This is a genomic window from Cytobacillus stercorigallinarum (assembly GCF_014836495.1).
Classification (GTDB): Bacteria; Bacillota; Bacilli; order Bacillales; family Cytobacillaceae; genus Cytobacillus; species Cytobacillus stercorigallinarum.
Genome location: NZ_JACSQT010000018.1, coordinates 1 through 45,910, shown reverse-complemented (window position 1 = coordinate 45,910; position 45,910 = coordinate 1). Strand labels below are relative to the sequence as shown.

The following is a 45,910-nucleotide window of genomic DNA, read 5'->3' as shown; positions in this document are numbered from 1 at the left end:
GATCAAACTCTCCAATAAAGTGTTTGATTAGCTCGTTTGCACCTATGGTGCTTTGTTGCTGATAAATCAGCTTTTTTTAGAATTACGCTTGACGTTTATGTTCGTTCAGTTTTCAAAGAACAATCTCATTCGCTTAAGGAGCGACTTTAAAATATTAACACATCATCCGTTGTATAGTCAACACTTTTTTTAAAAAATCACTCCGCCGCGTTAGCTGCTATTCAAACAGTTATTAGCGACGGTTATTAATATATCATCAATTTTTTCCTTGGTCAACCACTTTTTGTTTTCTTAATATAATTTTCTTCACAAACTGTAATATCGGTGTTTAATTCCTTTTCCTTTTGTTTCTTCACTTATTACTTTAATAAACCCTTTATCAATTAAATATTCTAATAGAATCATCAAATCCACTGAGTAGTGTCTCAGTTCTTTATGCTGGATGATCTCTTGAATTGTCCAAACTGATTGTTCCGCTAAAACTTCAAGTAAATGGCTGACACCAGCTTTTGTTCGTGAATGGATTAAAAATTCCGAAGCTAAAAACAATAACTCTAACCTTTTCTCAAGCGGTTCATGACTTTGTACTAACTCTTCATACAGTTTCATTATTTCTGGTTCCATATGGCGAATTTGATTCCACAGTGTTACTTCTGGATGGAAACCATTTTCAATAATAGAGAGTCTCGCTAAATGATGCAAAGAATGAACAACATTATTATAAGCATCAAAATAATTTTGATTTTCAAACAGAGTTTTTCCATCTGTATACCTTCTTATCAACTTAGCAAACTCTAGTCCCATTTTGAGCTTTCTATCCTTGAAAGGGAATTCGTTTAATTTATCACGTAAGTTTCCTATATATTCGTTGCGATCAAATAAAACCTTCCCACTATATAGCCAATCAAAAATCTTTCTATTACTACCCATTAGTATCCATTGATCCAATTGTTGCTTCGTTATTATTTGCATTGAGGCTTTTTTATCTTCAAATGTGTAATGTTTCACAAAAATAGGCGTATCCGCATTTTCTACGATAATTAAGAGTATTGCATCAAACGTATCTCTATTTGAAATTGTCTTTTCATTTCCCTCTACAATTAACACACCTAATGTATTTGGTTGACTAGCTCTTTCTTGATAAATAGGACGGAGTATATCTTCCATCATAACGCCCCCATAATTTTTTCGTTTTAAATATTAGTTCGACAATTTATCTAAATTCCCTTTGATAAACACCAGCAAATAGTGACAATTTTTTTATTTTTTCTTACAATGGTATGATATAGTTAGTGTTTAGGAGGGATCAAGATGGCAAAAAAATATTCGAGTAAAATAAATAAAATAAGAACCTTTGCTCTAAGCTTAATATTTGTTGGGTTTATTGTCATGTACATAGGTATTTTCTTCAGAACTTCACCATTAATTATGTCTATATGTATGCTTTTGGGTGTATTATTCATTATTGCTAGTACGGTAATTTACTTGTGGATTGGTATTCTTTCCACTAAAGCGATCCAAGTTGTTTGCCCAAATTGTAACAAGCCAACCAAAATATTAGGCCGGGTTGATATGTGTATGCATTGTCGCGAACCACTAACGCTCGATCGCACATTAGAAGGAAAAGAATTTGACGAAAAATATAATCGAAAAGATACCTCATTAAAGCAGTAGATTATTTTCACGCAAAAGGTTGTAAATCTAAAACAGACAATAAATGATTATTTAACCTCTAACTATATGTATGATGATTCCTATAGAAAACAAAGCATAAAAAAATACAGAGAAAAAGCTGGCAGCAGTACGCTGACAGCTTTATACATTTTAATGCATTTCTTTTTTCTTTGAACACTCTGGACATTCCCCATAAACTTCCATTCTATGGTGACTTACTTTAAAGCCCGTCACATGTGCCGCTAATTGTTCAACTTCATCCAAACCAGGATAATGAAAATCAACAATTTTACCACAACCTTCACAGATAACGTGATAATGTTGTGTTGTTACAAAGTCAAATCTGCTGGATGAATCTCCATAGGTTAATTCTTTTACTAACCCAACCTCACGAAATACTCTTAAATTATTGTAAACTGTAGCCACACTCATATTTGGGAACGTTCCCTCTAATGCTTTGTATATGTCATCAGCTGTTGGGTGCGTCATTGAGTTTATTAAATATTCAAGTATCGCATGACGCTGTGGAGTAATGCGAACCCCTGTATCTTTTAACGTATCTAATGCTTCTTTAAGATGTGTTTGCGCCACCGTCATGCACCTCACTTCTATTCATTCTTATATTATAATCTTTATAAATAGTTTACTAATAATTATTGAAAGTTGTCAATAACCGCGTTTCAAGAAGTATGTTTTTCTTATTTTATCATATAGACTAAACTCATTTAATATTCCATCTTGTTTTATAAAAATGAACGTTGTAAATACTTCTGTTTTTTTACTTCCTATAATAGACAAATTTAGCCCGTCAGTTATAAAAAAATTCCGGACTCATTTAAAAGTCCGGAAAATATATTTGAGGAGGTATGCCCTAGTTTAATCATATTCAAACTGGCTTCTCTTGCGTGGACAAAAGCCTTAAATTCATTAAAATGGGCAAGTTATTATCATGGTATTCAAAAGTCTAACCTTTTCTATTTTGCAAGAAAAGCAATGCATCTTCTACATGTCCTTTTACTTTCACCTTTCGCCACTCTTTTATTAATTTACCTTCCTCGTCAATCACAAACGTAGAGCGTTCTATACCCATATATTCTTTACCAAAATTCTTTTTCAACTTCCAAACCCCGTAACTTTCTGCAACTTCATGGTTTTCATCTGCAAGCAAAAGGAATGGTAATTCATGTTTCTCAATAAATTTCTCATGACGTTTAATTGGATCAGGACTAACACCAATAATCACCGTATTCACGTCAGAAAAATCATTATGCTTATCACGGAAATCACATGCCTCAGTTGTACAACCAGGTGTCATATCTTTAGGATAAAAATATAAGATGACATTCTTCCCTCGAAAATCTTCTAGATTAACAACCTCTCCATTACTTCCTTCTAATGTAAATGTGGGCGCTTTTTCTCCAAGTTCTATACTCATATATAACTCACTCCTTGAACATGTTTTTTTTAGACTATAAAAAATAAGAGTGAAATACAAGTAAACACCCTTCTTCTCATTGATCATTCTTATTATCAATATTAAAAACAACTCTTGCAACAAAAGCAGTTGGAATAACATAGCCTATCAGCGCTTCAACCATCGCTACCATACGGCCTAAGCCAACTGGTATAACATCTCCATAACCTAATGAAAAAAGAGTAACAGCACTAAAATAAAAACCCGATGCAAGACGATCTAAAAAATTGATCCCCCCATAGCTTGTTTCATCTATTAACACAACATGCCCATTTAAATCGAGAATAATATATATTAACCCAAAAGCAATTAAAATCGTAGCATAAAGACAGATTAAATAAAAAAAGTTATCTAATGACACCCATCTTCCCTTCGTTCTTTTAGGTGTTAAAAGGCTTTGCATACTCATAAAAATACATAATGTAACAGTAAAAATAACGAAAAAAAATAGCACGACTAACCTCACCTCTCTCGTGACGGTATTACCATTATACGTTCAACCTTTTGAGAGTATGACAAGTTGTCTTACTAACGATAGATATGAAAATATTTTGCTTTTAACAGATCGATAACTTACATGTTAAAATATATATGGAAATTATATTACTTAAGGAGGAATATTGATGCATTTTATCAATTCCGAACGACTACATAAAGAAGCTGTTGAACATATTGTAGGAGGCGTAAACAGCCCATCCCGATCTTATAAAGCTGTTGGTGGAGGATCACCTGTCGCAATGGAGAGAGGCCAAGGCGCTTACTTTTTTGATGTGGATGGTAATCAATATATTGATTATTTAGCAGCGTACGGTCCCATTATTACAGGACACGCTCACCCCCATATAACGAATGCCATTAAAGAAGCTGCTGAAAGAGGTGTACTATTTGGCACACCGACTCCGTATGAAGTAGACTTCGCTAAACTTCTGAAAGAGGCGATGCCTAATTTAGAAAAAGTAAGGTTTGTGAATTCCGGCACCGAAGCTGTAATGACAACCATAAGAGTTGCAAGAGCTTATACAGGAAAAGATAAAATAATTAAATTTGCCGGTTGTTATCACGGACATTCAGATTTAGTATTAGTTGCGGCTGGTTCTGGGCCATCAACTCTTGGTACACCTGATTCTGCCGGAGTACCTGAATCGATTGCAAAAGAAGTAATCACCGTTCTTTTTAATGACATTGATTCATTTAGACAAGCAATGGACAAATGGGGACATGAGATTGCCGGTGTTTTAGTAGAGCCGATTGTAGGTAATTTCGGTATTGTCGAGCCTTTACCAGGGTTTTTGGAAAAGGTAAACGAGATAAGTCATGCACATGGTTCACTCGTTATATATGATGAAGTGATTACCGCTTTTCGTTTTCACTTTGGAGGTGCACAGGATTTATTAGGTGTGCAACCAGACCTCACAGCATTAGGAAAAATTATTGGCGGCGGTCTACCCATTGGTGCCTACGGTGGAAAAAAAGAGATTATGGAGAGTGTTGCTCCACTAGGTCCTGCATACCAAGCAGGAACAATGGCTGGAAACCCTGCATCCATCTTAGCCGGGATTGCATGCTTAGAAGTTTTAAAACAACCTGGAGTTTATGAATACTTAGATAGATTAGGCGCAAAGCTTGAAGAAGGCATCATGAATGCGGCCAAACAGTTCAATATCTCCATTTCAATCAATCGATTAAAAGGAGCATTAACCGTATATTTTACTGATGAAAAGGTAATGAACTATGAACAAGCTGAAAATACAAACGGTGAGATGTTTGCTAAGTTCTTCAAATTAATGCTAAATAAAGGCATCAACCTTGCACCTTCCAAATATGAAGCATGGTTCCTTACAATTGCTCATACAGAGGAAGATATTGACGCTACCATTCAAGCAGTCCATGATTCTTTCGAAGAGTTAACAAACCAGTAATTATTCATTTTTTATACAGAAAAAGAGAGCCGACCAGCTCTCTTTTTCTTTTGATACATACTATGAAAACGTTTACAAATATAGATTCTTCTATACATTTTTATACATTCTCAACATTTTTCGTATCCATAAAAATGTATAAATAATTGATTTCTGAAAATTCATGTGATATGATAATGTAAATATTCTGTATAATTCCTTCGTTACCGAAACACTTTAATGCGTTACCTAATTAAATATCATTTCAATTAACTTCGCTAGAAATCTTAGCAATCTAGCAACCTCAAAAACATTACTAAACTAGGAGGTGAACGGCTTAAGGCATTGCCTCAAAAAGCCGAATACTATGACTCAACAATGGACCCCTTCCCAATTCAAAAATTTTAATAATCAAGAACACGATGCATGTGGTATTGTTTCTTCATTAGAGAAAGAAAAGATTCCAACACGTGAAAATATTTTCAGTTGTATAGATGCATTAGTAACGATGAACCATCGTGCAGGTTTTATTAATGGAGAAGGAGATGGCGTTGGGATTCATATCGATATCCCCCGTACACTCTGGAAAGAAAAGCTTAAAAAAGCTCAAATCGATCCAACAGTTGTTGACACACCCAATTTCGTCGTCGGTCATCTCTTTTTCACTCGCAATGAACAAAGTGAAACCTTCAAAACAGAAGTACGCCAACTTCTTGATGACAATGGATTTTCTTTAATTTTCGAATCAGATGAAGTGACAGATTCTTCTGCTCTTGGACCGATTGCGATTCAAGAGAACCCGGTATTTTGGCAAATTGCCTGTACGGTTGATAAAAATGAAGCAGATCTTAATCAAACGATATTAGAAGTCATTGTAGAAGCAGAAAAAAATGAATTTATTCACGTAGCATCCCTTAGTCAGTTCCATGCTGTGTATAAAGTAATGGGAGCTGGCGATATTTTACCTAAATATTATCATGACTTAGCCAATCCATTAGTAGCTTCCACTATGACACTTGGCCATAATCGTTATTCAACTAATACACTTTCAAGCTTTTTTCGTGTGCAACCATTTGCCGTCTTAGGGCACAATGGCGAAATTAATACGATTGCAAAATTGCGCGACGAAGCTAGAATGATTAATGTTCCACTCGTTAGAGGCGGTAGTGATTCCCAAGATTTAAGCAGAACAATTGAAACACTCATTTGTAGAGATGGCTATTCATTATTTGAAGCGATGGACGTACTCTTCCCTCCAATCATTAATGAAATCAAGTCATATCCTCCACATTTACAAGATTTATATACTTATATTAGGGAAGCTTGGGGACATTTCGCTCAAGGTCCTGCCGGAATTATTTCAAGATTCGGAAATGAAGCAGTATATAGTGTCGACTCCCTTGGATTAAGACCCCTTTGGATGTTAGAGACTGAAAGCTCTTATTTATTCTCATCTGAACCAGGGATTATCTCATCGAGTGAATATGTAAGTGAACCAAAGCCTTTATCTCCTGGTGAAAAAGTTGGTTTCAAATGGAACGGGAATAAACTAGAAAAATATGAACATGAAAATTATCAAGAAGAAACATTCAATCGTTTCTCTTCTCGTGTAAATGTTAAAGATTATAAAAATCGTTTAAATGCGCCAATTTTGAATAAAGTAACTACAATAGCTTTCCCAACAAAGATTCATAATGGTCAATATAAAGCATTCGGATGGGAAAGAGACCATGTAAACTTAGTAGAACAAATGGCAGAAAAAGGTGCGGAACCTATCCGTTCACTTGGCCATGATGCTCCATTAGCAGCCTTAAATGGTGAGAGAACAAATATCGCTGATTTTATTAAAGAAAGTGTCGCAGTTGTTACTAACCCTGCAATTGATAGAGATAGAGAAACAGAACATTTCTCAACTAGAACCATTATCGGTAAAAGACCATCACTCTTTAATAATGAAGAATCCGTAGATGTACTTGAATTACAAACACCATTATTAATAGAAGGAAAATTAGGATACGAGTGTGTAAAGGAAATCAATCAGCCTAGCTATGATCAAGTAACTGAATATTATCAAGCACAAAAGAAAATTGCCTATCTTTCTATCACTTTTTCCAAAGATGAAACAATCAAAGAGGCGATTTCACGCTTATCAAAAGAAGCGATTGAATCAGTTAAAGCTGGTAAAACCCTTATTGTCTTGAATGATGCCAGTGCCCATCAAGAAGATTCCTATTGGATGGATCCACACTTAGTCGTTTCTGCCATTGATCAAGCATTAGTAAAAGAAACACTAAGAAGAGATTGTTCTTTACTTTTACGTTCCGCTTCTATCAGGTCATTACATGATATTATAACGGCTTACGGTTTAGGTGCAGATTTGATTAGCCCATATTATATGTTTATAACTGTAGCCAACGAGGAAATAACTCCTCTTATTAACCTATATTCTGCTTTAACAAAAGGATTAGAAAAAGTAATCTCTACAATCGGAATTCATGAACTAAGAGGATATGGTCGCCTATTCTCAACCATTGGCATAAATGAAGAAATCGCTGAATATTTAAACATCATCAATTTCTTTGGTTCAGGTGAGCTTAAATACAATTTTGTTCATATGCAAGAAGATGCTTTTTTAAGAGCGGAAGACTTTATTAATGAGAAAAATAGAATCGGGAAAACCTTCCATCTATTCCCAAGGATTTGGAAAGCAATTGGTGAAGTTGCGTCTACTGGTGAATATGGTGCTTACCGTGAAAAGATAAGTGAACAAGAAGATCAGAACCCAACAACCATTCGTCACCTAACTGATTTTAAACAATCAGAAACCAAAATTTCACCAGAAGATGTGAATATTTCTGTTGGAGATCATAGCTTACCATTCGTTATTTCTTCTATGTCCTTCGGTTCGCAGAATGAAATTGCTTTTAGAGCTTATGCAGAAGGTGCAGAAAGACTAAATATGATTAGTTTAAATGGTGAAGGCGGAGAAATAAAAGATATGCTCGGGAAATATCCTCGCACAAGAGGCCAGCAAGTTGCCTCAGGACGATTTGGTGTAAACGCTGAGCTTCTTAACTCTTCTAACCTCCTTGAGATTAAAATCGGCCAAGGAGCCAAACCTGGTGAAGGTGGACATCTACCAGGATCTAAAGTAACAGCGAAAATAGCTGAAGCGAGAAATGCAACAATTGGATCTGATTTAATTTCACCGTCAAATAATCATGACATTTATTCTATTGAAGATTTAGCACAAATGATTCATGAATTAAAAACAGCGAATGATAAAGCGAAAGTGTCAGTTAAAGTTCCTGTTGTGCCTAATATTGGTACAATTGCAGTAGGTATCGCTAAAGCTGGTGCGGATATTATCACATTAAGTGGATTTGATGGTGGTACAGGTGCAGCTAGAATCCACGCACTCCAACATGTTGGATTACCAGTTGAAATTGGTGTTAAAGCGGCACATAACGCCTTACTAGAAGCTGGATTAAGAGATTATGTTGAGCTATGGGCAGATGGTGGCTTAAAAAGTGTTAGTGATGTTTTAAAAGTTATGTTACTTGGTGCAAATAGAGTTGGTTTTGGTACATTATCTATGTTAGCCATCGGTTGCACAACTTGCCGTGGTTGTCATCTAGATACTTGTCATGTAGGAATTGCTACGCAAATTGATTCAGAGGCAGAAGCAAAAGAACATGGGTTAAGAAGATTCGTTCCTCGTCAATTTGAATCTGCTGTCCAAGGATTAGTCAACTTATATTCTGCTTTCGGTAAAGAACTACAAGCACTTGCTGGCAGCATCGGTATTCGCAATCTACAAGACGCTATTGGATGTACAGATTTACTTGAACAAGTAAAAGGAAAAGAACAATTGAACTTAGATTATTTACTTCGTACATTAGAAATTTCACAGCTCAGCAATAATGAGCAACCTAAAGAAGTTAGTGAGGCACAATTACAAGTGGCTGTTGGAGCTGAATATCTAGACAAAAGTGTAGAAGAATTGCACCAATCACGTACCTTCTCTAATGTTACTTCAGAGCAAAGGGTACTTGGTAGTCGTGTATCTTGTCATCGTGTAAGAGGACGCTTAGATGGATCATATAAAACCCTTCCTCCAGTTGATCTCAAATATAATGGTGGATCTATCCCTGGTAACGGATTAGGGGCATATAACAGTTTCGGCATAAACATCGAAGTAGCAGGCGGTGCGCAAGATGGGATTGGTAAAACTTCCTTCGGTGGGCAAATCTTAATTTTCAAATCGAAAGGTAAGAATGGGCAGTATTATAATGGGTCTGTTGGAAAAGGTTTTGGCTACGGTGCCCAAGTCGGACTTCTCGTTGCACAAGGAAATGCTGATGCAAGAGCTGGTATCCGTTTATCTGGAGCTGACATGATTATTGGTGGGCAACTAACAACTCCAATTCCAGAGAAGGAATTTGGAAAAATCGGTACAAATGCGAATATTAAAGGATTTGCATTTGAATATATGACGAACGGTCGCGGCCTTGTATTAGGTGATCCGGGTCCATGGATTTGTGCAGGGATGACAGGTGGCGTCGTCTACTTAAGACATCAACCTGAAATGGGATTAACAAAAGCGGCCATTGAAAGAAGAATAGCCAAAGGTGCAAAAGTAAACGTAACCGAACTTGACCAAAATGGGTTAGAAGATGTAAAAGAACTATTAGAAAAATATATCAATCTATTGATGGGCCAAAACCAAGAAGATGAAGCGAATGATTTGAAAGCTCTTTTATCAGATTTAGGTAGTCACTTTATGCAAGTTGTTCCAGTTAAAGAGCAAGCAGACCCTTCTGTTTCAACTGAGTGATATAACATACATCTATTCTGCTGTCATAGACTTTATACACGAGGAATTCTAATGAAGAATTTCTCGTGTTTCTTTATGGATATAATGTGACTCATTCACTACGGGTGTAAATGGGTTCGACCTGCTACAATATTTGCATAAAATCCTATTTAAAGTTAGCCAATATTGCGCCTGATTCTATTAAATTATTCTCTCTAGCTGGATTTTTTGATGCGATTCTCGGCTCATCCAACAAATTTCTCCCTCTTCTTCTTTTTTGATGTGTTTCTATTTCTTCGTTTAAATGTTACCACTTTAATTTTTTATTAATTTTAGTGACTTTTCATATTTGTCTATTGAACTTATACTAATATCCATGTATAGTACATAATTGTTTAATAAAGAAAAAAACGTATAAAGTAAGAATGGGTGTTTATCATGACAGCCATACTAATGATTGAGCAGAAAGGATTATTTAAATATGAAGCTTGGCGCCCGCATTCTGAAAACGGGGATCGCAATCATACTATCTTTATTTTTAGCAGAACTTTTTCAACTCCCTTCTCCTGTTTTTGCAGGGATTGCAGCTATTTTCGCACTGCAACCAACGATTTATCGTTCTTATTTATCTGTACTTGAACAAATTCAAGGGAATATAATCGGAGCAGTGATCGCGGTATTATTTGTCCTATTATTCGGTCATGATATTCTTATTATTGGTTTAGCAGCAATAGTGGTTATTACGATTAACTTAAAATTAAAACTTGATAACACGATCGGTTTATCACTCGTTACAATGGTAGCGATTATGGTCACACCAGGAGATACCTTTACCGAGTTTGCCATTCTCAGATTCTCGACAGTTATCCTTGGGATATTTTCTGCATTTATTGTTAACCTGGTGTTTATTCCACCGAAATATGAGAAGAAGTTATATGTGAAGATTTCTAATTTAACCGAAGAAATTACAAAGTGGATTCGTTTAAATATAAGGCATGCCTCCGAACATCATTTATTGAAGAATGATATCCGTACCATGCAAGAAGGATTAACCAAGATTGATACACTTTTTTCTTTATATAAAGAAGAACGTAATTACTTTAAAAAGAAGAACCAGTCCAAACCGAGAAAATTAGTCATTTACCGGCAAATGAATGCCGCAAATAAAAAGGCTTTAGAAACATTAAAAAAGATGCATCGCTTTGAAAATGATCTAGCAGAAATGCCCGAAGATTTTCAACATCTTATCCAGCAACAGTTAGATATTATTACTCATTATCATGAACATGCCGTATTAAAATTTATTGGGAAAGTTCGACCTGAAGTCGTTTTTGAAGAAGGCGATATTACTTTAAGCAGAAAGGAACTTTTCACGCTCTTTTTAGAGCAACAGCATCTCATTTCAGATGATAGGCAAGTAGAATTAGCTCATACTATGCATATTGTCTCTGCAATGATGGATTATAATGAGCAAGTGGAGCGATTGAATTGTCTTATTAGTAGCTTTCAAAGGTTCCATAAAGAAGACTCTTCTTTAACATTAGATGAAGCCGTTGACGAACAATAAAAGATAAAAGGCTATCGGATATAAAAGCTCCGATAGCCTTTTCTTCAAAATCATTCTAATTCTTCATCCTCGGGTCTAGGGCATCTCTTAATCCATCCCCCATTAAATTAAAGCCAAGAACTGTTAACATGATAGCAATTCCAGGGAATATCATTGTCCACGGTGCTTGGATAAGTAATACCCTTGCGTCTGAAAGCATTTTACCCCATTCAGGATTCGGCGCCTCTGCTCCTAAACCTAAGAACCCTAGAGCAGCTGCTTCAATAATAGCCGTACCAATTGCCAAAGTTCCTTGAACGATAATAGGAGCCATACTATTTGGAAGCACATGTCTAAATAGAATTCGGCTATTTTTCATCCCTACTGCTTTTGCGGCTACAATATACTCCTCTTGTTTAACACTTAAAACTTTAGAACGAATTAACCTCCCAAAGTTAGGAATATTAATAACTGCTATCGCAATTAATGCATTCTGCAATGATGGTCCTAAAACCGCCACAATAGCAATCGCCAAAAGAATACTAGGAAAAGCAAGCATGATATCAAAAATCCTTGAGATAATTGTATCAACCCATCTCCCGTAATACCCCGCTATAATCCCTAATAAAGAACCTACAACAGCTGAACCCATGACCGCTAAAAAACCAACCCACAATGATATTCTCGCCCCATAAATCACTCTCGAAAAAATATCTCGTCCAAAATCATCGGTACCAAACCAATGTTCTGCTGATGGTTCTTGAAGTCTATTTGTCATATTTTGCTCATTAATACCCTGTGGTGCAATGAATGGTGCAAAAATAGCTAAAAGAATAAAAAAAACAACTATTCCTGTACCGACTAAGGCAATTTTGTTTTTCATGAAGCTTTGTAACGCCTCCACCCAAGGCGATTGTACTTTATCTTCATTATTTTTTGGCTGAATAGGTGGTTTATTATTTACTGATACTTCCACGTCTATTCCTCCCTTAACGATAATTAATTCGCGGATCGATTGCAGCGTACAATAAGTCTATGAATAAATTAATCATGACAAATATAAATGCAATCACTAATATTCCAGATTGAATGACAGGATAATCTCTTGCACTAATCGCATCGTAAATATATCTGCCCATACCCGGCCAACTAAATATCGTTTCGGTAAGGATCGCACCACCTAACAATAAGCCTGTTTGTAACCCTATCACTGTAAGAACAGGAATCACTGCGTTTTTTAATGAATGCTTGTACACAACCCAAAACATTCTTATTCCTTTCGCTCTTGCCGTTCTAATGTAGTCAGATTTCATCACCTCTAGCATGGAAGATCTTGTTATTCTAGCAATGATGGCCATCGGAATTGTAGCTAATGCAAAAGCTGGCAAAATTAAATGTCGTAACACATCAACAAATTGATCAAACCTACCTTGAATCAATGTATCTATTAAATATATATTTGTTATAGATGTAACAGGGTCTCTAACCTCTTCCCTGCCAGATGTCGGTAACCAATCAAGCTGAATAGAAAAGAACCACTGTTCCATCAAACCTAACCAAAAAATAGGAATTGAAACACCAATCAGTGCTAAAATCATCGCTATGTAATCAAACCAAGAATGTTGAAACCATGCACTTATGATACCAGCATTTACCCCTATAAAAATGGCAATTACCATTGCACAAAAGGATAACTCTAAAGTTGCTGCTAAGTATGGCCAAATTTCTTGATTTATCGCTGTATTGGTTTTGATTGATTCTCCCAAATCACCAGTCAATAAATCCCCTAAATATGTAAAATACTGAATATACCACGGTTGATCTAACCCAAGTTGTATCGTTAATGCCTCTATCGCCTCTTCTGTAGCTAGTTGTCCTAATATGATTTGAGCTGGGTCACCCGGGATAGCACGAATCATTAGAAAAACAATCAGCGATAAACCTAATAAAACAGGTATTAATGCAATTAACCGTCTAACTGTGTAAGTTAACATCTTCTCACCTCTACTACTACATTATTATCAGATGAATAGAAAAGGGAGTGTGTCACTCCCTTTTCTATCCCTCTATTATTTATTGACTGATTTCCACATGTGAAAGCAAATCAGAACCTGTTGGATGCGGTAGGAAATTCTTAATATTAGATTTTCCAGCTAAAATAGGACGTGAATGAACGAGCGGAATCCATGGTGCATCTTCTTTTATAATTACTTGTGCTTCTTTGTATAACTCATCTCGTTTCGCTTGATCAGTAGTTGCTTGCGCCTCTAATAATAAATCATGTACTTCACTGTTTTTATAGTAAGTGTAGTTATTTGATCCGATGGCATCTTCATCTAGTAATACGTATAAGAAGTTATCTGCATCACCATTATCACCTGTCCATCCAAGTAAGAATGAATCAGCTTCTCCTTTATTTGCTTTTTCTAAATATGTTCCCCATTCATATGAAACAATCTTAGCTTTAACACCAATTTCAGCAAAATCAGCTTGTAGTGCTTCAGCTATTTTTTGACCATCTGGCATATACGGTCTTGGAACTGGCATTGCCCATAATTCCATCTCAAATCCGTCTTCATATCCAGCTTCCTTCAGTAATTCTTTTGCTTTTTCTGGATCATATGGATAATCTTCAATTTCATCATTATAACCAGAGATTACCGGTGGCATTGGGTTTACAGCTGGGTCCGCTGCTCCAGCATAGAATGCATTGATGATTTCTTCTTTATTCACCGCATGGTTAAGAGCTTGACGGACTAGCTTTTCCTGTAATGGACCCCTCGTATTCGTTAATCCAACATAAGCAACATTCATTGTCGGTCTCTCAAATACTTGTAAGTCTGGATTATCTTCAATTTGTTGGACATCACTGAAATTCACACCATCAATTAAGTCAACTTCTCCAGAAGATAAAGCGTTCAGTCTTGCCGAGTTTTCAGGAATAGATCTAAAAATAACTGAGTCTAATTTAGGTAGGTCTTTATTCCAATAATCTTCATTCTTAACGATTGTAATTCTGTCATTCCTTTTCCATTCTTGGAATACAAACGGACCTGTTCCAACAGGGTTTTCAAGGAATTTATCGCCATGTTCTTCAATAGCTGTTGGACTTGCAATACCAAATGGAGACATCGCTAAGTTTTTGTAGAAAGGAGCAATTGCAGTATTTAACTTAACTTCAACCGTATAATCATCAACTGCTGTTACACTATCAACCTTATCTCCAAATTGAGAATTGTAATAATAAAACTGTTCTTTATTTCCTGCCATCCACCGTTCGAAGTTGAAAACGACAGCTTCTGCATTAAAATCTGTCCCATCATGGAACTTAACTCCTTCACGAAGTTTAAGTGTTTGAGTTAATCCATCCTCACTCGTTTCCCACTCTGTTGCCAGACCAGGATGAAGCTCCGTATCTTGCTCACCAAATTCAACAAGGGTTTCAAAAATATTTTTCGTTACTTTAAAAGCTTCTCCTTCAGTTGTAATTGCTGGGTCAAGCGAAGTTGAATCTCCTCCTCGACCAAAGACAAGCGTTCCTCCAGTGCTTCCTTCATCTGCTTCTCCGCCTTCATCTCCATTATCACCTGATGTAGAACTATTACATCCAGCAAAGATAAGCGTGCTAACCATTAAAACAATAAGTAGCCAAAAACTTTTCTTTTTCTTCATTCCTCATTCTCTCCCTTCTAATTTGCAAGCTCTTTTTCATATAAATGGCAAGCCACCATATGTCCATCTTCTATTTCCTGCAAAAGTGGTCGTTCTTGCTTACAAATCTCCATACATTTTGAACATCTCGTATGGAATGCACAACCGTTTGGTGGATCAGCAGGGTTAGGGATATCTCCAGATAGCACTTCCTGAGCAACAGCTATTTCTGGATCAGGTACCGGAACGGAACTTAGAAGTGCTTCTGTATATGGATGAAGTGGCTTATCATACAATTGTTTAGCGGTTGTTAATTCAACCATTCTTCCTAAATACATAACCCCTACACGGTCACTAATATGTTTTATCACCCCTAGGTCATGAGCAATAAATATATAGGTTAGACCGAATTCTTTCTGTAAGTCTTCTAATAAATTTAATACTTGTGCCTGTATGGATACATCCAGAGCAGACACAGGTTCATCCGCAATAATTAATTTTGGTTTAGTCATTAATGCGCGTGCAATTCCAATCCGTTGTCTTTGCCCACCACTAAATTGATGAGGATAGCGTTTAGCATGATAACCACTTAATCCGACAACTTCAAGCATCTCTCTTACTTGCTTCTTCCGTGTAACTTTATCTCCAATCCCATGAACAATTAACGGTTCTTCTAATATTTGTTCGACTGAGTGACGTGGATTGAGTGAAGCAAATGGATCTTGAAAGACCATCTGCATGTCTTTTCTCATTTTCCTCATTTCATAATCTGATAATTTCGTAATTTCTTTGCCGTTGAATGAAATCTTTCCTTCGGTGGGCTCTATTAATCTCATTAGCATCCGCCCAGTTGTTGACTTCCCACAACCCGATTCACCAACAATCCCTAATGTTTCTCCTTCATTAACAAAAAAGCTAATATCGTCTACTGCTTTTACATCTGCGACTTTGCGATTGAAGACGCCAGCAGTAATCGGAAAATATTTTTTTAAATTTTCTACTTCTAATATGGCTTTACTCATGAGACTTCCCTCCTCTTCTCATGTAGAAAGCATCTTACGGTATGCTCTTGCCCATCTTCCTTATACAATACAGGGTCTTCTATTACGCAGCGTTCATGAGCAAATTCACATCTTTCAGCAAAACGACAACCTTTCGTAATGGATCCTGGTTTCGGTACATTGCCTGGAATGGAATATAATCTCGAATGCTCCCCTCTAATATCTGGAACCGACTTTAATAATCCCTGTGTATAAGGATGCTTTGGGTTCTTAAATAAATCTCCTACCTTTGCTTCTTCTACCACTTGTCCTGCGTACATTACAATGACACGTTCACACATTTGAGCCACTACGCCAAGGTCATGAGTAATCATCATAATAGAAGTTTGCAAAGTTTTATTTAGCTCTTTCATCAGACCAAGTATTTGCGATTGAATGGTTACATCTAAAGCAGTTGTTGGTTCATCAGCTATTAGTACCTCAGGATTACAAGACAGCGCCATGGCTATCATTACCCGCTGTCTCATTCCACCGGATAACTGATGAGGATACTCTTTCATTATCGCCTCAGCTCTTGGTAAGCCAACTAGCTTTAGCATTTTAATCGCAATTTCATTTGCTTCTTTTTTTGACTTTTTCATATGTATTTTGATGCCTTCTGTCATTTGTTCCCCTATTTTAAAAAGCGGATTGAGGCTAGTCATCGGCTCTTGGAAAATCATCGCGATTTCATTACCACGAATTTCTCTCATTCTCTTTTCATTTGCCCCTACTATATTCTCACCGTTAAGTAGTATTTCCCCGCCAACTATTTTCCCAGGTGGTTGCGGCACAAGCTTCATAATAGACAATGATGTTACGCTTTTACCACAACCTGATTCACCAACAATACCTATTACCTCTCCTTTATGAATAGTAAAACTTACCTGATCGACGGCGGTTACTTCTCCGTCTTTAGTTACAAACGAAGTTTCTAGGTTTCTTACCTCTAATACCGGAGATTGCGTCACTATGTCACCCCTTTAACAGTTTCTTCTACATTCTCCCTCCGTTTTTTAATATTTTATAAAATATGTAAGAATAAGTCTATTGTTTTTTCAGAAATATTTAAATATAATTATAATTCTTAAAAGTTTCGCTAGTTTATTAAGGTTTTGTGATATAATTCCGAATTTTCCAATTATTAATATAATAAAATAGCAATTTATAAATTTTATAGAGAAGGGAGTGACAGAACTTATCTCCATTCACTTTTTAGAATATCTTAGGAACTACCTGTTTTCGGCTGCTAACCCAATCCAACTGAAACTAAAAATCACATACATGTCAAAACTCTAAAAAGAATTTTACATGAATGTGATTTATTTAGTAAGAGTATATCATTACGATTCAAGTTGTTGTACTTGGAAAAGCTTATAATAATGACCTTGCTTCTCCATTAATTCCTCATGTGTGCCTGTCTCTACGATTTCACCATATTCAACGACAACAATGCGATCGGCATGTGTGATTGTAGATAATCTATGAGCGACAATAAACGTCGTTCGATCCGTTGCCAAATCATTTAATGCTTCTTGAATAAGATGCTCGCTCTCTAAGTCTAATGCAGAAGTCGCCTCATCTAATATAAGAATTGGAGGGTTTTTCAAGAATATACGCGCAATGGCAATTCGTTGTTTTTGCCCACCGGAAAGCTTAACTCCTCGTTCTCCCACTTTCGTTTCATACCCTTCAGGCAAATCCATTATAAATCCATGGGCATTAGCTGCCTTTGCGGCTCTAATGACCTCTTCATCACTTGCATCAGGCTTCCCGAGTAATATATTTGCTTTTACTGATTCACTAAATAGTATATTATCTTGTAGGACCATACCAATTTGATCTCGTAAACTTCTTACTTGAAACGAACGAATATCTTCACCGTCAAGTAAAATTCGCCCACTTGAAACATCATAAAAGCGGGGAATTAAACTAACGAGTGAAGATTTTCCTCCACCACTCATTCCAACAAGAGCGATGGTTTCCCCTTGTTTCACATCTAAATTAATATGACGAAGAACAGCACCATCTTCGTTATTATATTTAAAATGAACATCTTTAAACTCAATATGACCAGCTACATTTCTACAAGGGATAGCATTTTCTTTATCATCAATATCATATTTTTCATCAACTAATTCAAACACACGATCCATTGAAGCGATAGATTGTGTCAATGTTGTCGATGAATTGACTAGCCTTCTAAGTGGATTATATAAACGGTCAATATATGCTACAAAAGCCATCATCACACCTAGAGTGATTTGACCTTGTATTACTTGATATCCAGCAAAGGCAATTACTAGCAGAGGAGCAATATCAGTAATTGTATTCACAACTGCAAATGCTTTTGCGTTCCACTTCGTATGGTCAATCGCCTTTGATAAAAATTTACTGTTATGCTTCATGAAATTTTTTTGTTCATGATCTTCTGTGGCAAAGCTTTTAATAACGGCCATTCCTTGAACTCTTTCATGTAAATAACCTTGAACCTCAGCTAAAGCTTGTGATCGATCTCTTGTTAACTTTCGTAAATTCCCAAAGAAGTATTTTACACTTAATGCATAAAACGGCATTAAAATAAGGGATACAAGCGTTAATTTAACATTCATCGTAAACATAATTGCAACGGCTATAATAATTGTGGCCATATCCAGCCACAAATTCATCAGTCCTGTAACAACAAAATTCTTTGTTTGCTCTACATCATTTATGATTCTAGATATCACTTCACCCGATCGATTATTCGCATAAAATTTAAAGCTTAATTTTTGAATATGAGTAAAAAGCTTATCTCTAATATCATATAAAATTTTGCTCGCTACCCATTGTGCGAAGTATTGCCGATAATATTCTACAGGTGGTCTTACAATCACAAAAATAATCAACATCATACCCATAATCGTTAAAAGTTGTGTCATTTTTTCAGGTTGTGTAAGCGCATCATTTCCGACTATATCATCGATTACATATTTAATTAACAGCGGGATTAATAATGGTATTGCAAATTTCACAATACCAATCAGTATCGTTAAGAAAATCTGTAGGCGATACGGCTTAACAAAACGCATATATCTTTTAATTATGTTCAATTTTAGCCTGTCACCCTTTTTGTTCTGTTATCTTATAATCTATCCAGATTGTCCTGAATTCATTTCTTCGTCAAGCCTTCTAGATATTCCTTATGTAAAGATACATATATTTTTCATGCCAAATAAAAACCTGTTGTTATCATATCAACAGGCGCAAATAAAACATTTTATCTTCGGTAAGTTAAGTATCTTTCATACCAACCATCCACAAAATCCGGTGCAAAAGGACCTTTTCGTTGTCTAATTAAGAATATCAACTTGTCCACATTTGCCCACAAGATTTTATCAATCGGTGTGGGGTAACGCATTTCTTGTCGATGACGCTCATATTCATCTTCATCCAATAAATTAAAGGTCATATCAGGAAAAACTTTAATATCTAAATCGTAGTCAATATACTTAACCGCCTCTCCATCGTATATGAACGGAGAGCTTAAATTACAATAATAGTACACGCCATCTTCTCTCAGCATTCCGATAATATTAAACCAATATTGTGAGTGAAAATAACAGATTGCCGGTTCTCTCGTAATCCATGTTCGACCATCTGATTCAGTAACCATTGTACGATCATTTGCTCCAATAATTAAGTTTTGCGTACCTTTAAGGATTGTTGACTCTTCCCAGACGCGATGGATGTGCCCATTATGTTTATAACTATGAATTTGTACCGGTTCACCTTCTATGGGTACCGCCATTCTTTTCCCCTACTTTCCTTTCTGGAAGCTTTGGAACCTTTTATTAAAAAGGACATTCTCTCAAACTTATTACCTTTTATAATGCTCCCGATAAGTTGATTGATGATCAAAGGTAACAAAGTGCAGATCCTATTTTCTATTTATTATAACGTTAAAAAATGAATTTTAAAACAAAGACAGCTTAATTGTCGGTAGATTCAGCAGTAATTATTTATGTAACGCTCAACCTATTGTATCATTCTTGCCTTTAACATATGTTTACTAAACGATAATCTTCGCATTTTTAATATTTTGTTTGCGAAATAATTTAACAACTTCGTCCGTTTGCTGTTCAAATAAGGCCACGATTTCATTTAATTCATTATTCATTTTTTCGATTTCACAGTGAATATCGCTTACAGTTGTTGTAGAGCGCAAACGGGATAGTTCATTTTGAAGTTCATGACATCGCTCCACTTCACTTTGTAAATAAAGTAAATGATCCATTGTTTTCATTTGTTCTTCAACCAATGCTTGAAATTCATTCATAAAAATACACCAGCCTTTAAAGTCTTTTCTAAACTATTCTATCTTTTTTGTATTGATTCCTTTGCAGATTCTTGTTGAGGAGATAGAACTTTTGTCGAAATAGTAAAGTTATATTCAATCTCTAAGTTAACATTTAAAAAAGCACCCCTTTGAAAAAAGGAGCGCCTTTTAATGAAGAACTATTGTTGATTTTGGTTGTTTTGGTTTTTCGCTTTTTGCTTATGAGCTTCAGCTTGTTGATTTTGTTGTCTTACTTCTTGAGCGTTTGTTTCACTCGCAAATTCTTGATTATATTGTTGTTGGTTTTGTTGTTGTTGATTTTGCTTTTTAGCCATCCTAATCACCTCCACGCTCCTTAATTTAACCAGAGCGAGAGATATTATCCTGTTTTTTCGAAGTAATTATATTCCGAATATTAAATCAAACTAATAAAGAGATGCCACCATCCACGATTATCGTTTGTCCGCGAATCATGCTGGCATCGTCAGATACTAAAAACATGACCGAATTAACCATATCATCAATAGAGACCATTCTACCAGCTGGCGTTTTTTCACTTGCATCAGCTAACAACTCTTCTCTATTTGGAAAATGTTTTAATGCCTCTGTATCCACCGCTCCACCTGAAACGGCATTCACACATATATTTTTCGGCGCTAATTCAACAGCTAAGTATCTTGTTAAAGCCTCTACAGCCGCTTTAGAAACACCGACTACAGTATAATTTTCCAGATAGCGTATAGAACCTAGTGAGCTAATGCTGACAATCTTTCCACCGCCATTTTTGTCCATTAATTTAGCTGCTTCTTTTGCACAAAATAACAATGCTTTACTATTAATATTCATTGTCCAATTCCAATGAGATTCCTCAAGTTCCATAATAGGTCTTTGTACGCCGGATGCAGCATTACTAATAAAAACATCTAGACGGCCAAAAGTTTCATCTATTTGAGCAAACATCGATTTTATTTTTTCATTATCACCGACATTTGCTTTAATTGTTAATACCTTTCTTCCTAATGATTCGATTTCCGCTGCGACTTCTTCCGCTTGTGAACGGCTACGAGCATAGTTTAAAACAATATCATACCCCTCTTGTGCAAGTCTCAATGCAGTAGCTTTACCAATACCTCTACTACTTCCTGTAATTAGTGCAACTTTTCTTTCATTCATCTAAAACTTGCTCCTTTCAATGTCCATTTCTTCCATCTTATCCATTTTATCTTGTTGTGTTATGATTGACAATCTCATTCATCCGCTAATACCTTACCCTTATGCTGCATATACTGCATGAACATTTTTTGATGGGAGACGGGGAATGGATATTTTTTTATATCTTCTAAAGGTACTAACTTTACATTGTCTGTTTCGGTCACTGAATGAATTTCACCTTCATACAAATTGATATGCCATGTAAGATGCGTAAACACATGATCGAGCTGACCAATCCGCTGATTTATTTTTACATGCGTATCGTATGACTTCGATAATTGATTTTGGAGTTGCTGTTTATCTGATTCGATTTGAAGGTGAATTTCTTCATTCGGAAACTCCCATAGATTGGCTAATAATCCTTTGTTTGATCTTTTGCGGATTAATAGCTCACCCTTACTATTAGCGAGAATAGCGGATGCAATCTGTACATGCTTATTTTTCGCCTTTTTTGTTTTTACAGGTAATTCCGCTTGCTTACCTTCATAAAAAGCATGACAATGATCCCTCACCGGGCATAATAAGCAAGAGGGGGAAGTTGGTGTACATATGAGGGCACCTAACTCCATTAAAGCTTGATTGAAATACGATGGGTTGTCATGAGAAATTAACTCTCTTACTGCTGCTTCAAAAATTTTACGCGAAGAAGCTTTAGCAATATCATTCTCGATCATGAGAATACGCGAAAGAACACGCATCACGTTGCCATCAACTGCAGGTTCTGGCTCGCCATAAGCAATACTTAATATCGCACCAGCAGTGTAAGGGCCAACCCCTTTTAATGCAGAAATATCCTTAATATTGTTAGGTACGACACCGTCATACTGTTCATGTACTTCTCTTACTGCAGATTGTAAATTTCTTGCCCTTGAATAATAACCAAGACCTTCCCAAAGTTTCAGCACCTTTTCTTCTTCCGCTTCTGCAAGATCTTTTACTGTAGGAAATGCCTCCATAAAACGTAAAAAGTATGGGATAACGGTGTCGACTCTTGTTTGTTGGAGCATTATTTCAGACACCCATACTTTATATGGATCTTTATCCTTTCTCCATGGTAGGTCTCTTTGCTCTTTTTCAAACCAAGATAATAAATCCTGTTGAAATGCATAAATATCTATAGGATTATCTTTTAGTTGAGAATTGTTCATTTTTTTTAACCTCCATGATTTGAAACTATGTTAATTAGGGAATATACTAAATAAAATGTTAAAAACAAAAAGGAGGAATTCCTCTTTTGGATACTGGAACTCACGTAGTCATGGGACTCGCGCTCGGAGGACTTGCAACACTTGATCCCGTTGTTGCCAATAGTTCAATAACCGCGGCAAGTGTAATGGTCGGCACAATTATAGGTTCACAAATACCAGATATCGATACCATATTAAAATTAAAAAATAACGCTTCATATATTAGAAACCACCGGGGTGTTACTCATAGCATTCCAGCCGTGATACTTTGGCCATTACTTATAACAGGTGGAATTTTTTTATTTTTTCCGGAAACAAATCTTTTTCACCTTTGGTTATGGACCTTTATAGCTGTATTTTTACATGTATTTGTCGATATTTTTAACGCCTATGGTACACAAGCTTTAAGGCCATTTTCATCAAGATGGGTAGCATTAGGTATGATAAATACATTTGATCCGTTTATCTTTGCCTTGCATGTGTTCGGTTTGTTTCTGTGGATATTCGGAATGGACCCAGGGTATACATTCCTAGTTATTTATTGTATTTTATTTATTTATTATGTCTTCCGTTATTTTGCTAAGAAATCCGTTGAAGCGAAAATTCGCAAGCTCATCCCTGACGCAACAGAAATCATTATATCACCAACTATGAAATACAACCAATGGCGAATTGCTATAAAAAATAAAGATAGCTTTTTTGTTGGACGCGCCCTTAGAGGTCAAGTTCGTATTGTCGATCAATTTAAGCGAGTACCTATACCAAACACGGCTATTTTTAACGCAGCAACGAAAGATAAGAATATTTCTGCTTTTCTTTCCTTTTCTCCTGTGTATAGATGGGAAATTGAAACAATCGAAAATATTGTGGAAATAAGATTTATCGATTTAAGGTATCGTAGCAATGAATATTATCCATTTGTTGCTGTTGCCCATTTAGACAAGGATTTAACGATCATTAACTCATATACTGGCTGGATATTTAGTGAGGAGAAATTGAAGAAGAAATTAGATATTATCACAAATTAAAAAGTAAAAGTGCAAACAACATAAAAGAGCTCCCCCATATGCGCCTATCAAACCCGGTGGAGCTCTTTTTGCCTTAATTCATTTTATTTTTATCTTCATCAAGTAAATGTTTATATTTTGGATTTTTTGCGATAAACTCATGTAATTTAGCACCATGATTTTCAATCCATTGGCTGACTACTTTTGCAGTCATCTCTTCACCTTGATATTTCTTACCTGCCTTCGCATAAGTCGCTTCAAAATCCTCCCAAAGCAATTCAATCCATGTTCTGGCAATGTGAACAGACAATTGATTATTTATCTCCAATAAACGATTGAGAAGTTTATTTTGAAATTCATTCATCTTTTACCCTACTTCCAATTTATTTTTTTCGTGTGTGAAATACGTATTTGCTTATACTAATGAATAGGCGAAGTTGAATAAAGACGCTTCGCAAATAACTTTAGAAATGAGGCAAATACGATGCGTAATAAAGCCGCTCATTTCCCTAATCAGAATCACAATAAATTTGACGGTGAACCACGTGCCAAAGCTGCGTTTGCTTCCAAAAGAGCAGATGGAACGACACAAACACAGCCACAGGAACGGATGAAGGCATCATCAAATCGCAATAGCAATACAACTGATTTTTAAACTTAGGGGGTTAATTTACATGGTAAACAAAAAAGAAATCTTTGGTGAAAACGAATTTAACAGTCCGTTTGCATCCGGACATTTCAATCCGAAAAAAGCACATTACCAAGTAAATGGAGAAACAAAACCAACGCAAAGTCTTATTAAGCTCAAGCGGACTTTACAAAAAACCCCTTAACAATGAAAGAGGATGATAAATACGTCATCCTCTTTTTAAAGATTTTTCAACTTGCCTAGCATTGCAATTGGCAATGCCTCTTGCTCTTTATCTCCACCTAAGCGATAGCCCCAAGCAAAAACTCCATTCATATAATCGATTTTAAAGTAAGAGCCTGGATCTCCCTCTATTTCATATATCTCATCTGCAATAAAGTCGTCAGGATTGAGTAAATAGGACTTAGCCATCACTGTTTTTCTTTCTAAAACAGCGAACTCATTAACCATGCCTAATTGCTCAGCTTTTCTAGATTTTTCTCTTAATTGAGCAATTTCTTGTTTTAGCTCATATTCACTCAATTGGCTATATCTTTTTTCTTGCATAGTAAAAAGACCTCCTCATACATCTTTATTTTCTTTTAAATAGGCATCAATTAAATGCAAAGGAAACCCTTTTCGAAATAACGCTTGCTTTAATTTTTGCTCATAGATGAATGGTTCTTCATGATTATATTTTCTACTTAATTTTTCAGCTTGACGCACCAGAGCACTCATTTCCTCATCATCGTCTTTCTCTAATTGTATTTCTTCAAGTGCCAACTGAATCATATCATAACTGAAGCCTTTTCTCGTTAACATTTGCTCTATTTTTTGTTGCATCATTCTTGAGGAATCTTTTTTATATTTAAGCGTATATTTCTGACAAAGAGAAATGGCTGTTTCAACTTGTTCTTCTTTTGGGTATAGTTCTATCACATCTTGTATGATTTTTTCAGCTATACCTTTATCTTTCAATTCATGTTTTATTATATTTGGACCTTTATCTGTCGTATTCTTTTGTGTCCTCACATAGGCAATAGCGAATTCTTCATCATTCAAAAATTGGTATTGATATAATTTATGGATCACTTCATCAATCAAGTCAACAGCATACTCTTTCTTGATTAAATGTGTACGAACTTCACCTTCTGAACGCATTCTACTAGAAAGATAATGGATGGCCGTATTGTACGCCTTTCTAATTTCATCTTGGAATTGAATTTCTCCGATGAGTAAGGAATCAATCTCTTTCCCTTTTTTCATATTATATTTAATTAACACATCTTCATCCACACTGAAGGCATACGTCTCTCCATGCTCACTGTCCGTATAGATATTGTAGCGATCTTTATTTTTCTTTTGAATCGTAATTTTAGTAATTGTAGGCATATCCTCACCTCACTTTAACTTTACCATAAAAAAACAGGTTTTAATCCACTTTTCATTGAATTCAATTAGAAAATAGAAGAGAGTTTGTTGGGAGGGGTCAACATGAAAATTGCTATAACAGGCGGAACGGGCTTTATTGGACAAAAACTAACTGACCAATTGTTACAAGAAAATCACCAAGTTTATATCCTTACGAGAAATAACGCAAAGAAGCAAGATAGACAAGGTCTCCACTTTGTTCAATGGTTAAATGAAGGGGATGAACCAGAAGAAATGCTAGAAGGAATAGATGTCCTCATTAATTTAGCTGGGGAATCAATCAACAGTGGTCGTTGGACTGAAGAAAGAAAGAGAAGAATATACCATAGTCGAATGCATACGACAAATGAAGTTATTCGCCTAATCGATCATCTAAACGAAAAGCCATACACCCTTATTAATGCAAGTGCTGTAGGTTATTATGGCACATCTGATAAGCGTACATTTGACGAGGGAAGTCCTTATTCTGGTGAAGATTTTTTAAGTACTGTCGTTAAAAACTGGGAGGATATAGCAAAAACTGCCGAAAAAGATTGGAATATACGCACGGTATGTTGTCGTTTCGGCATTATTCTCGATAAAAATGCAGGTGCATTACCTAAGATGGCCCTTCCTTATAAACTCTATGCTGGAGGTAGGATTGGTAGTGGTAACCAATGGCTTTCTTGGATTCATATTAATGATGTTATCTCCGCAATCATATATATGATTGAACATGAATCAATAGAAGGAGCCGTCAATTTTACTGCTCCAAACCCAGTAACAATGAATGAGTTTGGTCATACATTAAGCGCTGTGCTCCATAAACCACATTGGCTACCTGTTCCTTCATTTGCAGTAAAAGTTATTCTTGGTGAAATGAGTATGCTCGTAACTGAAGGGCAAAAAGTCATCCCAAATAAGCTTTTGAGCCATGATTATCCTTTTCATTTTACTCATTTAAAAGAAGCATTAGAAGATATTTATCAGCAGTAGCTATAATATTTGATGATACAAATAGATTAAAATAAAGAAGATACGTGACTCTTAAGTGTGATCACGCATCTTTTTTTGCGTAAATAGACCTTTTATTTCACCTTGTTTACTGTGATTTATTATTAACCAATTTTTTCTAATAGTGGTGGTTTATCCATTCGCCGTGGTTATCCGTTAAGTTAATTGTACTTTTTCGGGGGAAATTTCGAGGGCATGTTCTCTGCCGTTTCTTGCTGCCTTTTGCCGGTACTCTAAAGGCTCCTCTTTCACTTCTAAAAGCCAAAGCTTGTATGACCCTCTCCCCTTCTTCCCCATCTCTTACTTCCTTCGTATGTTACTCGTTAATATTGGGCAATCTATTAAAGTTTACTATTAATTAAGAAAGGGTGATTGTTATGGCAAATGATAAAAAGAAGAAAGAAAAGATCTTAAATGGTCTTTCTAGCATGCAAGAAGTTACATATGCAAAAGAATTTAAACGTGCGGATCGCGCAGCCAAAAACCCCCTTCAACAAAGACATTAATTTCTATTCGCTCAACTAAAAAAGATGCCAGTACACCAACCAAAAGATTGATGTTCCGGCATCTTTCCTTATACGCTTCTTTCTTTACTATTTTGCAATTGCTGATAGAAACCTTTTTCTTTCATCAATGAATGATGTGTACCCTCTTCTATTATTTTCCCACCTTTTAATACGTAAATTTTATCCGCATTTTGGATAGTGTTTAACCGATGAGCAATGACAAAACATGTTCGATTAACCATTAACTTTTGTAATGCTTGTTGAATCTTCACTTCTGTTACCGTATCAATATTACTTGTCGCTTCGTCTAAAATTAAAATCTTTGGTTGTGCCAAAAAAGCACGGGCGATACTAATTAATTGTTTCTGTCCTTGACTAATCCCGCTGCCATTAAAACTCAAATTCGTATCATACTGTTGTGGTAATTTCATAATAAATGAATGAGCATTTGCCTTGATTGCAGCTTGAATAACATCCTCATCCGTTGCCTCAAGATGACTATAGCGGATATTATCTTTGACAGTCCCTTGAAAAAGAAACGAATCTTGCAGAACAAAGCCCATATGGGACCGTAAGCTCTCTTTATGTATTGTTGAGATGTCACGATTATCTAACAATATTCTCCCACTACTCACTTCATAAAAACGACTGATAAGTTGAATTATGGTTGTTTTACCAGCGCCTGTTGGACCTACTAAAGCAACAGTATCACCAGGACGGGCTTCAAGACATATATCGGAAAGTATTTCTTTATCTTCCCCGTAAGTAAATGACACATGATTAAAAATGACCTCACCATTGATATCTTCAAGCTTCTGCTTATCTTTTTCGCTCGCCAATTCATCCTTCTCATCAATGAGCTCAAAAACTCTTTCAGCTCCAGCAATGGCAGATAATAACGTATTAAATTGATTGGCTAAATCATTGAGTGGTCTTGTAAATTGGCGAGAATACTCCGTAAAAACAACAATTGTGCCAATACTCACTGCACCATTTAATGCGAGTATCCCACCAATCGCAGCGATGACAGCAAAGCTGAAATTATTCAATAAATGCATCAATTTAGGAATAAACCCGGAGAATGTTTGAGCCCAAAATCCAGAAATTCTTAGGTTTTCTGCTTTATGCAAAAAATCATCCATCACTTTTTCTTCTTGTGAAAACATTTTGATTAATTTCTGTCCAGAAATAGATTCCTCAATATAGCCATTCATTTCTCCTAAGTTTTTTTGCTGCTCTTTAAACAACACACTTGTGCGCTTCGTAATCCATTTCATTCCATAGAACATCATTGGGATGATTAAAAGAGTGAGAATTGTTAGTAGCGGACTCAACCATAACATGACTGCAATCGTACCGATGAGTGTGAAAACACTAGAAATGATTTGGATAATTGAACTATTTAAAGTCGCACTAACATTTTCAATATCATTCGTAATCCTACTCATCAATTCACCAAGTTGTCTTTTGTCAAAAAAAGCGACAGGTAAGCGGTGTATTTGCCTGAATAGATCTGCACGCATATTGAATACAGTATCTTGAGACACACCAATCATCCAATAGTTTTGTAGCCATAATGACAATGATTGAACGATATAAGTTACAAGTAAACCTAGTAATAACCAAGCGAAAACAATCGCTTCATTTTCTTCTAAAAAAGTATCTATTGTTATTCCTACTAAAAATGGACCAAGCAAAGACATCGCCGAACTAATGACAATCATAAAAAAGAGTAATAATAGCCGTATTCTATAGATTGCAAGGTAAGACCAAATTCTTTTAATAACCGCACCGAAGTCATTCGGCTTACGTTGCTTTTTCCTTCTATCATTTATTTGACTATGTAACTTTGGTTGTTTAAATGGGGCCATTATTTTAGTAAACACGATCCATAGCCCCCTGTTCTGACTGAGAATAAGCTATTTCACGATAAAGAGCAGATGTATTCATCAATTGATCATGTGTACCCTCTTCAATGATTTTCCCATCATCTATAAGCATAATTTTATCCGCTCTTTTGGCAGTACTTAATTTTTGTGTGACAATGAATAAAGTACATTTATATTCATCAATGGCATCCAATACTTTGGACTCTGTTTGCAAATCTAAGGCACTCGTACTATCATCTAGAATGAGGATATTAGGCTTTCTTATTAAAGCACGAGCAACAGATAATCTTTGCTTTTGACCTCCAGATAAATTAATTCCTTTTTGTCCTAATTTTGTTTCATAGCCATCTTTTAGATCAGTAATGGTTTCATGTATTTGCGCGTCTTTTGCCGCCGCTTTCATTTCGGATAAACTCGCGTCTGATTTACCCCATGCTAAGTTTTCTTCTACTGTACCACTAAATAAGATGGACTCTTGAGGGGTAAAGCCGATCCTCTTTCGTAAATCATCCATTTTAATATCTTTCAAATTCATACCATCCACATAAACTGCACCCTCAGTCGGATCATATAATCTAGGAATAAGTTGTAGAATAGAACTTTTACCCGCACCTGTACTACCCAAAATAGCGACAGTTTCCCCTGGACGAACATGAAAACTAATATCTTTTAATACATATGAAGACATCCCTGGGTACCTAAATGAGACATGCTCAAATGTAACCGCTCCTTTTAACTGTTCAAGGCTTTTGCCATCTTCTTCATCTTCTAAATCAATCTTCGCTTCAAGTACTTCTACAATCCGCTCCGATGAAGCACGAGCTCTCGAAAAAGCCATAATGATAAATGAAAACATCGAAAAGGCAGTAGTCATTCTCGTAGCATAATTAATAATTGAAACGACTTCCCCCACTTCTATATTTGTCGCTTGTAATTGTTCTCTGCCAATCCATAAAATAAAGATAATACAAACATTCATTATGAATAGTAAAGCAGGCATAGCTGCTTCCATCAATCTTAGGGCGCTTGCTGTTTGTTCCCTTAAGTTATTACTTACATTCGTAAACTTCTTTACTTCATGAGTTCTGCGGTTATACGCTTTAATCAATCTTAAGCCTATTAAACTCTCCTGCATGACATTATTGACTGTATCCAGTTTCTGTTGTACAGACCTGAACATCTTACCACCTTTAGTCATTACAACAACTAGGAAGACCACTACAATCGGTATGGTAATTAGAAATATAAGCGCTAACTGCCAATTTACTAGAACAGCTAATATAAGACTACCTATAATGAGCAAAGGAGCCCTTAACATAATTCTCAAGCCCATAAACACGATATTTTGCACTTGTGTCACATCATTGGTCATTCTTGTAATCAGGGAAGCGTGAGGAAAGGTATTAAAGTTGGTGAATGAAAAAGATTGCACCTTTTTCATTAATTTCTTTCGAATACTAAATCCTAAATTTTGTCCAACATACGCTGCATAATATGAGTTTGTAATTCCTGAAAAGAAGGCAATTAATGAGAGCACGAGCATCATACCTCCCCAATAAAGGACCACACTCATATCATTATTTAGAATTCCCTCGTCAATAATTTTGCCGATTAATAATGGTTGAAGCAATTCAACTGATAACTCAATAAGCATAAGTATTAATGCAATATATGCTGCGATTCGATAAGGTTTAATAAATTTGAGTATCTTTGTCATAGCTGTCCCCCAAACTAATACTTCGTTTAACTAAATAGATATGACCTATCATATACCTTTTTACATAATTTTTAAATAATTCATTCTGATTTTTATTTCTTTGATGTTATGTTAAAATTTTTTAGAGGTAGAGAACATTCATTTTTTCAAAAGATGTTCTTCATTTAAACATAATTTAACATACTTATCTTAATTATTTTTATTAATACTTACTAAGCATTAACCTATTATTCAATCATAAGGAATTTTTTAACTATATGATAAATTTCCTTTGTAATCCATATACTAACATGCATCAGGTGTATGTTATCAGAACATGGTAAAAAGTAACTTACTTTAAATTATAAAACTAAAGGATGCGATAAAAGGTGAAAAATACGAATCACGACCAATTACATAATGATGTTATTGAAACATTAAGAGAGACAAGCCGTACTTTTTTCATTCCAATCAGTTTATTAGTAACAGAGCTAAGAGAAACCGTTGCATCTGCTTACCTTTGTATGCGCGCTATTGATGAAATTGAAGATCATCCTGACTTGGAACCAGCTATCAAAAGCAAACTATTGCATGATATCGGTGACGCCCTTCAATCCGCTCAATACAGTAAAGAAATCTTTAATGAGATGTTCAAGCCATTTGAATACGAATTACCAGAAGTTACTCTTCGCCTATATGATTGGATTTCCTTCTGTCCAGATGAAATTAGAATAAAAGTAGTTGAGTCAACTGCAATCATGGCATCCGGAATGGGTGACTGGGTGGATAAAGATTGGCAGATACAATCAGAAGCGGACCTTGATCAATATACGTATACAGTTGCAGGATTAGTTGGTGTGATGTTAACCGACATATGGAAATGGTATGATGGAACTGAAGCCGATAAAGAGCTTGGAATTGGATTCGGTCGTGGACTTCAAGCTGTAAACATTTTAAGAAATTATAAAGAAGATGCAGAACGTGGTGTAAGCTTTTTCCCAGATAGTTATAGCCTAGACGATATGTTTGATTATGCGCATAAAAATCTATCTCTAGCTGACGAGTACGTAGCGAATATCGAGACAGAGACGATCGTGAATTTCTGTCAAATACCACTCTCACTTGCCCATGGAACATTAAAAGCGTTAGTCGACGGTCGAGAAAAAATGACTCGTGATGAAGTAAATGAAACTGTAAATAAAGTAATAAAGAAAACGTCATAATAAAAGGCAGCGACTAAAAGCTTCGCTGCCTTTTATTTTTACACCTAGGAGATTAATTTTAAGCCAATCGCTGCGCCTAAGATAAGCGCAATACAAACAAGTCTTTTCCATTCTCTCGGTTCATTAAAAACGACCATCCCTACTATCGCTGCTCCAACGGTACCTATTCCTGTCCAGATAGCGTAAGCAGTACCCATAGCAATATCCGTCATAGCAAATGAAAGTAAAGAAAAACTAATTGCAAATGATAAAGCAAGGAAAATAATAGATTTCCATTGCTTTTCAGCTACTTTCTTCAAATGGTATACACCGAGAACCTCAAAGCAACCTGCAATAACTAAGGCAATCCAGTACATTATTGAGATCCTCCTTTTTCAACATTCTCTACTGGTGCACGGTCAGATAATAACTTCAACCCGACTACACCCGCTAGAAGCATAATAATTAATAGTACTTTCATCAATTTAAATGGCTCTCCGAAAACAACCATTTCTACTATTACTGTACCTGCTGTACCTAAACCAGCAAATACTGCGTAAACTGTACCTACTGGTAAATGCTTCGTAGCAAGAATTAATATAATAAAACTTAACGTAATAATAATTCCAGTAGCAATCCATTCCAACGTGTTTTGAGCATATTTTAATCCTGATACCCAACCAACCTCTAACACACCTGCTAAAAGTACAAGTAACCAATGTCTAGTCATCTATACCCCTTCTTTCTAGTTGTTTATTGTTTGTACGCCTTTAAAGTATATCGGCCAGATAGCTCGAACCCTCCTGTAATAGCTGTCTTCTCCACTAAAAATAAGGTCAATAACAGCACCATCAACAATCGTAATATAAGCAAGTGCTTCATCCAGATACTTTTTTTCGTCATTTTCTACGCTCGAGTGTTTTCTCATATATTTTGCTAACAATCTTTCCATATCTGCAAAGAATGGATTGACTATTCTCATTACCTCATTATAAAGTTTCGCTGGAGGGAAGTAAGACACTCTCAGTAAAAATTTTGCATGTTCGTTATGCTTGTTTTCCTCGACAATCCAATCAAAAAAATAAACTAAATTCTCTTCTAATGAATAATTTTTTCTCGAAGCAAATAAGGTAATCATCTTCCGCTTTTCCTGCTGAAACACATAGTTTGCAACATGTAAAAACAAGTCATCTTTTCCTTTAAAATGAGCATATATCGACGGTTTCTTAATACCTACATCTGTGGCTATATCCTGTAAAGATGCTCCCTCATATCCCTTATCTGCAAAATGGACTAGCGCAACATCACGAATAAGTTCTGCACTCATCAATTATCACACTCCCTTAACTAACGACCGTTAGGTAGATTATTTCACAGGATAAAATGAAAGTCAATCAATACTTTCATTCCTTCACTTTTAATCGTCAACCCTCTTTGACCTTGTTTCACTTTTAATAGATACTACTCAAGTCCATTAACATCCATGAAGCCCATCTTCTCATTATCTCCAAATTCCTTTTTCATTTCGCTTCCAATTTATTGTCGCCTCTTTTTGATAAACCTCTACAAATATCAAACTGAGACAAATTTACAAACTAAAAAGACTAGCGGGACCGTTTTTTAACAGATCTCCTCTAGTCTTCTGATGTGGAGGTAATTACATCATCTTAACTTGATCTCTTTCCAAGATACGCTTCCATAATACGGGCATCACTTAATAATTCTGTTGCATTGCCACTTGCAACCATTTTCCCCGTTTCAAGCACATAACCTTTATCTGATATCTTTAGAGCTTGTCTCGCATTTTGTTCTACTAATAATACAGTCGTTCCTGATTGATTAATCTCTTTAATGATTTTAAAAATATCGGCCACAACAAGGGGAGCTAATCCCATAGAAGGCTCATCTAATAACAACAATTTCGGCCTACTCATAATTGCTCGAGCAATGGCAAGCATCTGCTGTTGGCCACCAGATAATGTCCCCCCAAGCTGCTTTTCACGTTCCTTCAAAATAGGAAAGCGCTCAAGCATTTTATTTAAATCTGAGTCTATCTCGGAATCTTTCCTATGATAAGCACCCATTTCTAAATTCTCTAGCACTGTCATACCTGCAAGAATCTGTCTTCCCTCAGGAACGAGGGCAATCCCCTTTCTTAAGAGCTGATCAGGACGTAACCCCGTTACATCTTCACCAAGAAAAGAGATCTTCCCTGCAGAAGGTTTTAATAATCCGGATACACTTTTCATTGTGGTTGATTTCCCAGCACCATTTGCCCCTAAGATGGTTACAATCGTTCCTTCTTCCACTTCTAGCGATACATCTTTTAACACTTGAATTTTCCCATAACCTGCATGAATACCACTAACTTCAAGCATATTGATCTTCCTCCTCCTTACCGAGATAAGCTTCAATTACTTCTGGGTGGTTCTGTATCTCAAGCGGAGTACCTTCTGCAATTTTTTTGCCAAAGTTTAATACAGCTATGCGATCACATAATTTCATCACAAGTGGCATATCATGTTCAATAATTAAAACCGTTATACCCTTCTGTTGAATCTTCTTAATTAAATCAAACAAATCACTTGTCTCAGTCTCGTTCATACCAGCTGCCGGTTCATCAAGCAGGAGTACTTTTGGCTCACTGGCAAGTGCGCGTGCAATCTCGAGTCGCCTTTGTTGTCCATAAGCGAGATTATCTGAAGTGAGATCAGAAAAAGTAGATAATCCGACAAAGTCTAAAAGTTCTTCAGCTATATCTTTAATTTTTGCTTCTTCTTTCTTTTGTGACACTGTACGAAAGACACTTTTTAATACCCCTGAACGAGTGCGGGAATGTTGCCCGACCATGACATTTTCTAGTGCCGACATTTCGGGAAATAAGCGGATATTCTGAAACGTCCGGCATATCCCTTTTTCAGTAATATGATGGGATTTCATCGTTGTTATATCTTCATCTTTAAAAGTAATTTGGCCTGAAGTTGGTGTAAACATGGACGTGATCAAATTGAACATCGTTGTTTTACCGGCTCCATTTGGCCCTATTAAACCAAAAATTTCTCCTTCATTTATTGAGAAGGTAACATCAGTCAAAGCACTTAATCCACCAAAATTTTTACATACTTTTGTGATTTCCAGTACCATGCTTCTGCCCCCTTTTTCTACCCTTTTTACTTAAAGCCTTCAATAATGGCACATCGATAAGTCCTTGTGGGCGGACAGCCATCATAATAATGATGATCAGTCCATAAATCATATAGCGATATTCACTAATAAACCTTAGCACTTCAGGCATTAATGTTAAGAAGAATGCTCCGAATATTGGACCCCAAATCACTTCACTACCACCGAACACAACAAAGATTAAAATTTCCACCGCACGATGATAGGCAAAATCGGCTGGGCTAATATAAGCAAGTATATGAGCATACATTGCACCCGCAAACCCGGCAACAAGTGCACCTTGCGCAAAGGCTAAAACTTTATAATAAGTGATATTGATACCCATTGATTCCGCAGCTTTTTCATCTAATTTAATCGCCGCAAAAGCTCTCCCCACTCTTGATTGGTGCTGTCTTCTGAAAAACCAAATCACAAAGATGGTAATTAATAATAGGAGGATAAAAATACTTAAAAATATAAATTGATTATTTTGTAATCCAATAGACATCGGTTGAAAGCCAAACCCTTGTAATGTTTTCAGTATTTCTCTACCTATATGAGGGATTCCTGATATACCTACTGAGCCATTCGTTAAGGTTTCCCAATTGACAAAAATAACACGAATAACTTCTCCAAAACCTAAGGTTACAATGGCTAAATAAACTCCCTGAAGCCTTAATGTTGGAATACCAATTAGTACTCCACATAAAGCGGCAACTAATGCACCGATGATAATACCGATAATAATAGGCAAATCAAAATGAATCGTTAATAGTGCTGATGTATAAGCGCCAATTCCCATGAAACCAGCATTCGCCAATGATAACTGTCCTGTTGATAAAGTTATATATACACTGATACCTAAAATAATATTAATTAAAATAAAGCAACCTACTTGTAAATAGTACGGATTAATTAATTCTGCTAGCATCCTGCGTTCACCTTCTTACGTTGATATTTTCTGGCCAAACAACCCTTGCGGCCGAATGAGAAGAATAATAATAATTGCTAAGAATGCAATAGCATCTCGATAGCCTGAATCTCCGTATACAACGATGAAGGTTTCCGCTAATCCTAAAATGAGGCCACCTAACATGGCACCTCTCACACTGCCCATTCCCCCAAGAATGATAATTGCTAAACCTTTTAAGCCCATTGATAGACCCATCTGCGGCGTTACTGAGTTAAAAGCCATGCCGACCAATATACCAGCTATTCCACCCATAGCTGAAGCAATGATCACTGTCATCAAAATGGTTTTTTTCGTATCGACACCTAAGAGACTCGCCGTTTCTAGATTTTCTGCCGTTGCTCTTAATGCTTTTCCAGCTCTGGTTTTACCTAACCAAAAGGTTAATACGAGCATTAACACGATAGAAATGACAAAAATAACGATTTGTACTAAATAAATGGTAATTGATCCAATTTGAAAACTGATTTCAGCAAAGCTTGTTCTGAATGGATGATTCCCTGCACCAAAAAGATGGTGTGATAAGTTCTCTAACAGAATAGAAACACCTATTGTACTTATTAGTGGAGCTAGATGTGATACACCTTGTTTATGCCTTAACGGTCTTAAAGCAAACCTCTCCAATAAGTAACCCATAATAGCCGTAATGATAATCGCACCTAGAAAAGCGACCCATAAGGGGGCATTTAATGTCGATGTAATCATTACTCCAATAAATGCCCCAAACATAAAGATCTCGCCATGTGCCATATTGATAATACCTAATACGCCAAATACTAAAGTAAATCCAAGGGCAACAATTGCATAAATGCTGCCCAATGTCAGTCCATTAATTAATTGTTCTATTAACACGGTGTCTCACCTTCTAACACATTTTTCTTCTTACTTAAATTCAACGAATTTTTCTTCTTCAATTACTAACACCGTAGGGTCCATTAATACATCTCCCTCTTCGTCAAAAGAGAAATTACCGAGAATTCCTTCAAAATCCTTTGTTTTAGCTAATGCATCTTTTACAGCATCACGATCTGAACTACCGGCATTTTTAAGTGCATCTGCTAAGATGTATAATGCGTCATAGGCTTGAGCAGCGAATTGATCTGGAACATGACCATGTTCCTCTTCAAATTTCGTAACAAATTCCTGTACTTTTTCATCTTCTTTTTCGCTATACCATGGTGTTGCTACTATCAACCCATTTGAAGACTTACCAGCAATATTGATAACTTCCGGAGAATTGAATCCGTTTCCACCAACAAATGGGACATCAATCCCCATTTTTCGTGCTTGGTCCATAATGACTGCCCCTTCGTTATAAAGCGCTGAAGCAAGAATTAAATCGGGATTCAAATTTTTAATCTTCGTTAATTGGGCATTATAATCCGATTGACCTTTTTGGAACGTTTCTGTCGTTAAAACTTCAAGTCCCATTTCTTCAGCTGTTTTTTTCATCGTGTCATAACCAGACTTTGTAAACACATCATCATTGCCATAAAGAATAGCGACTTTTTTTACATCATATTTGTCTACTGCCTTTTGCATTGATGCAGGAATAGCCAACGCTTCAGGAATAGAATTACGGAAAACATAATCGCCAATTTGAGGAATTCCCTCAGCAGTTGTAGACGTTCCGATAATCGGCACACCACTTAAGTCCGCTTCTGGTCCAACGACATTCATTTCTGTACTAAGTGTCGGCCCAATAATTGCTGTTACATTATCTGAGTTAATTAATTTTTGAGCAGCAGTTAAGGCTTGGTCTTGCTTACCTGCTGAATCTTCAAAGATTAGGTTGATTTTCACATCACCTTTTGCATTTATTTCTTCCTGTGCTAACTTTAAACCGCCTTGTATCGCTTCACCATATGCAGCACCTGAGCCAGTTAAGAAGGAGACCACACCAATATCTGCTTCTACTTTTCCACCTTCGCTACCACTTGTCTGATCCCCACTATTACCGCAAGCAGAAAGTAATAACATACTAGATACCGCAGCTACTCCTACGAATTTTTTTAATACTTGTCTCATTTTATTAGCCCCCCAGAGAGTAAAAACTTTAAAACTATATTACTATTAAAATATAAATATATTGCATTGTAAATAAAATATTTAAAAAATTCTGTTAAGGAATTGCATTTATTTTCACTTCAGTCTTCTTGTCTGAAATAGACAAAAATATCAATAGATGATTGTATATAATATATATTGATATAGTTATTAGAAAAATATATGATTATAAAGATGAGTTATTGGGTAGTTACTATAATTGACTTTCTAAAAAAATCTCTGAGGGAATAGCATGATTATCATGTCTTTTTTTTATTGTCTTTTTGGTATAATAACGTCTCTCTTTTTTTGGAATGTTAATTACAGAACTAAATAAACAGATTATAGGGTTGAAAGGAGAAATATTATGGAAACGGGTGTTTTAATATCAATCACTATTTATATGATTGGTATGCTTTATATAGGATATTATTCCTATAAAAGAACAAAAAACTTAAATGATTATATGCTAGGTGGAAGAGATTTAGGACCATTAACCACTGCCCTTAGTGCAGGTGCTTCTGATATGAGTGGTTGGCTCGTAATGGGGTTACCTGGTGCAATGTTTGCTACCGGACTTAGTTCTGGTTGGATTGCTGTCGGACTAATCATTGGCGCATTATTAAACTGGGTATATGTTGCTCCTAGATTACGCGTTTATACTGAAATAGCAAATGATTCCATAACAATTCCAGGCTATTTGGAAAATCGCTTTGGCGAAAAAGCAAAAGTATTAAGAATGGTCTCAGGTGTAGTTATTCTTGTATTCTTTACTTTTTACGTATCATCCGGAATGGTGTCTGGCGGCGTATTATTTGAAAGCATATTTGGCATGAACTATCATACTGGCCTTTTAATTATTGCAGGTGTAACTATTGCATATACCTTGTTTGGTGGGTTCCTCGCTGTTAGTTTAACAGACTTAGTGCAGGGATTAATTATGGTTATTGCTCTTATTTTAGTGCCGATTGTGGCATTAATAGAAATTAATGGATTAGGAACGGCTATCGATACAGCAAGAGAAATTGACCCCGCCCTTCTAGATATTTTCCGCGGAACTTCTGTATTAGGTATTATCTCATTCTTAGCCTGGGGTCTTGGATATTTCGGACAGCCACATATTATTGTCCGCTTTATGGCGATTAGATCTGTTAAACAAGTAAAATCGGCTACATGGATTGGTATGCTATGGATGATTTTCTGTATTATCGGAGCAATGTTTATTGGTTTTGTTGGTATCGGGTTCTTCAATAACACGGCCTACACAATTGATGATCCAGAGACAGTATTCATCCTTTTAGGAGAAATATTATTCCACCCATTAATTACAGGATTTATCATTGCTGCTATACTTGCTGCAATTATGAGTACAGTATCTTCTCAATTACTCGTTACATCTAGTTCACTAACAGAAGATATTTATAATTCCTTCTTACGTAAATCAGCTACTGATAAGGAACTTGTATTAATTGGTCGTATCTCTGTCATGATCATTTCAATTATTGCCTTATGGATTTCTTGGGAGAAAAACTCAACGATTTTAGACCTTGTAGGTTATGCTTGGGCTGGTTTCGGTTCAGCATTCGGACCAATGATCTTATTAAGCCTATTCTGGAAACGAATGACTAGCTGGGGCGCTCTAGCAGGAATGATATTCGGAACAGCAACTGTGATCATTTGGTCTGCAGTCGGATTATCTGACACACTTTATGAAATGGTTCCTGGCTTCTTTATCAGTTTATTGGCAGTTATTATATTTAGTTTAATAACTTCTAAGCCTCCGAAGAAAGTAGAAGAGGATTTCGAGGAATACAAAAAAGCACTTAATCAACGATAACTCATATAAGAATCGAACCACTTAGGTTCGGTTCTTTTTTTGTGCAAATGGGAGTTTCTTATCATTGCAGAAACTCGATTGCACCGATAGTATGTCGTAAAAGAAAGGTACCCAACTTTGACTTCTGTAAAGAAAATTGTGAGTGATAGCAGAACAAATGTAGCAATGGATAATTGATGGCAGTTACAGTTAGATACTGTCTACATATCGTTTTGCACTTTTGCTTTTGAAAACCCTCAATAGCTAGCTTACTAAAACAATGTTTGATAAGTTTTCTTCTGTCAATCTTACCTATTGACTTAATACTCTTTTCTATACAACCATTCTCCTTACTTCAATCCGTTGCTCGAGAACGATATCGGAAGCTTGGATAACAACATTTTTTTTTATATAATATTGAATATGTGACCTTATGACCATTGAACGAGGGAAGTGCAAATTTTGGATTATGAATTAGATCGAATTGAATCTTCTACCAATATAGAAGAGATTGCGGAAATCATCAGTATTCAATTAAGAAAACCAATTGTGATAGAAGATGCACAATTTTCATTAATAGCCTATAGTTCTTATTTCACTGAAGATTATGATGAAGTGAATAAGCAAACGATTTTCAATAAGCAATGGCCTGTTTCAATTTTTGAGCGTTTAAGTGATGAAGGTATCGTGGATCAACTTTCTCATTCAAAAAAGCCGTTTCGTATAAAAGCTTTCAAGGATATTCAAATGAATAAGCGTGTGGTAGTATCAGCCATTTATAAAAATGAGACATACGGCTATATATGGGTTCAGGAAACTCCGCCTAAATTGAAAGAAAAGGAATTGACATTCTTAAAAGCCGCTTCCTCTCATATTGGTTTTCTACTTAATAGAGAGCGAATTGCAAAAGAGGGAAAAGTGGAAGAAGACCATTATTTTTATGAAAAAGTCATAGAAGATTCCTTTCAAACAAAACAGCAACTGAAAGTAGAAGCTGCGACAGCAAATGTGACTATACCGAAATCATTTGTAGTAACAGTTTTTAAGGTAGAAGAAGGCGATGAGAAAAATTTTGATGACATCATTAATACGGTTAGACTATCTGTAAACAATATGACTCAATCAGCATATATTTTCTTTTACCATTTAGAAATGATTGTCTTACTAGCATCTCATGAGCAAAATGATCAAACATTGATTGATAATGCTGAATTGCTTACATTAACAGTAAGGACACAATACGAGTCAAGTACGCTCGTCGTGGGCATCGGAAATGAGTATACCTCCATTTATAAACTGCGTCAAAGTTACACAGAAGCATTAGAAGTGATTCAAACTTCTATGTTTTTTAATAAGGAACAATCACTTCCTGTAAGATATAATAAGTTAAAAACTTTACGCTATTTAGCTATTATTGAACAGCATAATAAACAAACGAATTATACAAATGAAGATATATTAATCCTTTTAAAAAAGGATGATCAAAGCCATACGAACTATATTCAAACACTTGAAATCTATCTCTTAAATAATTGTCGGCTAAAACCTACTGCTGACGAGTTATTTATTCACGAGAACACGCTTAAATATCGCTTGAAAAAGATTCAACAACTAACAACGATTGATTTCAAAGATTTCAATACAAGATGTCAACTCTTTATTGACCTACAACTATTAAGACGAAAACAATCTATTGTAGAAGGTCACCAACTATCCAATGAAAACAAAGAAAAACGCTAACTGATTCTATAAAAAAAAAGAATAGGGACTGTCACTTGTTTGCCAGCCCCTATTAATGGTGTAGATTAGTCTCGTAATAAGTATGTCCATGCAAATTGTGCATAAAGCTCTGCACCCGTTACTAAAGCATCTTCATCTATATTAAACCTACCATGGTGATGTGCCCATTCGGTATCCTTATCCTTATTTCCACTCCCAACAAGCGCAAAGCTGCCCGGTGCGTAATCAAGGTAAAAACTAAAATCCTCTCCGCCCATTGTTGGTTTTTCATCGAAAAGGACATCAGTGCCAAAACAGTCTACTGCAACCTCTTGGACTAATGCCGCACTCTCCTCATGATTAATGACTGCTTGTGTCCCTCTAATATACTCAACCACTGCCTTGCCACCATATAGACCAGCCACATGATTTGCATAGTGAGTTAATTGCTCCTCTATGTGATCTCTAACTGCAGGTTCGAAACAACGTACTGTTCCTTCAAGTTTAGCATTCTCAGCAATGACATTAAATCTAGTTCCAGATTCAAGTTTTCCTACCGTTACTACTGCTCCTGCCTGCGGGTCAATTGTTCTAGAAACAATAGACTGCAAATTTATAACAAAGGAAGATGCCATCACTGTGGCATCAATACAATCATGCGGGATTGCACCATGTCCTCCTTGCCCTTGAAAAGCTACATGAAAAATATCAGCAGATGCAAATTGAGGACCCGCGGTACAAGCAATTTTATTTGTCTCCATTTGTGACCAAATATGAATACCGAACACATGATCAACCTCTGTCATTGCTCCTTGCTCTACCATTGCCAACGCACCTCTAGCAGCCTCTTCAGCTGGTTGAAAAATAAGGCGAACACTCCCCTTTAACTCTTCCTTCATAGTATTAAGAACATCTGCTGCTACTAAAAGCATTGCTGTATGAGCATCATGGCCACATGCATGCATTTTCCCTTCCACTTTAGATGCGTATGATAATTCTGTATTTAACTCTTCTACTGGTAGGGCATCAATATCCGCTCTTAACGCCACTTTTTTTCCAGGCTTACTGCCAGTAATTTCTGCGACAATGCCAGTCGGATTCATTCTCCTATAAGGAATTTGCAATTCTTCCAAGTAATTAGCAATAAACTCCGTTGTCTTTACTTCTTCCCATGATAATTCTGGTTCACTGTGAAACTTTCTTCTTAATTGAATCACTTCATTCGCTCTAGCGAGTATAGCCTCTTTAATATAGTTGTTCATGCTGGTTCGCCTCCGTGAGATGTTTTACTGCTTCAAATAGAACATAGACTGCCTTCTCAATATCATGATGATCTGACCATTCTTCTGGACAATGGCTTAATCCATCCTTGCTTGGAATAAATATCATAGCCGCCTTCGTTTGTTCTGCAAATACCATGGCATCATGTCCAGCCCCACTGAAAATCGATTGATAAGAGATTTCATGTTTTTGACATCCTTTTTTTAATTGCTGCTTCACTTCATCATCTAATATTGTTGGTGACATATATAATTGTTCGGCTATTGAAATGGAGATTTTCTCCTTCTTCCATTGACGAATAAAAGTTTGGGTATCGTTTAGCAAACTTTTCAAATTCGCTTCATCTGTTGACCTTAAATCAATCGTAAATGTAACTGATCCTGGAATAACGTTGGCTCCATTTGGATAGACTGATAGTTTACCAACTGTTGCGACGGTTCCCTCACCGTAAATTTCAGCTATAGTTGGTAACTTAGCAATAATCTGTGCTGCCACAACTAGTGCATCTGCCCGATCATTCATAGGTGTAGTGCCTGCATGTCCTGCCCTTCCCTGAATCGTAACTTCCAATTGCGATAAGCCAACAATTCCTTCCACAATCCCAATCGAAATTTTTTCTTTTTCTAAAATCGGTCCTTGTTCAATATGCAGTTCTAAATACGCCTTCATCGTCTCTTTGTCGCGCTTCTTTATGAGTTCTGGGTTCAAACCAATACTCTTCATCGCTTCAACTGTTGAAACTCCTTGTGAATCCGTCAACTCTCTAAATGTTTGGTCTGTAAGCTTACCTGTTATACTTCTTGACCCCATTAACCCGCCACCAAATCTTGACCCTTCTTCTTCTACTAGAGCAACAACTTCCAATGGATACTTAGGTTGAATGCCATTCTCTTGGAATAGTTTGGCCACTTCCAATCCAGCTATCACCCCAGCAGGGCCATCATAATTGCCACCATGTGGAACAGAATCAAAATGAGAGCCAATCAATACGCTTGGTCCATTTACCTCACCAGCTAACTTACCAAAAATATTCCCAACACCATCTTCCGATACAGTTAATCCGTAGTCTTTCATTACTTCCTTTAAGTAGTTTCTTGCTTGTAAATCTTCTTTGGAATACGTCATTCTTGTGGTACCATTTCCAGGCGTACTTGTATACTGACCCAATGTTTTTATATGTTGATCAATTCTAGCTAATACATTACTCAACATTCATCACTCCTTCATTTCCATTGCGAATTTATAAGAATTGCACAAATAGGCCTGCTAAAATAACCGAGACGATCGTGACAGTTATAAATCCGCCCACTAACATTGGAGGCAACATATGACTAGTGAGGATATTTCTTTCCTCTTCATCATCTGTTAAAGATTTAATTACTTCATTTGTAATAATGTAATCTGCTGGAAATCCGTATAATGCTGTTAAAGATACAGCAAAGGCCATCTCTTTACTCACCTTAAGAATTTTACCGACGATCATTGAGAAAATGTACATACCGATTACACCAATGACGATGGTTGCGATTAGGGGGTAAATAATTTCAAGCATCATACTTGGTGTTGCTTGCTTTAATCCATCAAAGATAAATAACATCAGTGCCATAATTGCGAAACCAAATCCATTTGCTTTCTGTAATGACTGCTTCTCTAAAAATCCTAATGTTGTGGCAATCACACCGAATAATAAACAGAGGACAAATGGACTAATGGAAACAACCGGTGCTAAAACGGTTGATACAAGGTAGGCAAAGAAAGCAACAATACCGAGACGGAAAAACTTAAAAAAGTCTGTATTGTACTTCTCAGGTAGCCATTTAAACAACTTTAATTCTACTTCTTCTGTTGTGGCTGCTGTCTCCTCAACAGTATCCTTCATCTTTAATTCACCTTTTCGGACTTGCTGTAGCAGCTTCTTCCCTTCCTTCTTTAAAACAAAAGATGTGAGCGGGTAACCAGCAAAACCTTGCATCACATAAATGACGATTGCAAAAACAGATAAAGTAACAAGTCCAGCATCGGCTGCGGCTTCTGACATCATTAAAGCAGAAACAACACCTCCTACTAGTGGAGGGATAGCGACAACCATTGTTTCAAAATCAAATAACAATACACCGATTGTAAATAGCAATACAATGATTCCTAGAATCCCCGATAACGCAATTAATACAGTTTTCCATTGCTTCTTTAATTCCTGCAGCGATAACAATGTTCCCATATTCGTAATCAATAAATACATCAATAAAGTCGCCACTGAAGAGGGGATTCCTGCCACCTCAACTATGTCTGACGGGAAAAACGTCCAATAACCAATGAGAAACAAAGATGCACATATAAACATGGATGGCACCCATGCCTTTGTTCTTGTAGCTACCATATCCCCAATAAATAAAATTCCAATCACGATTACAAAAGCCATTAACTGAGACATACATGCCACTCCTTTAAATTCGATTTTGATATTTTACAATAGTATCACGCTCCTTTTTAAATTAAAAGAACATTTTGTCTTTTATCATTATTTTTAATAATCTTTTTATTTGAAAGCGCTTTTATTTATATAAACTCACTTAAATACCATATAATTGTTAGCTATCTCATCACGTCTCTTTAGCATGAGTAAAGTGAAACAAATACAAAAAAAACATACCTTTGAATTAAAAAGGTATGTTCAGACCGTAGACAAACCCCACCTTTGCATTAAAGTGAAGGTGGGGTTTTCTGTTATTTTAAAAGATTTTTCTTCTT

44 protein-coding genes are annotated in these 45,910 nt (G+C 36.1%); 12 read left to right on the top strand and 32 right to left on the bottom strand.

Annotated features, from left to right (window positions below):
* Nucleotides 1-306: 306 nt before the first annotated feature.
* Nucleotides 307-1,167: a nucleotidyltransferase-like protein gene (locus H9655_RS21005; protein ID WP_191817182.1), complete on the bottom strand. Its 861-nt coding sequence runs from the start codon at nucleotides 1,165-1,167 to the stop codon at nucleotides 307-309.
* A gap of 144 nt (nucleotides 1,168-1,311) precedes the next feature.
* Between H9655_RS21005 and H9655_RS21000 the strand changes: the two genes are divergently transcribed.
* Nucleotides 1,312-1,674 (top strand): YgzB family protein, encoded by a 363-nt coding sequence (locus H9655_RS21000; protein ID WP_191817181.1) that lies wholly within the window; start codon nucleotides 1,312-1,314, stop codon nucleotides 1,672-1,674.
* Nucleotides 1,675-1,824: 150 nt separating this feature from the next.
* Here H9655_RS21000 and perR read toward each other — a convergent pair whose 3' ends face one another.
* The 3 genes from perR to H9655_RS20985 all read right to left on the bottom strand — a co-directional run bounded on the left by perR (nucleotide 1,825) and on the right by H9655_RS20985 (nucleotide 3,557).
* The gene (perR, locus tag H9655_RS20995; protein WP_180317040.1) at nucleotides 1,825-2,265 is read right to left on the bottom strand and encodes a peroxide-responsive transcriptional repressor PerR; all 441 of its coding nucleotides are present in this window, start codon (nucleotides 2,263-2,265) and stop codon (nucleotides 1,825-1,827) included.
* A gap of 373 nt (nucleotides 2,266-2,638) precedes the next feature.
* Nucleotides 2,639-3,109, bottom strand: coding sequence for a thioredoxin-dependent thiol peroxidase (gene bcp / locus H9655_RS20990; protein ID WP_191817180.1), 471 nt, complete (start codon nucleotides 3,107-3,109; stop codon nucleotides 2,639-2,641).
* Nucleotides 3,110-3,185: 76 nt separating this feature from the next.
* Complete coding sequence (locus tag H9655_RS20985; RefSeq protein WP_095373494.1) at nucleotides 3,186-3,557, bottom strand: potassium channel family protein; 372 nt, start codon at nucleotides 3,555-3,557, stop codon at nucleotides 3,186-3,188.
* Between the two features lie 214 nt (nucleotides 3,558-3,771).
* On the opposite strand from H9655_RS20985, the gene H9655_RS20980 reads away from it, so the two are divergent.
* The 3 genes from H9655_RS20980 (at nucleotide 3,772) to H9655_RS20970 (ending at nucleotide 11,429) form a co-directional block, all read left to right on the top strand.
* Complete coding sequence (locus tag H9655_RS20980) at nucleotides 3,772-5,067, top strand: glutamate-1-semialdehyde 2,1-aminomutase (RefSeq protein ID WP_225230793.1); 1,296 nt, start codon at nucleotides 3,772-3,774, stop codon at nucleotides 5,065-5,067.
* Between the two features lie 346 nt (nucleotides 5,068-5,413).
* On the top strand, nucleotides 5,414-9,883 hold the full coding sequence (locus tag H9655_RS20975; RefSeq protein ID WP_191817179.1) for a glutamate synthase-related protein: 4,470 nt from the start codon (nucleotides 5,414-5,416) through the stop codon (nucleotides 9,881-9,883).
* 460 nt (nucleotides 9,884-10,343) lie between these two features.
* Complete coding sequence (locus H9655_RS20970; protein WP_191817178.1) at nucleotides 10,344-11,429, top strand: FUSC family protein; 1,086 nt, start codon at nucleotides 10,344-10,346, stop codon at nucleotides 11,427-11,429.
* Nucleotides 11,430-11,484: 55 nt separating this feature from the next.
* On the opposite strand, the gene nikC is transcribed toward H9655_RS20970, so the two are convergent.
* The 11 genes from nikC to mutY form a co-directional block, all read right to left on the bottom strand.
* Nucleotides 11,485-12,354 (bottom strand): nickel transporter permease, encoded by an 870-nt coding sequence (nikC, locus tag H9655_RS20965; protein WP_318245531.1) that lies wholly within the window; start codon nucleotides 12,352-12,354, stop codon nucleotides 11,485-11,487.
* A 43-nt stretch (nucleotides 12,355-12,397) separates the two neighbouring features.
* Nucleotides 12,398-13,402 (bottom strand): ABC transporter permease, encoded by a 1,005-nt coding sequence (locus H9655_RS20960; RefSeq protein WP_191817177.1) that lies wholly within the window; start codon nucleotides 13,400-13,402, stop codon nucleotides 12,398-12,400.
* 79 nt (nucleotides 13,403-13,481) lie between these two features.
* Nucleotides 13,482-15,080 carry an ABC transporter substrate-binding protein gene (locus H9655_RS20955; RefSeq protein ID WP_191817176.1) on the bottom strand — a complete coding sequence of 533 codons (1,599 nt, stop codon included), beginning with the start codon at nucleotides 15,078-15,080 and terminating at the stop codon, nucleotides 13,482-13,484.
* A gap of 17 nt (nucleotides 15,081-15,097) precedes the next feature.
* Nucleotides 15,098-16,081 carry an ABC transporter ATP-binding protein gene (locus H9655_RS20950; protein ID WP_191817175.1) on the bottom strand — a complete coding sequence of 328 codons (984 nt, stop codon included), beginning with the start codon at nucleotides 16,079-16,081 and terminating at the stop codon, nucleotides 15,098-15,100.
* A complete protein-coding gene (locus H9655_RS20945) occupies nucleotides 16,078-17,070 on the bottom strand; it encodes an ABC transporter ATP-binding protein (protein ID WP_191817174.1) in 993 nt (330 codons plus the stop codon). The genes H9655_RS20950 and H9655_RS20945 overlap by 4 nt, the downstream gene beginning before the upstream one ends.
* Nucleotides 17,071-17,442: 372 nt before the next feature.
* Nucleotides 17,443-19,191, bottom strand: coding sequence for an ABC transporter ATP-binding protein (locus H9655_RS20940; RefSeq protein WP_318245530.1), 1,749 nt, complete (start codon nucleotides 19,189-19,191; stop codon nucleotides 17,443-17,445).
* A gap of 167 nt (nucleotides 19,192-19,358) precedes the next feature.
* On the bottom strand, nucleotides 19,359-19,889 hold the full coding sequence (gene ntdP, locus H9655_RS20935) for a nucleoside tri-diphosphate phosphatase (RefSeq protein WP_095370002.1): 531 nt from the start codon (nucleotides 19,887-19,889) through the stop codon (nucleotides 19,359-19,361).
* Between the two features lie 261 nt (nucleotides 19,890-20,150).
* Nucleotides 20,151-20,417: a YgaB family protein gene (locus H9655_RS20930; protein ID WP_191817173.1), complete on the bottom strand. Its 267-nt coding sequence runs from the start codon at nucleotides 20,415-20,417 to the stop codon at nucleotides 20,151-20,153.
* A 179-nt stretch (nucleotides 20,418-20,596) separates the two neighbouring features.
* The gene (locus H9655_RS20925; protein ID WP_191817172.1) at nucleotides 20,597-20,752 is read right to left on the bottom strand and encodes a gamma-type small acid-soluble spore protein; all 156 of its coding nucleotides are present in this window, start codon (nucleotides 20,750-20,752) and stop codon (nucleotides 20,597-20,599) included.
* A gap of 85 nt (nucleotides 20,753-20,837) precedes the next feature.
* Entirely contained in the window at nucleotides 20,838-21,590 is a 753-nt protein-coding gene (fabL, locus tag H9655_RS20920) for an enoyl-[acyl-carrier-protein] reductase FabL (RefSeq protein ID WP_191817171.1), read from the bottom strand.
* Nucleotides 21,591-21,664: 74 nt separating this feature from the next.
* Nucleotides 21,665-22,777 (bottom strand): A/G-specific adenine glycosylase, encoded by a 1,113-nt coding sequence (mutY, locus tag H9655_RS20915; RefSeq protein ID WP_191817170.1) that lies wholly within the window; start codon nucleotides 22,775-22,777, stop codon nucleotides 21,665-21,667.
* A gap of 86 nt (nucleotides 22,778-22,863) precedes the next feature.
* On the opposite strand from mutY, the gene H9655_RS20910 reads away from it, so the two are divergent.
* Entirely contained in the window at nucleotides 22,864-23,844 is a 981-nt protein-coding gene (locus tag H9655_RS20910) for a metal-dependent hydrolase (protein ID WP_191817169.1), read from the top strand.
* 73 nt (nucleotides 23,845-23,917) lie between these two features.
* On the opposite strand, the gene H9655_RS20905 is transcribed toward H9655_RS20910, so the two are convergent.
* Nucleotides 23,918-24,187, bottom strand: coding sequence for a YfhJ family protein (locus H9655_RS20905; protein ID WP_191817168.1), 270 nt, complete (start codon nucleotides 24,185-24,187; stop codon nucleotides 23,918-23,920).
* 120 nt (nucleotides 24,188-24,307) lie between these two features.
* Between H9655_RS20905 and H9655_RS20900 the strand changes: the two genes are divergently transcribed.
* Entirely contained in the window at nucleotides 24,308-24,478 is a 171-nt protein-coding gene (locus H9655_RS20900) for a small, acid-soluble spore protein K (protein ID WP_191817167.1), read from the top strand.
* 19 nt (nucleotides 24,479-24,497) lie between these two features.
* Nucleotides 24,498-24,656 carry a YpzG family protein gene (locus tag H9655_RS20895; protein ID WP_191817166.1) on the top strand — a complete coding sequence of 53 codons (159 nt, stop codon included), beginning with the start codon at nucleotides 24,498-24,500 and terminating at the stop codon, nucleotides 24,654-24,656.
* 35 nt (nucleotides 24,657-24,691) lie between these two features.
* On the opposite strand, the gene H9655_RS20890 is transcribed toward H9655_RS20895, so the two are convergent.
* Nucleotides 24,692-25,018 carry a YfhH family protein gene (locus H9655_RS20890; protein ID WP_191817165.1) on the bottom strand — a complete coding sequence of 109 codons (327 nt, stop codon included), beginning with the start codon at nucleotides 25,016-25,018 and terminating at the stop codon, nucleotides 24,692-24,694.
* Between the two features lie 15 nt (nucleotides 25,019-25,033).
* On the bottom strand, nucleotides 25,034-25,843 hold the full coding sequence (recX, locus tag H9655_RS20885) for a recombination regulator RecX (protein WP_191817164.1): 810 nt from the start codon (nucleotides 25,841-25,843) through the stop codon (nucleotides 25,034-25,036).
* A 102-nt stretch (nucleotides 25,844-25,945) separates the two neighbouring features.
* On the opposite strand from recX, the gene H9655_RS20880 reads away from it, so the two are divergent.
* Complete coding sequence (locus H9655_RS20880; protein ID WP_191817163.1) at nucleotides 25,946-26,857, top strand: TIGR01777 family oxidoreductase; 912 nt, start codon at nucleotides 25,946-25,948, stop codon at nucleotides 26,855-26,857.
* A gap of 174 nt (nucleotides 26,858-27,031) precedes the next feature.
* Here the strand turns inward: H9655_RS20880 and H9655_RS20875 are convergent, their stop codons facing one another.
* Nucleotides 27,032-27,172 carry a hypothetical protein gene (locus H9655_RS20875; protein ID WP_191817162.1) on the bottom strand — a complete coding sequence of 47 codons (141 nt, stop codon included), beginning with the start codon at nucleotides 27,170-27,172 and terminating at the stop codon, nucleotides 27,032-27,034.
* Between the two features lie 80 nt (nucleotides 27,173-27,252).
* Between H9655_RS20875 and H9655_RS20870 the strand changes: the two genes are divergently transcribed.
* Nucleotides 27,253-27,381 carry a YfhE family protein gene (locus tag H9655_RS20870; protein ID WP_191817161.1) on the top strand — a complete coding sequence of 43 codons (129 nt, stop codon included), beginning with the start codon at nucleotides 27,253-27,255 and terminating at the stop codon, nucleotides 27,379-27,381.
* A 68-nt stretch (nucleotides 27,382-27,449) separates the two neighbouring features.
* Here the strand turns inward: H9655_RS20870 and H9655_RS20865 are convergent, their stop codons facing one another.
* The gene (locus H9655_RS20865; protein ID WP_318245529.1) at nucleotides 27,450-29,267 is read right to left on the bottom strand and encodes an ABC transporter ATP-binding protein; all 1,818 of its coding nucleotides are present in this window, start codon (nucleotides 29,265-29,267) and stop codon (nucleotides 27,450-27,452) included.
* Nucleotides 29,257-30,987, bottom strand: a complete 1,731-nt coding sequence (locus H9655_RS20860; RefSeq protein ID WP_191817160.1) for an ABC transporter ATP-binding protein — start codon at nucleotides 30,985-30,987, stop codon at nucleotides 29,257-29,259. The genes H9655_RS20865 and H9655_RS20860 overlap by 11 nt, the downstream gene beginning before the upstream one ends.
* Nucleotides 30,988-31,355: 368 nt before the next feature.
* On the opposite strand from H9655_RS20860, the gene H9655_RS20855 reads away from it, so the two are divergent.
* Nucleotides 31,356-32,189 carry a squalene/phytoene synthase family protein gene (locus H9655_RS20855; protein ID WP_191817159.1) on the top strand — a complete coding sequence of 278 codons (834 nt, stop codon included), beginning with the start codon at nucleotides 31,356-31,358 and terminating at the stop codon, nucleotides 32,187-32,189.
* A 44-nt stretch (nucleotides 32,190-32,233) separates the two neighbouring features.
* Here H9655_RS20855 and H9655_RS20850 read toward each other — a convergent pair whose 3' ends face one another.
* The 8 genes from H9655_RS20850 to H9655_RS20815 form a co-directional block, all read right to left on the bottom strand.
* Entirely contained in the window at nucleotides 32,234-32,545 is a 312-nt protein-coding gene (locus tag H9655_RS20850) for a DMT family transporter (protein WP_191817158.1), read from the bottom strand.
* Complete coding sequence (locus tag H9655_RS20845) at nucleotides 32,545-32,898, bottom strand: DMT family transporter (RefSeq protein ID WP_191817157.1); 354 nt, start codon at nucleotides 32,896-32,898, stop codon at nucleotides 32,545-32,547. Before H9655_RS20845 ends, H9655_RS20850 begins: the two co-directional genes overlap by 1 nt.
* 15 nt (nucleotides 32,899-32,913) lie before the next feature.
* The gene (locus tag H9655_RS20840; protein ID WP_191817156.1) at nucleotides 32,914-33,495 is read right to left on the bottom strand and encodes a TetR/AcrR family transcriptional regulator; all 582 of its coding nucleotides are present in this window, start codon (nucleotides 33,493-33,495) and stop codon (nucleotides 32,914-32,916) included.
* Between the two features lie 340 nt (nucleotides 33,496-33,835).
* Nucleotides 33,836-34,546: an ABC transporter ATP-binding protein gene (locus tag H9655_RS20835; protein ID WP_191817155.1), complete on the bottom strand. Its 711-nt coding sequence runs from the start codon at nucleotides 34,544-34,546 to the stop codon at nucleotides 33,836-33,838.
* Nucleotides 34,539-35,312, bottom strand: a complete 774-nt coding sequence (locus tag H9655_RS20830) for an ABC transporter ATP-binding protein (RefSeq protein WP_191817154.1) — start codon at nucleotides 35,310-35,312, stop codon at nucleotides 34,539-34,541. The genes H9655_RS20835 and H9655_RS20830 overlap by 8 nt, the downstream gene beginning before the upstream one ends.
* Nucleotides 35,284-36,261 carry a branched-chain amino acid ABC transporter permease gene (locus H9655_RS20825; protein WP_191817153.1) on the bottom strand — a complete coding sequence of 326 codons (978 nt, stop codon included), beginning with the start codon at nucleotides 36,259-36,261 and terminating at the stop codon, nucleotides 35,284-35,286. The genes H9655_RS20830 and H9655_RS20825 overlap by 29 nt, the downstream gene beginning before the upstream one ends.
* A gap of 15 nt (nucleotides 36,262-36,276) precedes the next feature.
* Complete coding sequence (locus H9655_RS20820; RefSeq protein WP_191817152.1) at nucleotides 36,277-37,152, bottom strand: branched-chain amino acid ABC transporter permease; 876 nt, start codon at nucleotides 37,150-37,152, stop codon at nucleotides 36,277-36,279.
* A 30-nt stretch (nucleotides 37,153-37,182) separates the two neighbouring features.
* Entirely contained in the window at nucleotides 37,183-38,328 is a 1,146-nt protein-coding gene (locus H9655_RS20815) for an ABC transporter substrate-binding protein (RefSeq protein WP_191817151.1), read from the bottom strand.
* Nucleotides 38,329-38,713: 385 nt separating this feature from the next.
* Between H9655_RS20815 and putP the strand changes: the two genes are divergently transcribed.
* Together putP and H9655_RS20805 are read left to right on the top strand one after the other, a co-directional pair.
* On the top strand, nucleotides 38,714-40,183 hold the full coding sequence (gene putP, locus H9655_RS20810; RefSeq protein ID WP_191817150.1) for a sodium/proline symporter PutP: 1,470 nt from the start codon (nucleotides 38,714-38,716) through the stop codon (nucleotides 40,181-40,183).
* A gap of 441 nt (nucleotides 40,184-40,624) precedes the next feature.
* Nucleotides 40,625-41,902 (top strand): PucR family transcriptional regulator, encoded by a 1,278-nt coding sequence (locus H9655_RS20805; RefSeq protein ID WP_191817149.1) that lies wholly within the window; start codon nucleotides 40,625-40,627, stop codon nucleotides 41,900-41,902.
* A gap of 65 nt (nucleotides 41,903-41,967) precedes the next feature.
* Here H9655_RS20805 and H9655_RS20800 read toward each other — a convergent pair whose 3' ends face one another.
* Genes H9655_RS20800 through H9655_RS20790 form a run of 3 tightly spaced genes read right to left on the bottom strand, consistent with a single transcriptional unit; the run spans nucleotide 41,968 to nucleotide 45,593 of the window.
* Nucleotides 41,968-43,143, bottom strand: coding sequence for an amidohydrolase (locus tag H9655_RS20800; RefSeq protein ID WP_191817148.1), 1,176 nt, complete (start codon nucleotides 43,141-43,143; stop codon nucleotides 41,968-41,970).
* Nucleotides 43,127-44,371, bottom strand: a complete 1,245-nt coding sequence (locus H9655_RS20795; RefSeq protein ID WP_225230792.1) for a Zn-dependent hydrolase — start codon at nucleotides 44,369-44,371, stop codon at nucleotides 43,127-43,129. Before H9655_RS20795 ends, H9655_RS20800 begins: the two co-directional genes overlap by 17 nt.
* 31 nt (nucleotides 44,372-44,402) lie before the next feature.
* Entirely contained in the window at nucleotides 44,403-45,593 is a 1,191-nt protein-coding gene (locus H9655_RS20790) for a hypothetical protein (RefSeq protein ID WP_191817146.1), read from the bottom strand.
* Nucleotides 45,594-45,910: the final 317 nt, after the last annotated feature.

What these genes read in the sequence shown, in the direction of transcription:
- H9655_RS20970 (WP_191817178.1), top strand. Translation starts at nt 10,344, where the DNA reads ATGAAGCTTGGCGCCCGCATTCTGAAAACGGGGATCGCAATCATACTA.
- recX (WP_191817164.1), bottom strand. Translation starts at nt 25,843, where the DNA reads ATGCCTACAATTACTAAAATTACGATTCAAAAGAAAAATAAAGATCGC.
- H9655_RS20950 (WP_191817175.1), bottom strand. Translation starts at nt 16,081, where the DNA reads ATGAGTAAAGCCATATTAGAAGTAGAAAATTTAAAAAAATATTTTCCG.
- fabL (WP_191817171.1), bottom strand. Translation starts at nt 21,590, where the DNA reads ATGAATGAAAGAAAAGTTGCACTAATTACAGGAAGTAGTAGAGGTATT.
- putP (WP_191817150.1), top strand. Translation starts at nt 38,714, where the DNA reads ATGGAAACGGGTGTTTTAATATCAATCACTATTTATATGATTGGTATG.
- H9655_RS20925 (WP_191817172.1), bottom strand. Translation starts at nt 20,752, where the DNA reads ATGGCTAAAAAGCAAAATCAACAACAACAAAACCAACAACAATATAAT.
- H9655_RS20800 (WP_191817148.1), bottom strand. Translation starts at nt 43,143, where the DNA reads ATGAACAACTATATTAAAGAGGCTATACTCGCTAGAGCGAATGAAGTG.
- H9655_RS20880 (WP_191817163.1), top strand. Translation starts at nt 25,946, where the DNA reads ATGAAAATTGCTATAACAGGCGGAACGGGCTTTATTGGACAAAAACTA.
- H9655_RS20890 (WP_191817165.1), bottom strand. Translation starts at nt 25,018, where the DNA reads ATGCAAGAAAAAAGATATAGCCAATTGAGTGAATATGAGCTAAAACAA.
- H9655_RS20845 (WP_191817157.1), bottom strand. Translation starts at nt 32,898, where the DNA reads ATGACTAGACATTGGTTACTTGTACTTTTAGCAGGTGTGTTAGAGGTT.
- H9655_RS20830 (WP_191817154.1), bottom strand. Translation starts at nt 35,312, where the DNA reads ATGGTACTGGAAATCACAAAAGTATGTAAAAATTTTGGTGGATTAAGT.
- H9655_RS20850 (WP_191817158.1), bottom strand. Translation starts at nt 32,545, where the DNA reads ATGTACTGGATTGCCTTAGTTATTGCAGGTTGCTTTGAGGTTCTCGGT.
- H9655_RS21005 (WP_191817182.1), bottom strand. Translation starts at nt 1,167, where the DNA reads ATGGAAGATATACTCCGTCCTATTTATCAAGAAAGAGCTAGTCAACCA.
- bcp (WP_191817180.1), bottom strand. Translation starts at nt 3,109, where the DNA reads ATGAGTATAGAACTTGGAGAAAAAGCGCCCACATTTACATTAGAAGGA.
- mutY (WP_191817170.1), bottom strand. Translation starts at nt 22,777, where the DNA reads ATGAACAATTCTCAACTAAAAGATAATCCTATAGATATTTATGCATTT.
- H9655_RS20875 (WP_191817162.1), bottom strand. Translation starts at nt 27,172, where the DNA reads ATGGGGAAGAAGGGGAGAGGGTCATACAAGCTTTGGCTTTTAGAAGTG.
- H9655_RS20895 (WP_191817166.1), top strand. Translation starts at nt 24,498, where the DNA reads ATGGTAAACAAAAAAGAAATCTTTGGTGAAAACGAATTTAACAGTCCG.
- H9655_RS20835 (WP_191817155.1), bottom strand. Translation starts at nt 34,546, where the DNA reads ATGCTTGAAGTTAGTGGTATTCATGCAGGTTATGGGAAAATTCAAGTG.
- H9655_RS20905 (WP_191817168.1), bottom strand. Translation starts at nt 24,187, where the DNA reads ATGAATGAATTTCAAAATAAACTTCTCAATCGTTTATTGGAGATAAAT.
- ntdP (WP_095370002.1), bottom strand. Translation starts at nt 19,889, where the DNA reads ATGGCGGTACCCATAGAAGGTGAACCGGTACAAATTCATAGTTATAAA.
- H9655_RS20815 (WP_191817151.1), bottom strand. Translation starts at nt 38,328, where the DNA reads ATGAGACAAGTATTAAAAAAATTCGTAGGAGTAGCTGCGGTATCTAGT.
- H9655_RS20825 (WP_191817153.1), bottom strand. Translation starts at nt 36,261, where the DNA reads ATGCTAGCAGAATTAATTAATCCGTACTATTTACAAGTAGGTTGCTTT.
- H9655_RS20870 (WP_191817161.1), top strand. Translation starts at nt 27,253, where the DNA reads ATGGCAAATGATAAAAAGAAGAAAGAAAAGATCTTAAATGGTCTTTCT.
- H9655_RS20955 (WP_191817176.1), bottom strand. Translation starts at nt 15,080, where the DNA reads ATGAAGAAAAAGAAAAGTTTTTGGCTACTTATTGTTTTAATGGTTAGC.
- H9655_RS20930 (WP_191817173.1), bottom strand. Translation starts at nt 20,417, where the DNA reads ATGAATGAATTTCAAGCATTGGTTGAAGAACAAATGAAAACAATGGAT.
- H9655_RS20960 (WP_191817177.1), bottom strand. Translation starts at nt 13,402, where the DNA reads ATGTTAACTTACACAGTTAGACGGTTAATTGCATTAATACCTGTTTTA.
- H9655_RS20985 (WP_095373494.1), bottom strand. Translation starts at nt 3,557, where the DNA reads ATGAGTATGCAAAGCCTTTTAACACCTAAAAGAACGAAGGGAAGATGG.
- H9655_RS20975 (WP_191817179.1), top strand. Translation starts at nt 5,414, where the DNA reads ATGACTCAACAATGGACCCCTTCCCAATTCAAAAATTTTAATAATCAA.
- H9655_RS21000 (WP_191817181.1), top strand. Translation starts at nt 1,312, where the DNA reads ATGGCAAAAAAATATTCGAGTAAAATAAATAAAATAAGAACCTTTGCT.
- H9655_RS20980 (WP_225230793.1), top strand. Translation starts at nt 3,772, where the DNA reads ATGCATTTTATCAATTCCGAACGACTACATAAAGAAGCTGTTGAACAT.
- H9655_RS20790 (WP_191817146.1), bottom strand. Translation starts at nt 45,593, where the DNA reads ATGTCTCAGTTAATGGCTTTTGTAATCGTGATTGGAATTTTATTTATT.
- H9655_RS20840 (WP_191817156.1), bottom strand. Translation starts at nt 33,495, where the DNA reads ATGAGTGCAGAACTTATTCGTGATGTTGCGCTAGTCCATTTTGCAGAT.
- H9655_RS20860 (WP_191817160.1), bottom strand. Translation starts at nt 30,987, where the DNA reads ATGACAAAGATACTCAAATTTATTAAACCTTATCGAATCGCAGCATAT.
- H9655_RS20900 (WP_191817167.1), top strand. Translation starts at nt 24,308, where the DNA reads ATGCGTAATAAAGCCGCTCATTTCCCTAATCAGAATCACAATAAATTT.